At 45.0% G+C, this 50,498-nt stretch carries 43 protein-coding genes; 10 read left to right on the top strand and 33 right to left on the bottom strand.

The features are described from left to right. The 5 genes from MED297_RS05980 to MED297_RS05960 form a co-directional block, all read right to left on the bottom strand. Positions 1 to 721 (bottom strand): quaternary amine ABC transporter ATP-binding protein (locus tag MED297_RS05980; protein WP_008043210.1); only part of this gene is annotated, 721 nt, incomplete at its 3' end. Further along, positions 714 to 1,601 carry an ABC transporter permease gene (locus MED297_RS05975; RefSeq protein WP_008043209.1) on the bottom strand — a complete coding sequence of 296 codons (888 nt, stop codon included), beginning with the start codon at positions 1,599 to 1,601 and terminating at the stop codon, positions 714 to 716. The genes MED297_RS05975 and MED297_RS05980, both read right to left, overlap by 8 nt. A gap of 137 nt (positions 1,602 to 1,738) precedes the next feature. Further along, positions 1,739 to 2,734: an ABC transporter substrate-binding protein gene (locus tag MED297_RS05970; RefSeq protein WP_008043208.1), complete on the bottom strand. Its 996-nt coding sequence runs from the start codon at positions 2,732 to 2,734 to the stop codon at positions 1,739 to 1,741. Positions 2,735 to 3,314: 580 nt separating this feature from the next. Beyond that, entirely contained in the window at positions 3,315 to 4,064 is a 750-nt protein-coding gene (locus tag MED297_RS05965; protein WP_008043206.1) for a pseudouridine synthase, read from the bottom strand. Beyond that, the gene (locus MED297_RS05960; protein ID WP_008043205.1) at positions 4,061 to 4,288 is read right to left on the bottom strand and encodes a hypothetical protein; all 228 of its coding nucleotides are present in this window, start codon (positions 4,286 to 4,288) and stop codon (positions 4,061 to 4,063) included. Before MED297_RS05960 ends, MED297_RS05965 begins: the two co-directional genes overlap by 4 nt. A gap of 197 nt (positions 4,289 to 4,485) precedes the next feature. On the opposite strand from MED297_RS05960, the gene MED297_RS21105 reads away from it, so the two are divergent. Continuing rightward, the gene (locus MED297_RS21105; RefSeq protein ID WP_008043204.1) at positions 4,486 to 4,980 is read left to right on the top strand and encodes a hypothetical protein; all 495 of its coding nucleotides are present in this window, start codon (positions 4,486 to 4,488) and stop codon (positions 4,978 to 4,980) included. A gap of 21 nt (positions 4,981 to 5,001) precedes the next feature. On the opposite strand, the gene MED297_RS05950 is transcribed toward MED297_RS21105, so the two are convergent. From MED297_RS05950 to MED297_RS05930, 5 genes are all read right to left on the bottom strand, one after another. Beyond that, positions 5,002 to 6,369: a sigma 54-interacting transcriptional regulator gene (locus MED297_RS05950; protein WP_008043203.1), complete on the bottom strand. Its 1,368-nt coding sequence runs from the start codon at positions 6,367 to 6,369 to the stop codon at positions 5,002 to 5,004. Next, entirely contained in the window at positions 6,366 to 6,941 is a 576-nt protein-coding gene (locus MED297_RS05945; RefSeq protein WP_008043202.1) for a hypothetical protein, read from the bottom strand. Before MED297_RS05945 ends, MED297_RS05950 begins: the two co-directional genes overlap by 4 nt. Beyond that, complete coding sequence (locus tag MED297_RS05940) at positions 6,938 to 8,374, bottom strand: sensor histidine kinase (RefSeq protein WP_040556694.1); 1,437 nt, start codon at positions 8,372 to 8,374, stop codon at positions 6,938 to 6,940. Before MED297_RS05940 ends, MED297_RS05945 begins: the two co-directional genes overlap by 4 nt. A 230-nt stretch (positions 8,375 to 8,604) precedes the next feature. Continuing rightward, positions 8,605 to 8,835 carry an EF-hand domain-containing protein gene (locus MED297_RS05935; protein ID WP_040556693.1) on the bottom strand — a complete coding sequence of 77 codons (231 nt, stop codon included), beginning with the start codon at positions 8,833 to 8,835 and terminating at the stop codon, positions 8,605 to 8,607. Between the two features lie 357 nt (positions 8,836 to 9,192). Further along, positions 9,193 to 10,557, bottom strand: a complete 1,365-nt coding sequence (locus MED297_RS05930; protein ID WP_008043193.1) for a phosphohexomutase domain-containing protein — start codon at positions 10,555 to 10,557, stop codon at positions 9,193 to 9,195. A gap of 140 nt (positions 10,558 to 10,697) precedes the next feature. On the opposite strand from MED297_RS05930, the gene MED297_RS21100 reads away from it, so the two are divergent. Together MED297_RS21100 and MED297_RS05920 are read left to right on the top strand one after the other, a co-directional pair. Further along, positions 10,698 to 11,621: a glycosyltransferase family 2 protein gene (locus tag MED297_RS21100; RefSeq protein WP_008043191.1), complete on the top strand. Its 924-nt coding sequence runs from the start codon at positions 10,698 to 10,700 to the stop codon at positions 11,619 to 11,621. Positions 11,622 to 11,651: 30 nt separating this feature from the next. Then, a complete protein-coding gene (locus MED297_RS05920; RefSeq protein ID WP_008043189.1) occupies positions 11,652 to 12,464 on the top strand; it encodes a glycosyltransferase in 813 nt (270 codons plus the stop codon). On the opposite strand, the gene MED297_RS05915 is transcribed toward MED297_RS05920, so the two are convergent. The 16 genes from MED297_RS05915 to MED297_RS05840 form a co-directional block, all read right to left on the bottom strand. Further along, the gene (locus MED297_RS05915; RefSeq protein WP_083779360.1) at positions 12,456 to 13,994 is read right to left on the bottom strand and encodes a glycosyltransferase family 2 protein; all 1,539 of its coding nucleotides are present in this window, start codon (positions 13,992 to 13,994) and stop codon (positions 12,456 to 12,458) included. The genes MED297_RS05920 and MED297_RS05915 overlap by 9 nt on opposite strands. After that, positions 13,984 to 15,327 carry an alginate O-acetyltransferase AlgX-related protein gene (locus tag MED297_RS05910; protein WP_008043185.1) on the bottom strand — a complete coding sequence of 448 codons (1,344 nt, stop codon included), beginning with the start codon at positions 15,325 to 15,327 and terminating at the stop codon, positions 13,984 to 13,986. The genes MED297_RS05915 and MED297_RS05910 overlap by 11 nt, the downstream gene beginning before the upstream one ends. Further along, positions 15,327 to 17,786 carry a glycosyltransferase gene (locus MED297_RS21780; protein WP_161599276.1) on the bottom strand — a complete coding sequence of 820 codons (2,460 nt, stop codon included), beginning with the start codon at positions 17,784 to 17,786 and terminating at the stop codon, positions 15,327 to 15,329. The genes MED297_RS05910 and MED297_RS21780 overlap by 1 nt, the downstream gene beginning before the upstream one ends. A 96-nt stretch (positions 17,787 to 17,882) precedes the next feature. Next, positions 17,883 to 19,403, bottom strand: a complete 1,521-nt coding sequence (locus MED297_RS05900) for an alginate O-acetyltransferase AlgX-related protein (RefSeq protein WP_040556692.1) — start codon at positions 19,401 to 19,403, stop codon at positions 17,883 to 17,885. 12 nt (positions 19,404 to 19,415) lie between these two features. Further along, a complete protein-coding gene (locus MED297_RS05895; protein ID WP_008043177.1) occupies positions 19,416 to 20,858 on the bottom strand; it encodes an MBOAT family O-acyltransferase in 1,443 nt (480 codons plus the stop codon). A gap of 284 nt (positions 20,859 to 21,142) precedes the next feature. Continuing rightward, a complete protein-coding gene (locus MED297_RS21095) occupies positions 21,143 to 22,957 on the bottom strand; it encodes a class I SAM-dependent methyltransferase (protein WP_008043175.1) in 1,815 nt (604 codons plus the stop codon). A 124-nt stretch (positions 22,958 to 23,081) separates the two neighbouring features. Next, positions 23,082 to 24,644, bottom strand: coding sequence for a glycosyltransferase (locus tag MED297_RS05885; protein ID WP_008043174.1), 1,563 nt, complete (start codon positions 24,642 to 24,644; stop codon positions 23,082 to 23,084). Continuing rightward, on the bottom strand, positions 24,645 to 27,674 hold the full coding sequence (locus MED297_RS05880; RefSeq protein WP_008043173.1) for a glycosyltransferase: 3,030 nt from the start codon (positions 27,672 to 27,674) through the stop codon (positions 24,645 to 24,647). It lies immediately after the preceding gene. A 122-nt stretch (positions 27,675 to 27,796) separates the two neighbouring features. Further along, a complete protein-coding gene (rfbC, locus tag MED297_RS05875) occupies positions 27,797 to 28,354 on the bottom strand; it encodes a dTDP-4-dehydrorhamnose 3,5-epimerase (protein ID WP_008043172.1) in 558 nt (185 codons plus the stop codon). Then, complete coding sequence (rfbA, locus tag MED297_RS05870) at positions 28,354 to 29,301, bottom strand: glucose-1-phosphate thymidylyltransferase RfbA (RefSeq protein WP_008043171.1); 948 nt, start codon at positions 29,299 to 29,301, stop codon at positions 28,354 to 28,356. Before rfbA ends, rfbC begins: the two co-directional genes overlap by 1 nt. Positions 29,302 to 29,303: 2 nt before the next feature. After that, the gene (gene rfbD / locus MED297_RS05865; protein ID WP_008043170.1) at positions 29,304 to 30,191 is read right to left on the bottom strand and encodes a dTDP-4-dehydrorhamnose reductase; all 888 of its coding nucleotides are present in this window, start codon (positions 30,189 to 30,191) and stop codon (positions 29,304 to 29,306) included. Continuing rightward, entirely contained in the window at positions 30,188 to 31,249 is a 1,062-nt protein-coding gene (gene rfbB / locus MED297_RS05860) for a dTDP-glucose 4,6-dehydratase (RefSeq protein ID WP_008043169.1), read from the bottom strand. The genes rfbD and rfbB overlap by 4 nt, the downstream gene beginning before the upstream one ends. After that, positions 31,242 to 32,345, bottom strand: a complete 1,104-nt coding sequence (locus MED297_RS05855) for a hypothetical protein (protein ID WP_040556691.1) — start codon at positions 32,343 to 32,345, stop codon at positions 31,242 to 31,244. Before MED297_RS05855 ends, rfbB begins: the two co-directional genes overlap by 8 nt. A 10-nt stretch (positions 32,346 to 32,355) precedes the next feature. Continuing rightward, on the bottom strand, positions 32,356 to 33,837 hold the full coding sequence (locus MED297_RS05850) for a hypothetical protein (protein ID WP_008043167.1): 1,482 nt from the start codon (positions 33,835 to 33,837) through the stop codon (positions 32,356 to 32,358). A gap of 23 nt (positions 33,838 to 33,860) precedes the next feature. After that, a complete protein-coding gene (locus MED297_RS05845; protein WP_008043166.1) occupies positions 33,861 to 34,574 on the bottom strand; it encodes an ABC transporter ATP-binding protein in 714 nt (237 codons plus the stop codon). After that, complete coding sequence (locus tag MED297_RS05840; protein WP_008043165.1) at positions 34,571 to 35,341, bottom strand: ABC transporter permease; 771 nt, start codon at positions 35,339 to 35,341, stop codon at positions 34,571 to 34,573. The genes MED297_RS05845 and MED297_RS05840 overlap by 4 nt, the downstream gene beginning before the upstream one ends. A gap of 264 nt (positions 35,342 to 35,605) precedes the next feature. Here MED297_RS05840 and MED297_RS05835 point away from each other — a divergent pair, with 264 nt between their 5' ends. The 5 genes from MED297_RS05835 (at position 35,606) to MED297_RS05815 (ending at position 40,901) form a co-directional block, all read left to right on the top strand. Then, the gene (locus tag MED297_RS05835; RefSeq protein ID WP_008043164.1) at positions 35,606 to 36,688 is read left to right on the top strand and encodes a Wzz/FepE/Etk N-terminal domain-containing protein; all 1,083 of its coding nucleotides are present in this window, start codon (positions 35,606 to 35,608) and stop codon (positions 36,686 to 36,688) included. A 123-nt stretch (positions 36,689 to 36,811) separates the two neighbouring features. Then, positions 36,812 to 37,864 (top strand): LptF/LptG family permease, encoded by a 1,053-nt coding sequence (locus MED297_RS05830; protein ID WP_008043160.1) that lies wholly within the window; start codon positions 36,812 to 36,814, stop codon positions 37,862 to 37,864. Then, entirely contained in the window at positions 37,864 to 38,925 is a 1,062-nt protein-coding gene (locus MED297_RS05825) for an LptF/LptG family permease (protein ID WP_008043158.1), read from the top strand. The genes MED297_RS05830 and MED297_RS05825 overlap by 1 nt, the downstream gene beginning before the upstream one ends. A 3-nt stretch (positions 38,926 to 38,928) precedes the next feature. After that, the gene (locus MED297_RS05820) at positions 38,929 to 39,882 is read left to right on the top strand and encodes a glycosyl transferase family 90 (protein WP_008043157.1); all 954 of its coding nucleotides are present in this window, start codon (positions 38,929 to 38,931) and stop codon (positions 39,880 to 39,882) included. A 14-nt stretch (positions 39,883 to 39,896) separates the two neighbouring features. After that, entirely contained in the window at positions 39,897 to 40,901 is a 1,005-nt protein-coding gene (locus MED297_RS05815) for an ATP-grasp domain-containing protein (protein WP_008043156.1), read from the top strand. Positions 40,902 to 40,904: 3 nt separating this feature from the next. On the opposite strand, the gene MED297_RS05810 is transcribed toward MED297_RS05815, so the two are convergent. Together MED297_RS05810 and MED297_RS21090 are read right to left on the bottom strand one after the other, a co-directional pair. Next, complete coding sequence (locus tag MED297_RS05810) at positions 40,905 to 41,765, bottom strand: glycosyltransferase (RefSeq protein WP_008043155.1); 861 nt, start codon at positions 41,763 to 41,765, stop codon at positions 40,905 to 40,907. Positions 41,766 to 41,908: 143 nt separating this feature from the next. Next, the gene (locus MED297_RS21090) at positions 41,909 to 43,192 is read right to left on the bottom strand and encodes an O-antigen ligase family protein (RefSeq protein ID WP_083779357.1); all 1,284 of its coding nucleotides are present in this window, start codon (positions 43,190 to 43,192) and stop codon (positions 41,909 to 41,911) included. A gap of 132 nt (positions 43,193 to 43,324) precedes the next feature. On the opposite strand from MED297_RS21090, the gene MED297_RS05800 reads away from it, so the two are divergent. Both MED297_RS05800 and MED297_RS05795 read left to right on the top strand, forming a co-directional pair. Then, a complete protein-coding gene (locus MED297_RS05800) occupies positions 43,325 to 44,380 on the top strand; it encodes an undecaprenyl-phosphate alpha-N-acetylglucosaminyl 1-phosphate transferase (RefSeq protein ID WP_008043151.1) in 1,056 nt (351 codons plus the stop codon). Beyond that, on the top strand, positions 44,377 to 45,141 hold the full coding sequence (locus tag MED297_RS05795; RefSeq protein ID WP_008043150.1) for a glycosyltransferase family 2 protein: 765 nt from the start codon (positions 44,377 to 44,379) through the stop codon (positions 45,139 to 45,141). Before MED297_RS05800 ends, MED297_RS05795 begins: the two co-directional genes overlap by 4 nt. 8 nt (positions 45,142 to 45,149) lie before the next feature. Here MED297_RS05795 and MED297_RS05790 read toward each other — a convergent pair whose 3' ends face one another. The 5 genes from MED297_RS05790 to MED297_RS05770 all read right to left on the bottom strand — a co-directional run. Beyond that, positions 45,150 to 45,974 carry a hypothetical protein gene (locus MED297_RS05790; protein ID WP_154650857.1) on the bottom strand — a complete coding sequence of 275 codons (825 nt, stop codon included), beginning with the start codon at positions 45,972 to 45,974 and terminating at the stop codon, positions 45,150 to 45,152. Next, positions 45,940 to 47,199, bottom strand: coding sequence for an O-antigen ligase family protein (locus MED297_RS05785; protein WP_008043147.1), 1,260 nt, complete (start codon positions 47,197 to 47,199; stop codon positions 45,940 to 45,942). Before MED297_RS05785 ends, MED297_RS05790 begins: the two co-directional genes overlap by 35 nt. Further along, positions 47,189 to 48,253: a glycosyltransferase family 4 protein gene (locus MED297_RS05780; RefSeq protein WP_008043146.1), complete on the bottom strand. Its 1,065-nt coding sequence runs from the start codon at positions 48,251 to 48,253 to the stop codon at positions 47,189 to 47,191. Before MED297_RS05780 ends, MED297_RS05785 begins: the two co-directional genes overlap by 11 nt. A gap of 2 nt (positions 48,254 to 48,255) precedes the next feature. Next, on the bottom strand, positions 48,256 to 49,752 hold the full coding sequence (locus tag MED297_RS05775) for an asparagine synthetase B family protein (RefSeq protein WP_008043145.1): 1,497 nt from the start codon (positions 49,750 to 49,752) through the stop codon (positions 48,256 to 48,258). Then, positions 49,745 to 50,498: oligosaccharide flippase family protein (locus tag MED297_RS05770; protein WP_008043143.1), on the bottom strand; the 754-nt coding region annotated here is incomplete at its 5' end. The genes MED297_RS05770 and MED297_RS05775, both read right to left, overlap by 8 nt.

The following is a 50,498-nucleotide window of genomic DNA, read 5'->3' as shown; positions in this document are numbered from 1 at the left end:
CCCGAAGAATGGCAATCCGATCGCCAATGCGCAGCGCTTCGTCCAGATCGTGCGTAATAAACACGATGGTTTTATGCAGCTTATCCTGCAAGGCAATCAACTGATCCTGCATTTCTGAACGAATGAGTGGATCCAATGCGGAAAACGCCTCATCCATCAACAGAATTTCGGCATCAGTACACAGAGCGCGAGCTAAACCCACCCGTTGCTGCTGCCCACCGGACAACTGAGACGGATATTGCTCCTCGTATCCACCCAAACCAACGTCACTTAACCACTGACGTGCTTTTTCCAGCCGCTCGTCTTTAGCGACGCCCTGCGCTTTCAATCCGAAGGCGACATTATCAATGACCGTGTTATGTGGCATCAGACCGAAGCGTTGGAACACCATCGACATTTTCTTCTGCCGGAACTCGCGCAGAGCTTTGGTATCCAGCGTCATAATGTCCTGATCTTCAACGATGACCTTCCCTTCAGTCGGGTCAATCAACCGGTTAAAGTGGCGGATCAACGTCGATTTTCCGGACCCGGAAAGACCCATAATGACGAAGATTTCACCCTTTTTGATATCGAGATTGATGTCTTTCAAACCCAGCGTGTGGCCGGTTTTTGCCAGAATTTCGTCTTTGCTCAACCCCTGAGCCACCAAAGGCATGTGTTTTTTAGGGTTGTTGCCGAACAGCTTGTAGAGGCCTTCAATACGAATCAACGATTCAGTCATTTTGACCTCCCATATGCCGCTGTGACCGTTTCGCGTAAGACTGCGATACGCGGTCGAAAATGATCGCCAACACAACAATGGCCGCGCCGTTCAACACGCCCTGCGTGAAATACTGGTTCGTAATGGATTGCAGAACCGGCTGACCGAGACCTTTTACGCCAATCATGGACGCGATAACCACCATGGCCAGCGCCATCATAATAGTCTGGTTAATGCCGGCCATAATGTTTGGCATGGCCAAAGGCAGTTGCACATTCCACAGACGTTGCCAAGGCGTCACTCCATAGGCATCAGCGGCTTCCAGCACTTCTTTATCAACCAGACGAATCCCTAGATTGGTCAAACGAATGACCGGCGGGATGGCATAAATCACCACGGCGATCAGGCCTGGAATTTTGCCGATACCCAGCAACATGACAACAGGGATCAAATAGACAAAGGCCGGCATGGTCTGCATGACATCAAGAATGGGCGTGATGACGGATTGGATACGGTTCGACTTGGCCATGGCGATCCCGATTGGCACGCCGAGAACAATGGACAGCAATGTACAGACCGTAATGATGCTCAGGGTTTGCATTGTATCTTCCCACATCCCGAAGATACCGATCAGTAACAGAGAAATACCCACACCAATCGTCAACTTAATGGAACGGGCTGCAAAATAGGTAATCCCCAGGATGATGCCAATCATCAACCACCAGGGCGTTGCAATCAGCAGGTCTTCAAACCAAACCAAAAACGACAGCAACGGGTCAAAAAAGTTTTCGATGGCTTCACCGTAGTTTCTTGAAAACTCGCGGTACGCTTCATCCAGCGTTTTTCGAATCGTCAGCAGATCGCGACGACTCAATTGAGGAAATTCTGTCAACCAAGACATAGCATTAACTTCTTATAAAGTTACAGATAATCTGAACACCCTCCCCAGGCCGGATATGCAAACATATTGATAGGGAGGGCATTAGTGCGAATGCTCCGGCCTTACCTCGGTCGGTAAAGCCGGAAACCTAACCGTGGTTAAAGAGCACCACGGATATTATCGGCGACGTCTTCGCTGACCCACTCGCTCCAGACGGACTCGTAGTTTTCCAGGAAGTAATAAGCACCAAACTCACCATCAGCCTGGTTGTCTTCCATCCACGCCAGCAGTTCATTCATCTGAGCATTCGGGAACGAGCGAGTACTGATGTACTCATACGCTTCGGGCTGTTCAGAAGCAAAGCTCTCGGTAGTAATGGTGTGAACCGCCGATGGTGGGTACATGGTCGGTTTCGGATTGGCACAGTCGGCTTGTGTTGTACAGCTCTTGAAATGCTCAAGATCAACGCCACTGCCAAAGTCGACTTTGACCATTTTGTACTTACCAAGCACAGACGTTGGTGCCCAGTAATAACCAAACCAGCCTTCGCCGCGTTCGTAAGCCTTCGCAATAGAACCGGACAGACCGGCACCGGAACCTGGATCGACCAGTTCAAAACCGGCGTCTTCCATACCCAGCGCACGGAACAGATTCTGAGAAGAAATCTGGCAGTTCCAACCGGCTGGGCAGCCCATAAACATAGCGGCATCATCATCTTCCGGGTGTGGGAACAACTCAGGATGCGCCAATACACCTTCGATGGTAGCCAGCTCAGGGTTATCGTCGACCAGATACTGAGGTACCCAGAAACCCTCTTCGCCGCCGTCGCTCAGTGATCGACCGGCGTAGCGCAGACGGCCTTCTTCAACACCCCGATCCAACGCGGCCTTCATGGAGTTACTCCACAGCTCCGGTGCAATGTCCGGTTCACCCTTTTCAATCATCGATGTACCTGTCGGCATGGTGTCTCCAGGCACCAGTTCGGCATCACAGCCAAAGCCTTCTTCAAGAATCAGCTGATCGATGTGAGCAATAAGAGTGGCCGAGCTCCAGTTCATGTCGGCAATGGTGACGGAACCACATTCGTCCGCCAGTGCAGAAACAGACGCCAGTGAGGTGGCCCCTGCTAGCAAAGCTAACTTAAGCTTATTCATAGTTACTCCAATAATTATAATAATCGTCCATTGGCTGAATAAACCATACAGTTGCAAAGGTGCAACCGCAGAACATTTGCAGTAAATGACGAAGCAGTTTTAAGGGTTTTTACATCTGATGCACAAACCCCTGAGCCGGCGAAAAGCCGGTTCAGGTAACGCTGATGATGTTGAAGCCGAACCCGATGGGTATCGACTGAATCAGCGTGAGGTTTCGTTCTAAAACGAGAGAATATCGCCTCGTAGGTGTTCGTCATTTCAAGCGCGTCGCCGGAATGATTCGAAACTCCATCCGCAGGGATTAAGCCTCAATTCGAGGAGGTGACGATTGTCCTGTTGTTTATCCAATCCCGACAACCTTAGCAAAGCCAGGGACGTATCTCAAATACCGGGAATGAGCGCGAATGTCGTAAAAATGAGAAGAATTTGTGCTTAACAGCCCACCCGGTTGCGGTCATCGCGTTCACGACAATAGCCGCAAAAGTTTGAAAACAGACCACATCTGTCTAAGTTTTCTATACAAAACAATGAAAGAAAAAATCAAAAGGAGAAACGCAAACGTTATCAACCTCATCGCGGGTTATGGCGAGCCGGGAAAACTCCAACCCAAACGATCCAACCAGCAAGACCAGACGTTATCGGCCCCCACATTAAAAGTCATCAGCTCGTTGGTGACGGGGTGCTGAAAAGACATCTCAACCGCTCTGAGCCCCATGAACAGTTCGCCAAACGAACCTTCAACTGCCCGATTCAAATGACGACACCCGTGACGGGTATCCCCCAGGATCGGATAACGCAGGTGCTTCAAATGACGGCGAATCTGGTGTTTGCGACCGGTAACAGGAACGCATTCCATCCAGGACAAACGCATTTTGGGGTAACGGCTGACAGGTATCGCCAGCTCTGTAATCCCTAATCGTCGAAACTCGGTGATGGCTTCTTGCGCCGGTTTATCGCTGTCGGCAAATTTATCCGCAATCCGGTCGTGTTCTTCAATCAACGGGTAGTCCAACGTTTCAGCAACCGGGGCAAACCCGCGGCAAATGGCCCAGTACCGCTTATTTACTGTTTTTTCTTGAAACTGTTCAACCAGTGCTTTGGCGGCATGGTCATCTTTACACATAACCACCAACCCCGACGTTGGACGATCCAACCGGTGTACAGTATGAACTTTGGCGCCTTCAGATTGTTGTGCCAAATAAGCTTTGGCCCGTCCGGCCAGGGTATCTGTCTCTCGGCGGTCCAACCAGGACGGATGCATTAACAGCCCCGATGGCTTATCGACGACCAGCAGAACGTCATCTTCATAAACAATGTTCAGACCGGTCATTCGTCGTCTTCATCATCGGCAATTTCAGTAATCGTAGGCTGTCCGCATTTAGCACACTTACCTTCGACAAACACCCGACCTGAAAGCTCATACTCCTCAGGGTCCGTCATGCCCAGGTCAATCTCCTGACAATGGTTACACCAGGTATTTTCGAGAAAGGCGGCCTGTTCTTCAGGGTCTCTGGCTGAGAAATCGCGGGGGATACGTTCATCTTGATCTGTCATGGCTCTATTCGGCTCCTGTTTACTTGAATAGAACCAGTTTACCATTGGTCAGGGTGAAGCCATACCGCAGATGAGAGGCCTTTTCGGACTTCGGATATCAGGAAGCTTTAGCCATGCAAGTCCACTTTAATCAATCGTCTTCCTGAGCCCTGGCAAAAATGAGACAATTGGCTGAAATCTCTTTTAAACGAACATCCATGAAAATCCCAACTTTTATTGCATTTGAAGTCACCGATGTTGAGACCGGCTATCCTTATGCCATCGCCTGGTCCTTGCCCGACGGTCAATACAAGTCGGTCCTCGTGAAACCAGAAGATGATTGGTTAATCGACTTTGAAATGGGCCAATATAACCCCGACGCCCCTCCGTTACAGGACCTCTTAGACAAAGGTGAGTCTGTGCTGGACATTCTCAAGGAATGGGATCAGGACTTTGAAGACGGTGAACTGTTCTGTCAGGACCCGGTCCTTGCACAATACTGCCTGGATTTGATGTTCGAAGCCTACAACAAAGAGTGCGATTACGATGTCATTTCCGAATACGACTGCTATGACAACATCGACAACATGGATCTCGATGACCAACGCCGTTGGATTATGGATACCGAAGGTCTGAGTGCGGCCAACTGCGAAGACGCTGTTAAAGCTATGATTTTCCTTTACGCCAGAACTGGAGAAGACGAACAAATCTGAAGCGGTTTACTGCGCGGCCGCTCAGTGTTGAGGTTTAAAACTGTTTACATCCAACTCATGTTTTTTGAGCAGTTTATAAAATTCAGTACGGTTCCGACCCGCCAGTTCCGCCGCTCGAGAGGCGACGCCATCGGTCATCGTCAACACTCTGATCAAATACGACCGCTCATAAGCATCACGAGCCTCCGCTAAGGTAGGGAAGTAATTGTGTGAGTCCAACAGTGCCTGATTCACCAGTGCTCGGCTGATGACGGGCGATTGCGACATGGCCACACATTGCTCAATTACATTGATCAGCTGCCGTACATTACCCGGCCAATTACTTTGGCAGAGCTTAAGCATCGCATCGTCCGCAAAACGCGTGATCTTAACCCCCTGCTTTTGAGCAATGCGGTGCAGCAATACACGCGTTAATACAGGGATGTCTTCAGGCCGTTCCGAAAGACTCGGGATTTGAACATTGACCACACACAATCGGTAAAACAGATCTTCGCGAAACTGCCCTTCCGACATAGCTTCTTTCAGGTTTCGATGCGTCGCTGAGACAACCCTTACGTCCACATCGATGGTCTTAGTACTGCCAACCGGTCGAATGGATTTCTCCTGCAACACTCGCAGTAGTTTCACCTGTAACGCCAGAGGCATGTCGCCGATTTCGTCAAGAAACAATGTACCTCCGTCGGCCGCCTGAAACAGGCCTTGATGATCACTGACGGCCCCGGTAAACGCGCCCTTTTTGTGGCCAAACAACTCAGATTCAAGCAGATGTTCTGGCAAGGCTCCGCAGTTCACAGCAATGAAAGGTTTATTGGCGCGACAACTGGCCTTATGTATCGCCTGCGCCATCAGCTCTTTACCCGTGCCGCTGGCACCGGTAATCATCAAACTGATATCACGAGGCGCAACTTGCCCAACCTGCTCCATGAGCTGATGCATTTTCTGGCTTTGATACACGATATCAGACTGCCAATCCCCGCCAGTCGCATTGCTGATTTGCGCACAAGCATTAGTCAAGGTTGATCGCAACTGTTGATGATCGATTGGTTTCGTTAAAAAGCCAAGTGCGCCATTTTCAGTGGCTTCAACGGCATCGTGAATGGTGCCATGAGCCGTCATAATAATCACTGGAATCGTTGGGAACTCTGCATTAATAAAATCCAGCAGCATCAACCCATCTTCACCCGGCATTCTCAAATCAGACAGCACCATCGAAACACGTTGCGAGGCAAGTTTCTTTTTCGCTTGAGCTGCACTGTCGGCCGTCACAACCGCATAGCCTTCGCTGTTCAGTCGAATTTCTACAAGCTTTAAGAGCTGACTGTCATCGTCGATAACCAAAACCGGATCTTGTGGCTTAGGAACTGGGCTTGCCGTATCGATAGCGCTCACGGAGCATCACCTAACTGCTGTTCAATTTCTGTTAACGCGTCCAACTTCTGCTCGGCCGTACTGAGTTCAGCACGGAGGTTTTCCAGGCTCTGCTCTTGGGTAATAATCGTTTCACGTAGACTGGAAAGTTGATTCATCAGGTCAACTCGTTGCTGTGCTTGGCCCATAATCAGAAGAAACCAATCGGCGACCGGTGCCTCCAGGTGCTTCACAACTCCATTCAGTTCCTCAAGTCCAACCCGCTGTACATTAGCCGGCTGTTCCGGGTGCAATTTTTGTAGCGACTGTTGCAACTGAAGACTGACCTCGCTTTCTGTTGTCGCTGTTCGAGCGTCAGTTATTGGCTCGTCATATAGATTCTGTAAGTAGGTTTGCCATTGCCACAAGTTACAAAGCCGATCGCTAACATCCAACTCAGCGGACGGGCAAGAATCCGATGTCGCCAACCTTACCGGCTCGACAATGATCGTGTTTTGTATGAACGATTTAGGTTCGGAGGCAGTATCCGACATCGGCAAACTGGCACACCCTGCCAAAACCAAAGCAACGGATAATAAACAGTCTTTTTTCATGTATCCCTTAGCGTGTCATCAATTGGCACTGTGACAGAAATCGAAAAGTCATAACCCGGCAGATCGGTAAACTGTACTTGCCCACCCAGTAGACTGACGCAATCCCTAACAATCGACAGCCCCAACCCAGATCCCTTAAGAGACCCATAGCGAGGGTGCTCCGTGCGATAAAAGGGTTCAAATAAGTACTGAATCTGCTCTTCGGTTATCGATGGTCCCGTATTGGCAACGGTTAGCTGCCAATATCGACCAACTTGAATAAGCTGAATCAAAACCTGACCATTACTATGACCGTAGGCTTGCGCATTACTCATCAGATTATCAGCAAGGCGACTGAAGAGCGCTTCGTCGGTTCTCAATTCTGTAAGCTCACACTCAAATTTTACCTCTTGGTGACGTTTATCAAAGAGGGGCTGATACTGTTCGAGCAGTGACGTCAATAACTCCGACACGTTAAACTGCTTCAACTGAAGTTTTTGAACCTGTACAAGGTAGTTATAATCCAGCAGTCGTTCTGTTAGATGACTCAGGCGATGTCCGCTGTCGACTAAAATATCAACGACTTCATCCTGTGCAGGGCTCAACTGACCCAGTATGCCCTCTTTCAAGAGGGCGCTGCTTTCAATGATACTGGACAGAGGTGTCTTCAACTCATGAGAGGCATGACGCAGAAAAGATTGCCGAAGGTCCTCAAGCTGATTCAAGCGATTGCTTAGCCAATCCAGCCTCTGATTAATAGTGAGAAACTCACGAGGACCGGAAAACTCAGAAGCTGGAGTGGCCTCAGTCGAATACTTTTGCCCAATGTGATGTATCCGGTTTTCTAACAACTTAACAGGGCGTGAAACGTTTCGACTTGCCAGCAAAACCAGCAACAGCGTGACAACCGCCAGGGCAACGGTCCAAGCATTCAACAGTCGCTGTTTCTGTTCACCCTGTTCGATCTGGCGCGCCTTCCGCTCACCGACTTCCTGCCAAAGAAATTCCATGAGCCGGTCTTGACGTTCATTGATTTTTTTCAACAACCGATCGTTCTCGTCTGCCCCTGAGGATTGAAATGCCTCAGCCAACGCCAAAACATCGGAAGATTGGCCATGACAAAGATCGGCGGCTGCATTCAGCGCGGACAAACAAACTGAATCAACCAGGCCAAGGTATCGATCAATTTGCTGTTGGGCCAACCTGGCCATGGCTGCCCCTTGCAGCACTTCGTATTGTTTTACGGATCGTTCAATATCGGTTAAAACCCCGTCCATGCCGACGGCCGACTGTACAAAAAGCATTGAGTCATCACTAAAGCGAATCCACGATTCGGACAACTGAGATTGCAACCGGGCACTTTGCCAGACCAACAAGGTCAGTGGGATTAACGAGACGAAAAACCCCAACACAAGATGGCTTTTTAATGACGCTTTTCGAAGATGTATAAACATGAACAGGCTTGGTCCGACATAGGGGTCGCCATTGTCTATAAAGCAATGAGCGCCCGCCAGACAGCGACGGCTAAACTGTGATGCGGAATCAAAAAACGTTGCCCGAAAGCCAAGGGAGGGGGATGGTAACACCGGGCAACGTGTATAACTTTTTAATGGACACTTCTAAAGTCAGGGTTTGAATCACCAACTCTGACCAGAGAGTGAACTAATTACGCTAAGTACAATATTTATTCGGCAGATGCGACGGTGAATGCCGCGAACTCGTCTTCAGTCAGGTTGCCATCGACATCCAAATCCAACGCTGAAAACGAATCCAGCAATGCTTCATTCACGGCCGCTTCTTCCATAGAAATCAGACCATTTGAGTCGGCATCGACCGCTGAGAACTCAAGGGCATCTTCGGCAATGGCCAATGTTGCGGTTGTCATAATCGCGGCAGTCAACAGTGTCTTTTTCATGGTGTTCTCCATTAAGTAGTGAATTGCGTCTGTTTCGACATGGAGCTTATAGCGATAAACAGGCCAAAACCTAAATCTCTTTATTTTTCAATAAGTTACATCGATAAAACCCGTTTACAGCCCCAATAGAACGCCTTCATCGTCGCCAACAGGCGACAGGATTCGTAAAAAATATAGATTTACCAATAAAATCAATGGGTTACGGTGTTGCCAATGCGCGACAGCCATCTTCTGGCCATACTCTGAAGATCAAATAAAATGATCGGCACCGCTTTTTAGGCACAAAAAAGGCGACCCGACAGGTCGCCTTACAATGTCGACAGCAACTCAACCATAGAGATTGAGTCCTGGATGTATTTATTGCCGAATTAACGCCAACAGATCCTGCGTTTTTTCGTCCATCAGGTCTTTATCCCCACGCGTTTCCACATTCAGGCGGATGACCGGTTCGGTGTTCGACTTACGCAGATTGAAGCGCCAGTCAGCAAATTCCAATGACAGACCATCAACACGATCTTCCGCAATGGCATCACCCTTGTAAGCATCGTAAACCCGAGCCATGGCTTCATCGGCATCGGCCACTTTGCTATTGATCTCCCCTGGACTCGGGTACATAGCCATGCGCTGCTCAACCAGTGTTTTCAGAGTGGTCTGCTTACGGCTTAGCAGGTCGACGACCAACAACCAGGGAATCATGCCGGAATCGGCGTAGGCAAAATCTTTAAAGTAGTGGTGAGCCGACATTTCGCCGCCGTAGACGGCGTCTTCCGCTCGCATTTTCTCTTTGATGAAAGCATGCCCAGAAACCGATTGGATCGCTTCACCACCGTTCGCCTCGACAATTTCCTGAGTATTCCAGGTCAGTCGCGGGTCATAAACAATTTTGGCACCCGGCTGTTTCACCAGGAAGGCCTCAGCCAGCAGGCCGACAATGTAATAACCTTCAATGAAGTTAGCGTCTTCATCCCACAAGAAACAACGGTCGAAATCGCCATCCCATGCCACCCCCAAATCGGCACCGTACTCTTTTACCGCTTTACCGGTCACCGGCTGCTGTTCGTGCAGTAGTGGATTAGGAATACCATTCGGGAAGGTACCGTCCGGCTCGTGGTTAATCTTGATAAATTCGATCGGCGCGCCCTTCTCTTTCAAGGCCGCCTCGATGGCGTCCAGCGACGGGCCTGCCGCGCCATTACCGGCATTCACAACAATTTTCATAGGCTTAAGCGTTTCAAACTCGATATAGCCCATCAAGTGCTCAACATAGGCAGCGCGATTGTCGAGTTGAGTCAAGGTGCCCGGTGTAGCAGCCTTTTCGCTGTAGGTCTCGGTTTCCGCCATCTTACGGATATCTGCCAGCCCGGTATCACGAGAAATCGGTTTGGCCTCATCACGCACCATCTTCATGCCGTTGTAGTTAATCGGGTTATGGCTGGCCGTCACCATGCAGCCGCCGTCGGCATTGAGAAACTTGGTTCCAAAATAGACTTCTTCCGTGCCACAAAGACCCAAATCGATGACGTCCGCGCCAAAATCGAGTACGCCCTGAGCAAATGCATCTTTGAGTTCTGGTGATGTCTCGCGAACATCCCAGCCAACAACCACTTTTTTGGGCTTCAGAAAGGTGGCAAAGGCCCGACCGATACGGTAGGCAATGTCCGTGTTGAGCTCCGTTCCCAGTTCACCACGAATGTCATAAGCCTTGAAACAGGTCAGTTCCATTTTGGTTCCTTATTCTTAAAATGAGTTCAGTTTACAGAGTAGCCGGATAATACCGTGTTTAATGTGAAATTACAGTTTGCAATTCGGGCCGTCACCCATTAGCTTGCGCTGCATCATTATCAATCAAAAACGTCCCAAATATGCAGGCGTCCCCACAGCCACAGGCACCGCCAATCGATGTCCTTATTCTGACCTATAATGGCGGGTCTTATCTACACCCTCAATTAACCAGTATTGCTGAACAACTCGAACCGGGAGACCGAATAATTGTCTCAGACGACGGCTCAACCGACGACACCCTGCGTATTTTGCAAGAATTTCAGCAAACCTACTTAAAAGAAAACGTTGAACTTTTGGTCTATCAAGGTCCTGGAAAAGGTGTAATCCAAAACTTTTTTTCCGGCATTCAGCATACAAAGGCTGAATACACGTTTATAGCCGACCAAGATGATGTCTGGCTACCCGGAAAACGCCAGCTGTTTGCAAAGCAAATGCAGTGTTCATCAAAACCACACCTCATCTTCTCAGACGCATGGCTTTGGAACAGCCTGGATACCAACACGGACACCTCATTCTGGCAACAGCAAAAAATAAACCCTAGTCATGCCCGGCAGCTGAGTACATTGATATTCAGGAATACCGTTCAGGGCGCTAGCATGGCCATAAACCGAGCACTCATAGAGCGGATATCATTACACCCGGATATAGTCATGCATGATTGGTGGTGCGCTCTACATGCCAATGCATTTGGCTCCATCAGTATCATTTTCGAACCAACACTGCTTTATCGCCAACACGATGCCAATCAGATCGGAGCATTGCGGAAGCGAACTGTTCGTGAAAAACGAGACGCAAGTCAAAAAATATTCGCTCAAGCGCGAGCTTTTCGTACTATCCTCCCGCAACAGCACCCGTCCAAGGCAATGCTGGATAGCTTTAATGATGCCTGCTCAAAGGGCTTACTTCGTCGGGCACTTTTTTTGCTTCAATACAGACCAAAACGGGTTAATGTTTTGAAGTCAATCACACTTTGGGCTAGTATACTGTTCAATTCGAAGACCTGAAATTATGATCCATTCATCAAGGGACATTCAGTGACCATTTTTGTATCGGTGATATCGCACGATCATTATCAGGACATCACACAACTACTGAAGCCGCATACCTTTCACAACGGCGACGACATCGTGGTTGTCATGAAGGACAATCAACATTGTCCTAAACTACGAACGTATTGTCGCAAACATAGCATCGACTGTCTGACAAACAGTGAGCCAAAAGGCTTCGGTGAGAATAACAACGACATCTATCTTTATTGTCGCCTTAAGCACAATATGAAGGACGACGATCTGTTTGTTGTTTTAAATCCGGATGTCATTGTAGAAAAAGACGTATTTTTGCAACTTAACCAAATTATGAAAGAAAAGCAGGTTCGTCTGGCGGCACCTAACCTCTTTCGCGATGAACAGATGAAGATTCTGGAAGGGTCCATTCGGCGTTACCCCATGCCGTGGGACTTTGTTTCAAGCTTTATCCTAAACTCGCAACGGACCACGATTAAACGGCACCATATTACAGAACCTTCGACCGTTGACTGGGCTTCGGGTGCATTTCTGGCCTTCCGTGCTTGTTTATACAAAGAGCTCGCCGGGTTCGACCCCCGTTACTATCTGTATTGCGAAGACATCGACATCTGCTGGCGTGCAAGAGTGTGCTTTAACGAACCAACCTATTACATCCCTCATATCAAGGCCATTCATAGGGGCCATCGTCACAGCCACTCGGTAGTCAGCAGCTACATACGCTGGCACATCACCAGTGCCATGAAGTTTTCTAGCCGATTTGTTGCCTGGCGTTTATTTGGACTATCGCCAAAACCTCCAAAAAGCCACACAGAACTACCTTAGGGAAGCCGCACTTAAGCCTATTGAGTCTCGGCGAAACGCGAAATCGTGCCGGGTTTTGGCTAACCAAGGAGAATAAGCCGGATCGTTTGCAATGTACCGCTCCCAGCGTTGTTTCAAAATAGTTAACTCCTGCTGAAAGCGCGCAGATTTTTCGGGTGTATCGTCTGCCCCACGTGATGGCGACTCGTGGTGCAGCATTTGGGCCTGTGGCAACCAGACGTTGCGATAGCCGGCATCGACTACCCTTAAGCAAAAATCGACGTCGTTAAACGCCACCGTCAACTGCTCGTCCAACCCACCAACTTCAAGAAACACGCTTTTCCGCACCGCCAAACAGGCCGCCGTCACCGCAAGATAGTTTTGTGGTGTTACCAACCGGTTCATGTAACCGCTCTCGTGATTGCTGGCAAACTTAAACGCGTGATCGGCCCCTCCCCCAAAACCAAGCACGACTCCCGCATGTTGTACGCGCCCGTCTGGGTAATACAGTTTTGCCCCAACACACCCCACACCGGGTTGCAAAGCACTGTGAACTAAACTTTCTAACCAACCATTACTGATTGCCTCGGTGTCATTATTTAACAGACACACCACCTCGCCTTTGGCTTCACGTACCGCAAAATTGTTCATGGCTGAAAAATTAAATGGCTGGTTGTAACGCAGTACTCGCGTGTTCGGCTGTGTTGATAACTCGTGCAAATAACCCAAGGTGTTCTCACAGTCGCTTTGATTGTCAATGACAATCAACTCAACATCCAAGTTGCCCACCGTGCGACGCACCGACTCAACACAGGGTTTTAATAAATGGACTGCATTGCGAGTAGGAATGATAACTGAAACCGTTCCCGTATTGGTGTATTCCGCAGAATAATCGTTACGTGAGCTACTTTCTTTTGTAGTCCCACCATAAGTAGTGACCAACGGTAAAGGCAGATGTTTTACGGCACCGGATGGTAGACTACACAGATACTCTGAAGGCGTTAGCGCGGCTGCCTTAAACTGTGCTTCCTGAAGCCACAGGGCCGGGCCAATATAATCAAATGCCTTATAATAGTCCGGCGACCATGCAGGCTTTACGCTAGGAGCATAGCGATACCAGGCAGAACGCTCGACATGGTCACAATACAAAGCGAGCGCATCGTCATAACGGGAAATGGCCTGCCCCAACACACACAACGCATTAGGCGCCAAAACCATATCGGATAGCACATAGCATACCCATGTGTTCTGACCTTGAGGTACCGATAGACGACCTGCTTCATAGTCCAACTCAGATACGATCTGACAGTTAGAACATACCTGTTTAGTTACACTTCGCGAGAGCCGATGAGGAAACCGCCCCCGATAAACAAACAAAAAATAAACGGAGTGGTCATCTGCCTGGCTGTAGCGACGACTAAGAGCTTTAAGTAGGGAACGTCGGTTTTTTATAAAGTACAGCAAGGTTGCTTTGCGAGACAGCCATCGCCAATAGGTTGCCAACGCAGGGAAACGAGTTTTCAGCCAGTTTTTGACTGGTTTAAGCATCATGATCTGCCGCCGAAACAAGCTTTACAATGGGCGCGAGCCATTCAGGCAAACGCTCTAAAGGATACCGATTCGCTTGCTCTTGAATGTAGGCCTGCTCTTTTGGTGACAACCGCTGCCATTTAGCTTGAACATCATCAACCACCCGATACCGAAACGACGCGGGCTTAACGAGAAATCGCCCGTTACTTTGCAACACGAGGTAATCTGGCTCAACCAAACGAGTAAACGAGGCATCCACATTGCCCGCCGAATGCACAAACACGACTTCGGCAAAACTCCGCACAACATAGTGCAGCATGCTATAACATGAGGATGACCCAAACACCAGCAGCCGTTTTTTAAATACCGCCTCCGAATTATGCGTAACCAGCACCCGTCCAAAATTGGGCAAATGATTATCGAAAATGACATGTTGCCGATAAGAATAACCCAGCAAGACCAACTCTGGTGTTCTTATGGGGGGATAGACTTTGTTACCTAAGTCGCCCAGATGAGGCCGTTCCTCGTACTGATCTGAGTTAAACAACGTTTTGAGTGGTTCCAACGGCAAACCTAACTTGGCAACACAATCCAACCATGCCGCACGCGCGCCCGCAAGCGCCCAATGAGTATCCCCCTTACGGAACGACCGTGGCTCCATTACCCGCAGTAAAGATTCCGGATACACCAAAGGCTGACCATGAGACCGCGCAATACCGCAAACTTGCTGAACGGGTGAGTTTTGGCCTTTTTGATGTGGGTAAAACTCACTGACTACCATTTCTTTAGAGGGGGCAATAAGAAAAACGGTCGGTAACCGAGCCCGCTTACTAAGCTTTACCAAGGTTCGAAAATACCAATGCCACGCCACACGCAACGGCCAAGATAGCAGCCGTTTCCCTTGGTACTGATCGACACTGCCATTGCTGTCGTTGTTTAAAAACAACCAACCTTCCGGCCCTTTTAGAATGTCCAACGTGCCGATTATCGAAATTCTGGCAAGATCATAGTCTTGGCCGTTGTAATGAAAACCGAACTTAAACACCGGCTCATTCATTTTTATAGCCTGCTGGATGCCATAGCAACTTTGCCCTGAAAGCTCTGGCCCATGAGCTTTCAAAAAGCTGTGAACATCACCACGCTTTTCTGAAAACTTAAGCTCAATGCGCTCACTCTCGCCCTTCAGGTACGGAACGACCTTAGGGTTATGGGGCGTCGCCAACCAAGCGCGAAAATCGACAGAGTTCTGCAAGGCTTGTAGCGAAACTTGAGACTGTTCAGTGGGTGCGTCAATGACCCATTTGCAAGCAAAAGGCACCTCGGCCTCTAAGCGTTCAACAGAAAGTCGATACATTACTGCGGAACCTGCAGCGTTTTTTGCGGCTGAGTACCCGGTGCTACTTGGTAATACAACGCCTTGTAAGCCTCCCCCATTGCTTCAGCCGTTTGCACTGTGCCCTCGGTTTGTTGCCAATGCTTCACAGCCTGCGTCGCTCTCGTCCAGGCACTTTCGTTCAACGCACTATCGAGTACACTCACTAGAAACTCAAAATCATCAACTGGCGCCAACCAGCCTGCTCCCGTTTGAGCAATCCTTACGCCGACGGCACCAATGTCCAACCCCAACACCGGAACACCGGCCGCCCACATTTCGGTGAGTGTATGGCACCAGGTTTCTGGCCAAATAGAGAGCACCAGCCCAAGGCTGGGGCCAACTTCTTCGACCTTTTGGCTGAACTGCCCACGAGCGTATGGGCCATGACAAACCACATTCTGGCTAAACTGCAAGTCACCACCGACATTGCCCATAATGTGAAACTCAATTGGCGTACCTTGTTCTCCATAATATTTACTCAACTGTTCCAACAGCATACCGCCCTTGGCTTCACTGATATTCCCTGGCACCAGTACTTTCACAACATCAGTTTTCGCTGGATTGATGACTAATTGAGAAAAGTTTTCAAAATCCCGTCCGTGAGGTATTACTTCAAAGGGCCTAGCTTCGGTAGCTTTCGGGAACGCTTTTTGGATGAGTGCCTTCGCAGAATGGTTGGTTGTAACAAACGCATCGCACGATGACAAAAACGCTGAAAACTGCTCGCGCCAAACATGAATATTTTCATGTTTTAAGTTAACGATGGCATCCTGTGGCCAAAGCTCATGTGCACACTGGCCTGTTCCTTTCGTACAAACACCACCGCAATAAGTTAAGTTCTCGTCCAACAGTTTTACGGTGGGACAAACGGTATAAAAATCGTGAAACGAGTTAACAACCGGAATGTAAAGTGCCTTAGCAACCGCAGGTAACCCCAGGCTATGCCAAGCAGTGTGGCGGATATGCACTACCTCGATCGCCCATTTGTACAACCAACCCGCCACGACGTCATCATATTCAGCAGATGCATGGGGGAACGGCGTAACCACTTCAGAGAGCAGATGGTTTTCCACTTCGGTATACACCTGTTGATGATACGAATAGAGCGTAATAATAGACCCATCGCAATGAAGCACAAAGCTTTCGAACTGCTCACTGATTGCCGACATCATATCTTCATTCGTTTGAGGGGTTCCACCTGTGCGAGTTGAAATAACGGTGAGAACACGAGGCCGAATAGTTTTAGCAACCTCTTCAGGCATGTTAGCGAGGGTTCTGACTTTGTTACGCAACTCTGTAAACTGCGGAGAACCAAAACATTCGGTGACAAGCTGTTTGTATTCTGGATAACGCTCATCAACGACCTTTCTACCTTGCGCCATCAGTTCGTGTTTTTCCTCCCCAAAACTTGCCGAGCGATGGTGATAAACAAAAACAGATGGATCAAACAGATGCTTCCAACCTTTCTGACGGGCACGCATGCACCAGTCGTTTTCCTCGCCATAGCCACGGGGAAACGCTTCAGAATCAAACAAACCAACTTCATTAAGTGCGTCACGGCGGATGTACATGCAGAAGCCGTGGCCAGTTGGGACTTCAAATGGAGTGGATAAGTTTGCTTGGCGAAGCAGGCGAGCACAACCCGCATGCCCTATCCTAGTCAGCAATTCATTGTCATCATTGTGCGGCAAGGAAAAAACGCCTGCATTATTAGAAGCGGGGGTTACAGTAGAAACGTCGACTCTTGAATACGCAGAAAGAAATAGCTTTTGCACCCAACCTGAAGAAACAATTGTATCCGAATTAAGCACAATCACATCTGCAGTACCAGCATATTCTATTCCGCGATTGACTGAACCGCTAAAGCCAATATTCTTATAATTTGTTAAAACATTAATAATCGATATGGATTTCAGTGAATCCAAATAAGAGCTAAGTTTCGGATCTGTACTGCAATCATTAACAATGACTATTTCCGAAATACCTTTATGATTATTAAGGAGCGAATCCAAACAAGCCTTAAATTCATCCAAAGCATTAAAAACTGGAACAACAACCACTATCTTATTAAAAGTTGTTGTATCACCCAAATTCAATCTGCTACCTTTCCGCTTCAAGTCATCACCCAATTGAATCCACCAAGGCGAATTTGACCAATTTCTATAAGGTAGTAACCCTGACTGTTTCCCTATGGTAACGTAGTGTAAGAAACTCGAATCACAATTTATGTCTCCGTTGATTTGAGAAAGATAAAATTCTTCGTCAAATCTGTTACTCGGACTACGCCCTTCCTTAACCCCATGAAGTAGATAATGCAACTTAGGGTTTAGCCCGGCATCTTTTACATCGCCATAAACTTTTAAATACCATCCATCATCAAAAAGAGGCTCCTTACATAGTAAGAAATACTCTTTGAAAATTTTCAAGAATTTGATCAATTCAAATATCCTAAATTTGGTGATCTACTCATTTATCACAGCAGGTGAAACTCAGTACGAGGATATGCGAAATGCAACAATCCACATCGAGGCTGGTCAGTTCAACTCTAAGTAGGCACTATCGAAAACAAAATGGCCTACTCCTTGTATTGGATCAACTCTAATTTCACTCACACCATCTGGGACCAGCCATTCAATCACATTCAATCCGGGTTGCAGGTTAAACTTGACACTCATAGCCTCTGTCAACTTATTCATACTTTCTGCTCTGTAATAAATCTGAAGAACGTCCTTACTCTTGACGTTAATGGATAGCCTCAGACTTTTTTTGGCACATAAAGATTCATTAATTTGCCTTAAATCGAAACCTATTTGTGGATCTTTACCAATAGCCTCATACAACCCAGTAGTTTCTGGCATTAAAATCCGCTTTCTATATATTTCATAATCCCAAAGAGACAATTTACGAAGATTGAATTTACAGGCACTCGATTGTCCAGATTTCTCTGGCAAATTAGCCATTAGATTAGGAAGCTTTTCAAGCAAAGGATAAGCTTGCCGTTCAGTCAGAGTAACTAGAACAATATCGAATGTTTTACCTTTGATTAGATGGTCAAATTCGGCTTGAGTAAGACGATTCGGATGTATTAGAGTTACGTTCGAAAACGTATAGAAAATTGGTTTTGACATCGCTGTACCAAATGAGTCTCGTAGCCAAAGTACTGATTTACTATTAAGTGCAGTTTCATTTTCTATATGGTAAGGGTTATGGTTTGAACCAATGTCTTTATTTGGCAATTCGAATTGCATAACCGTTTTTCCACCGATACGGTAATCAAGCTGCTCTACATTTATCTTTGCACCAAAGCTATCATTTATATTAACAACAGATGAAAGGTCTCCAGGCAACAAGGTCTGCTTATCAAGCATAATTTTGTCTAGTTTCAGAAACCTTTCCAAATCTCTAAAAGTACTATCTTGTATATTCTCATATACTGCATCATTTACATATTCGTAGCTTTCATCATTCAAAATTTCAAGCTGTTCCATAACCTGCAAGTAACTAATGTATGCTCCAAATTCATTCCAATGAGTATCCCCTTTGAAATAAACATCAAAGCCGCCTTGAACTTGACTAAGAAGTCTATTTTTTGGAGAAATCGCAAAGCGATATCGTTCGATCACGTCATCGTTTGCATCAAATGGAATAACATTACCTAAGAAATGTGGCAACTTTGAAGAATAAATTGAAGCTTTTGATGGCGCTAATTGGAAAACCACCTCATATCCACGGTCACGGCGTAAACTTTCCAAAAAATCAAACCCTTTAGCTGTTGCATCAAAATTAATAGTTTGCCTGTTTAGATACTGTGTCAATGACCGATTATGTGATTCCCCTAAAAACAAAAAACTATCACGTCCAACCAACACCTTTTCGGGATTACCAGAAACACCAAGCTTGAGGAATCCGAAGTTCCTTATTGCCTCTATTAAGTCGACACTCAACATTTCACGGGACGAATCTTTAGCATCGAATCCATTGGGTAACTTCTGATAATTCGCTATTAAGAAGGCAGCAGTAAACGAGATCACTAAAATTAGCCACTTTTTTAACACAATAACAATCCGCTAAAAATTAAAATAAAGAAAGGTTTGGCTCTTACTACCAATCAATGCCATAACACCTATAACGAAAGCAGCTGCAGCAACTAGGGAAACATTCCATGAGGCAATATATTCAGATTCTAAAATTTGAATTGAGTTTTTTCCTATAAAAGTATATGCCAATACAAAAATGCAATACAAAACAACTACCGGGCCATCTAGTTTTAACAGAATTGGAGTCATATGATAGCTTACAAATAAATTTTGGATCACATTTTGCACATCAGCCAAATCAGGAGTGAATAATTTCTCTATTAATTCAAAAGCAACCGATATTTCAGGTGCTCTGAAAAACACCCAGGCAACATGGACAAACATAAAAGTCACAAACCAACCAAGATACTTCGACATCTTTAAACCAGTAGATGTCCACATTCGATGAAATACCAGCGCTAAACCGTGTAAAATACCCCAAAGAACAAATCCCCACCCAGCACCATGCCACACCCCACCAATGAAGAAAGTTAAAAGCAAGTTACGGCTTGTAATTCTACTAGATTTCCGGTTTCCACCCATTGGAATGTAGACATAATCTCGCAACCATGTTGACAGTGTCATGTGCCATCTGCGCCAAAAATCCTGAATATTCAGAGCTTTATAAGGGCTATTAAAGTTAATAGGAAGGTTAATATTAAAAAACAGAGCTGCACCAATTGCCATATCACAATAACCTGAGAAATCGTAATAAAGTTGGATCGTATACGATAAACTTGTTGCCCATGCACCCCAGAACCCAATATGATCAACAGACTCATAACCAACATCCGCATAACCACCAAAAAAATCAGCAATTATTAATTTCTTAAATAGCCCTATTGAAAAAATCAGAATACCCTTTTCAATATTCCCTAAGTTTATGCCTTGCTTCGAAGATGAACTAAACTGGGGCATCATTTGTTTGTGGTGAACAATTGGTCCAGCAATCAACTGAGGAAAAAAAGTTACAAATAAAAAATAGTCACTAATGGAATAGTCATCCACTTCACCTTTATAGCTATCAACTAGAAAAGCAATTTGCTGAAAAGTAAAAAAGCTAATGGCTAGCGGAAGTAGCAAATTGAGTGGTTCGATATCAAGCCCAGTAACAATATTGACATTTTCAAAAATAAAATCTGCATATTTAAATAGTGCTAAAGTAGCAATGTTAAGCAAAATACCTAACGACAAAACAGTTCTCTTAATTGAATTGTCTTTTTCAACTGAAACCAAACGCCCTATGCAATAGTTGACAAAGGCGGATATTACTATTAAGGGTAAATATATAGGCTTCCAATACGCATAGAAAAACAAAGAAGCTACGACTAAGAATGGAATAGAGAAAGCTGAGTAATTCTTCTCCAAAATGTAGTAGACAAAGACTGTTATTGGTAAAAAGGCAAAAATAAAACCAATAGAACTGAAAATCATTTGTTAATACCCAAAGTAAATCACCATTTTCAATCTGTTTAATAATCTAGTATTTGTTGATCTTACGTACTTTCAAAAGGTTATATTGTTCAAGCGTCCACATCTCAGTTATGGACCGTAACATACCTTTACCCTAATCTTAGTAAAAGCTCTCATAGAGATTATTAGTGAGTTTAACCATCTCTCTGTCTGTAGCTCGCGGTTTGACACAGAAAATCCACGAGTTCCATCTTTTGGGTTCTATTCATCGTATTTTTTATCAGTAATTAAGGGCTAGGTTGCTATTAACGCAACTCTTTATGTACTAACCAGGCCTTTTCAATTTCTGCGGTATTTCTTGTAACACGAAACCGAACCCTTATTTCCATGTTCCCTCCCTTCTCACCTGACCAAGGGATTAACAGGATTGGGTCTTTCGAATATGAGTAAACTAAAAATTTATCATTGTTTTCTAGTAGAACAGCATCTCCCCGTGCCACAATGCTTCTCAATTCTTGGTTACCAATATATTCAATAACTTCGTTACCTCCTTGATGCGGGTTAATTGTGATTCGCTGAATTTCAACCAGTCCAGGCCCTTCCATTGGATCAAAGCGAATCTTTTTACCTTTAGCAACATCATGAGCAAAAAAAGATAAATCATACCATTCGTCAAAATAAATCTTTTCTTCTAGGCTATATCTTTCGCTGTAATCCCCCCCTACTTGTTGAGGAATATATAGTTTAGCCAATGTCACCTTAGACTCTTCAATCTCTTTCCGCATACTTTCAACAATCATTAACGGAGGGCGGCCTGGCGAATCGAGCATTTTTCCTGCAAGGTTTAAGAAAGGCTTAAGAGTAGCGAGCTTCCGGCTCAACGTTTTTCCGGAAGACGATCGCTCTTTTGCTTCCTTAAGAATGCTTAATAGACTATCGACCAACGAATCATCGGAACGAAGAGCACCAATACGTGTTAGGTATTCAGAGGGAACCTCTATGTCTCGTTGATATTCCTTCATTATTTCAGGGTATGCGAGCGAAAGCTGATTATTCTTAGAGTCTAATCCAGAAATCAGTAGCAATCCGGTTGTGTAGCTATCTAGAGTAATTAATGTTAAATCGGGCCGATATTTTTTGAGTATTGGCAAAAGCTTCCATATGTCACCAGTCCATGATCCCGTCTGCCGAACACGCTCAGCTTGCTTTGGATGACATGGAAATACATCATCCACTACCACTAAAGTATATGGTTTAGAGTACTTCTCCAAATTAATAAAATCACGTAACGCAAACTCAAACAGATGCATACCATCAATTAAGGCGAGATCAGGTGCTGTTGAGAGCATACCATCTGCGTGTAATTCGAAGAACTTATCACTACTTAGATTCACAATTTCACAATTACTCGATAACTCAACTTTTAAATCTAATTCCGGACGGGCGTCAACCCCTAAAGCTCTACAATTCGAAAGAGCTAGACTCTTTCCTCCATCCACACCTATTTCAAAATAAAAATCAGGTCGCAATTGCGCGTGCATATAGCGTAGTACTTCGTGCTTATGACAATCTCCCCGGACCAAGTTTTCGTCTTTAGTACCTCCAAACCCCGTTTTATTTAATCGATATGTATAACTTAGACGCTCATAAATAAAATCGGGGCAATCTTGCTGCATAATCATCGCTACATCTTGCCAAACTTGAATTGCAGTACGATATGAACCACTTTGAACTCTAAGCTCTGCTTCTCCCACTAAAAATTCGTAAAATAAAGGCGTTAACAGATAACCATCACGATTCCAAGCTTCTTGAATTATAGAAACTGCTCGACGTTGCTCTCCTTGGAGGAAAAACAACTTAGCAATTTGGATATCTATTAAACTTGCAATAAATTCAAAACCGCGCTGTTTACTATCCAAGAGTTTTAAGCCCCTGTGTAGGGTTTGCAACGCTGACTTAGGCTCGTCAAGTTGCAGAGCAGCTCCTAATACCATGAGGCCTAACCGATCATTTTTCTTCAAATCTGCCAGAGGCAGTTTGGTTATCTCAGAAAAAAAAGACCACTCGCAGTTCTCCCACATAGCTTCGAGCTGTAACGGTTTTGATAACAAGTCTTTCATAATTAATAGTTTTAACCTAGAAAAGGAAACGACAGGTAACAACAGTCTACACAGCTAAACTTCAAGCGCATTATACGCTTCTCCAATCAAACCCAGCATACTTTTAGAAGCCGCCCCTACAATCTCAGTTCGACAAAAGTCGTTGAAATAGCGCAATGTGCTGATTTGCCCAACTACTCCAATTATGATGTAACATATACTTGGACAATCCATGTTTATTCTGCAAATAATGTTTTTTGGTTGTAGTGATTACAGATTTAAGAGAGTCGTAATCCCCCGTTTTATATTCGATATGTGGAAACTCAGGAATTACCCCAATTGGTGGAGCAATAGCCAAAGTGCCAGTTGCTAGCGCTTCCATAAATGGAACAGGGCCACCTTCTATCAACGAAGGTACCAATAGAAAGTCCACAGCCCTATAGAAATCTGACATGTCTTCAAATTTCCAAACTGGAACCCCCCAGCTATCATTATTAGCTACTATTTTCAAACCCTGCATTACGTCTGGATCGTTAGTCAATGCTTTAACCAAATGCTCGCCCTTTCTACCACCGTTGTATACTCGACCGACAATTCCTACTGTCATTTTCGGCTTAAAACTAACGTCTGCTCCGACCTTGATAACCGAAATTTTTTCATCAGGTATATTAAAACGTCGAAGATTGTTAGCTGCCTCCTCTGAGACAGCGACACAATGGTCGACTTCTTTTGCTACTGCGACCCACTTATCTGCATGGAGCGACTCATCGAAATGAGTAAAGTTAGCTACGACTAAGCCATGCTTTGGTCGTTTATTGAAATAACCATAATTTATATAGTAGTGAATATTTGCATCTGGAAAGTCTTCATTAATACGTGAGTCAGATAACCGTTTAGCAATTTCCAGTCCTTTACGATGCATAATCCAACCTGGTTTTTCCGTAACGATACGCAACTTAACTGTAGATGAATTTGGATGCGTTATGACTTCGTTTGAGAACTGCCTAGCAATAGATTCTTTCATTATCCGAATATCGTTAGGCGGAGTCAGCTTTTGATCGAACAGTTTCCGAGTTTTGTTTTCAAAATGTATCGCACGAGCATCGTGACAATACATTATTGCTTTCGAATATCGCTCTCTGTATTCCAAGCAAAGAATTACATCTTGAGCGGCAACTTCACATTGCTCGTCAAACTGAATAGATAAAAACTCTTCCCTGTCTATCAGCATGAATGCACCTGTAACTGCAGGCACTTCCCTATCAAAATTAATTCGAGGATCTTTAAAGTCTGCTTGGTTCTTTAAGTAGTGGTACGGCATAAGCTTTTCATCGATGAACATACCTGCATGTTGCACCTTACCATCAGGGTAACGCAGGTTGGCTCCTACTATCCCGCATTTTGGTTTAGAAAATAATTTCAACGCATTTACAATGCAATAAGGATCGAATTCAATGTCATCATTCAATATCAGTAATGTCGAGTACTGTGCCAGCTTAGCAAGTTCATTATTATTGCTTGAAAAATTGTATGGTTTAATAGTTTTAAACCGAATATTTATGTCACTAAATCTCTTTACCGGAGGGCTATCATCCCCATTCCACGAACAAAGAACCTCATAAGGAATATCACCGATTGCATCTTTCAATGTGGAAAGTAATCCATCTAAATTTTCTATACTTCGAGATACAGTTATTAATGAAATCATTTAGAAAGCATGCCCCGCTAAACTTAAAACCAATTGTCTATACTCAGAAACCATATCTTCATAACTAGTGAGAGATTCAAATTTTTTATATGCCTCATTAGAATGCTGTTCAAGCAACCTATCGTCACACACTAACGTACATATTTTTTCAGAAAGGTCGTGATAATTCCCTTCCTGATAGAAAAAACCGCTTTTCCCATCATCGATCTGCTCTAAAACACCAAAGCATGGTGTTGCAATTACTGGCAGTCCAAAATATAAAGCCTCCAATACAACTCTGGGGTAGCTTTCATATATCGAAGAAATTACAAATAAATCTGAAGCTAATAGTAATTTTTGTACTAAGGTGTCGTTACTTTGCTCTGTCTGTGGTAGTAAGAAAACAGATTCTTGTACCTTTTGGGGGAATCTAGATACTGCATCCTTTAGAGCCATTGAGTATTCATTATCATTCATCCCAACTATGACAAATTTAATCGATTCTTCTACATTGTTTCTCAAAATGCTCGGAATTGATCGAATCAGATCTAGCTGCCCCTTTCTTTCACATACTGTTCCTACACTAAGAATTACTTTGTCATTTGAGGAAAAGCCAAAAGAAATTCTTGCAGACTCTTTCGTTTCACCTGCAACTTTCTTTTCCAGTTCGGAAATAGCTAGCCCATTATAAATAACACGCTGGTTGTCCATGTTCGCATGTTTCCACAATTTCTGAGTGGCTTTAGCAACAAATACTGCTTGATCAACTGAAGAGACTAGTGAGTCTGCATAACCTCTTAAGTATTTGGGCAAATTCGAAAAATAATCTGCAGGTTCTTCACTTTCACGGGGTACCAGTACTGTAGGCATATCTAAACATAAGCCAGCAATGGCGGTTTGGTACGATTGCAAAGTATTTGCAACAATCACCTTAGGCTGTAGAGCAGTGATGCACTCTACGAAATATTTAAACTCACTTAACCATGAATTTTTAGTCTGCCCATTTACTCGAGGATAACTTTGGATAATAACCGGGATGCCGTTTGCCTCGTATTGATGCCTAAGTGGGCCATCAACAGGTGAAAAAACTACAGGAAACAGTCTTGCATCATTCTTCAACCCTATTACTGTCTGAAACAGACTTGTTTGCGCACCTTGCACTTTTAGATTGTGAGAAGAAAGCAAAATCACAAACTTCCCTTCCAGTTCAGCAGTTTCCCTAATTTCAACCCACTCTGATTTTTCAGAAAAGTGACTTTCAAAAACAACTTTACTAGCAAATGCCGTTGTTATAACGACCTTAAAATCATGAGGTTTACCATCCAAATATGTTTTGGGTATATTGAAAACTGCTTCACCCGCTGGTCGTCCTGTAGCTTTATAAACATCGGGTCGATCAAACTCTATTTTTGAGCCTCCCAAAATATTATCATCAACTAGAAAAAGTACTTTTATGTCATCAAGGTCCTTTTCTTTTGCAGCAGATATCCAGCACCTAAAAATGCCTTTTAGAAAACTCTCTTTTCGATACACATAAGAATCAAACTCGTTAGAATAGCCATAATCGATAAAACTGACAGCCTGTGAATGATCTGGCTCATTCGAAGATATAAGACCAGCATACTCTTCTCGGTTATAGTTTTGCTGATAATTCTGTCCATTTTCTGAACGTTTGCGCTCATGTTGCCAATTATTGACTACGCCCCCCCAGACAGATTTAAATATGCGATGATTTCTGTCTCTTTCAGCATCAAAAGCTACTCTTGGAAGTCGCATTCTTGTTACTTCGTTTTTGTGCACTACTTTTGAATTCTCATTCAAAAGAACTCTTTTTTGAAGAAACTTGACAACTCTTAAGCATAAATCAACATCTTCCAAACCGTAATAAAATGACTCATCAAAGCCACCAACTTTGTCGAAATCTGACTTTTTTAACAGTAAATGAGCACCTGTTACAGCAACTTGATTTAGTGTTGAAGAAGTAGGCTCTATAATGTTTTTTGGAATAAAATAGCCTCTACTATCCTCCCACTTAAACTCGATACCATTGTGAACTATATCACCAGATTCATTTAGCATTCGAACGCCAACGCAGCCGGTATTGCTCCTATCAAACAACTTGAGCGACTCAGATATTGAATCTGATTGAAAAACGATATCATTGTTCAAAAACAATAGATTAGAATACTTAGCTTTCTTTGCACCCAAATTGCAAGAGCTAGAAAATGAATAGTTCCGCCCACGATTTATAAATCTAAGATCAAATCTATTTTTGTATCTTTGACAGACCTCCTCTGAGTTGTCACTTGAGTTGTGGTCAATTACTATAACTTCTAACTTCAGCTGCCGTTGATCCACATGCTCAAACAAAGAGGCAAATAGGTCTTCCAATAGGCTGGCACCATCTAAGTTTGGTATAACTATTGAAACTTCCCAATCTACTTCACGTTTACCTAATACTACTTCAACAACAGATTCCAAACAGTCCAAAACTCCATCAAATCTATCGCAAATAAAGCTTTTCAAATTCGACTTGTAGTCGCCACTAGTGAGCTTCGAACGCATTGAAGCTGGTTCGCTTAGTCTCTGAATCTTTTCTATTTGCTGATTACTACAGCCAATTTTATTCTGGCCTAAGAATTTGTAGGTATCTTCAAACTCATCGCTTCTAATGGCACTACTCCAATAGAATGCATGAAAAGCAATGAAAGCCAGCTTGGCGAAAGTTACCTTTCCAAGGCATACAACATGCGCGGCGTTTTGAATTGCCATTTCGTTGAGTCGAGAAAGTATTTCTAGATTCAACTGGTCAATCGCGAATATCTCTTTTTCGACCTTTCCAAATTCCGAATTATCTAAATCTATTTCGACAATTGAGTCAGACTTAGCAAATGATTGTGATAACACCACCATGTTGAAATAGGCTTGCTCGGCGACAATATCAGAAGAAGCCCCCACTAATGAACCGGAAAAATCTTTCATCGCAGAGGGGAAATCACCCTTTTTTTGATGAGATATCCCCATAGATAACAAACTACGATCTTGCAGCATTTATTTATTTCAACCTAAAAACTAATTAATCATTTTTTAAAACTGTAAGTAATACCTATTTATTCCTTAAGAATATTTAGCAAAATATTCGAATAAATAATGACCATATTAAACATTTACATTCAGCCAAAAACAGACCGACTTTCACACAATTCGATAAAACTCTTACCTTGAGCATCCTTTTCAGCTAACTGAGGACAACCACCTATGCCTGGCCATCCAATTGCTAAGCTTGAGTCGCTCCAAAAAAGAGAATATTCATCGCCGGGGCTATAGTAGTCGGTACACTTGTACTGAAACTCAGCTTCATCACTCGTTACATAGAAACCGTGCGCAAAACCCGGCGGCACCCACAGCATCTGTTTATTACTTTCGTTTAGGTACAGACCCACCCATTTACCAAAAGTTGGTGAACTTTGGCGCATATCAACGGCGACGTCGAATACTTCACCTTTGGTTACACGCACTAGCTTGCCCTGTGGTTTTTCAAGCTGATAATGCAAACCCCGTAAAATGCCTTTTTTGGATTTACTGTGGTTGTCTTGTACAAACTGATAGTTACCACAGTGTTCTTCAAACTCGCTTTGGCGGAACGTTTCCATAAAAAAACCACGCTCGTCTCCGTACACTTCCGGGGTTAGCAACACAACATCGGGTATGGATTGCTTCTCGAACTTCATTAGTTATTTTCCTCTTGCACCTGAGCAGCTTTCCTAGTTTCTTGCTTAAGCAGGTTTAACAGATACTTACCGTATTCCGTCTTTTTAAGTTGGTTACCCTGCTTTTTCAGCTGCGCATCCGATAACCAGCCATTGCGCCAAGCAATTTCTTCCAGCGCGGCTATTTTCAAGCCTTGGCGGTGCTCTACTGTTTGCACGTATTGGCTGGCTTCTAACAGGCTGTCGTGGGTGCCGGTATCTAACCAGGCAAAACCGCGGCCAAGTTTTTGAACGTTTAATTGGCCTCGGTTTAGGTACTCATTATTGATAGAGGTTATTTCCAGCTCACCACGCTCGCTGGGTTGTACGTTTTTAGCGATGGTGACGACATTGTTGTCGTAAAAATACAAACCGGTTACAGCGTATTCGCTTTTCGGGGTTTTTGGCTTTTCTTCGATGCTGGTGGCTTTGCCTTCGTCATTAAATGCCACCACGCCAAACCGTTCAGGGTCTTTCACTAAATAGCCGAATACTGTGGCACCTTCGGTTTGGCAGGCCGCTTTTAGCAGCATTTCACTGAAGTGCTGGCCATGGAAGATGTTATCGCCTAACACCAAGCACACATTGGAGTCCCCAATAAATTCTTCACCAATAATAAAGGCCTGAGCGAGGCCATCGGGGCTCGGTTGAACGGCGTACTCAAACTGCACACCAAAGGCACGGCCATCGCCCAATAGTTTTTGATACTGGGGTAAGTCTTCAGGCGTGCTGATGATTAAGATCTCCCGTATGCCAGCAAGCATCAAGACCGATATGGGGTAGTAGATCATCGGTTTGTCGTAAATTGGCACCAACTGTTTAGAAACGCCCAATGTGATGGGGTGCAACCGGGTGCCACTGCCCCCCGCCAATACAATGCCTTTCGTATTGTGAGGGCGATTTTTTAATAAGGCTAATTGGTCTTCCATGGTTATAACACCCCGTAGCTTTGCATTTCTTCCAACACCTGTTGTAACTGACTTTGCCATGTGGGCAGCTTAAGTTTAAAGGTTTCTTCCAGCTTGGAGACGATTAAACGACTGTTCAGCGGGCGCTTGGCCGGTGTTGGGTAATCGCTGGTGGGTATACCGGCGACGGCCTGCGGTGTAATCGCCAGTGCTTTTCCAAGTTCACTTGCTTGCTGGAAAATGGCTTGAGCAAAGCCTTGCCAGTTGCAAGTTTCACGGCAAACCAGGTGGTAGAGTCCAATATTTGCCGCGTTGCGCTGCGCCAGTGCCTGGCTGGTCACCTGAGCGATCAGCCGTGCCGTAGTTGGCGCACCTATCTGGTCGTTTACTACGTTCAACTCTGACTTCGACTCACCTAGCCGCAACATGGTTTTCACAAAGTTATGGCCACGAGCGCCGTATACCCAAGAGGTTCTGAATATAAAATGCTGCGCACCGCTGGCTTCTATGGCGTTATCGCCGGCGAGTTTGGTTTTTCCATAGACCGACAGCGGGTTTACGGGGTGGTCTTCGGTGCGGAAGCTCTCACCTGCTCCGTCGTACACATAATCGGTTGAATAATGCACCAACCATGCTGATTGGCGGGCACAATAGTTGGCCAACTGTGCGGGCAGATCGGCATTCAACGCTTGCGCCAACTCAGGTTCTTCTTCAGCTTTGTCGACGGCGGTATAGGCTGCGGCGTTCACCACAATGGTGGGATGAGTTTGTTCTAAAAAGCGTTCGACAGCACTGGCGTCTGCTAAATCGAGCTCCTCGGGCGTGGGAGCAACAATGTCGCCAAATACGGCCAAGGTTCGTTGCAACTCAAACCCAACCTGCCCGGTCCCGCCGGTTATTAATACGGTCATGCGCCTGCCCCCAGCCGTTCCCCTTGGTAACTGCCATCGCGCACGCGCTGCCACCAATCTTTATTGTTCAGGTACCATTCCACTGTTTTGCGCAAACCGGTGTCAAAGGTCTCGGCCGGGGTCCAGCCCAGCTCGCGTTCTATTTTGCTGGCGTCAATGGCATAGCGAACATCGTGTCCGGGCCGGTCTTTTACAAAGGTAATCAGTTCACGGCGTGGTGTGTTCGCGGGTACCAGTTCATCCAAAATATCGCAAATGCCCTCCACGACGGAAAGGTTGGTCTGCTCGTTGTGCCCGCCAATGTTGTAGGTTTCACCTACCTCGCCTTCGCTAACCACTTTAATAAGTGCCCGCGCGTGGTCTTCCACAAACAGCCAATCGCGAATTTGCTGGCCATCGCCATACACAGGTAAGGGCTTGCCTTCCAATGCGTTAATAATCACCAGCGGTATCAGCTTTTCTGGGAAATGGTAGGGCCCATAATTGTTGCTGCAGTTGGTCACCACAGTTGGCAAGCCAAAGGTGCGTTGCCAGGCACGCACTAAGTGGTCGCTGCTGGCTTTACTGGCAGAATATGGCGAGCTGGGCGCATACGACGTTGTTTCGGTAAACAGGTCATTTGTACCATGCAAATCGCCGTATACTTCATCAGTGGATATATGATGGAACCGAAACGCCTGTTGCTGCGACTCGGGTAGCTCGGACCAATAACTACGAGCCGCCTCCAGTAAGGTATAAGTACCCACAATGTTGGTTTGTATAAACTCGGCTGGGCCGTCGATGGATCGGTCGACGTGGCTTTCGGCCGCTAAATGCATGACGGCGGTGGGTTGGTATTGAGAAAACAGCTTAGCCATGGCCGTGGCGTCACAGATGTCTGCTTTTTCGAACACGTAATTCGGCGAATTTTCGACTTCAGTTAAGGACTCCAAATTACCCGCGTAGGTGAGCTTATCAACATTCACTACTTTGGTATTACCCTGCTTTATCAGCTCTCGTACTACGGCAGAGCCGATAAAACCAGCACCTCCGGTAACTAAATAGGTTTTTTCAGTCATCTGATTCACTCGATTCTTTTAGTAACAGTTCTTTAATGATCTCTATTTGAGCTTCGGCTTTTTTGAGCTCAGCATCCAGCAACTCTTGACGCTTTTGGGTTTGCTCGTTTTCATCGCGCAGTTGGCGATTTTCTTTTTCCAAATCCGCCATGCGTTGCTGGTGGTTTACGTAGTGCTTTTCGAATGCCGCTTTTTCCTCTTTGGCCCTCTTTTCACTGGCCTGCACGTCGGCGATTTGAGCTTTGAGTGATTCTCTTTCTTTGGCTATGGCTTGCTGCGTTTGTTTGAGTTTCTCTAGCTCTTCGGCGGCAGGTTGTTGCTTAACTTTTTCTTGCAACTGGGCAAGTTGATGTTTTAACTCCGCCTCTTGCTTTGCCAGTTTTGCATTTGATTGCGACTTTTCTTCAAGTTGAGCTTCTAAGCGCTGCAGGCTTTGTTGAGCTGTTTCTTTTTCTTCAAACTCTTTTTTGAGTGCTTGCTTTAGCTCTTTTACCTGCCCAGCTAGAGGGTTCGGTTCGTAACTGATGTACTGCCATTCAGGGTCGTCGCGATCGGTTTGTTTGGGTATCCACCCTGCCAGTGCCAGTAAACCATCAATGTCCCCACCCTCATTTCCCTTGTACAACGAGTTTGGCGTTACGGCGACGGTAACCGTAGCAAGTTTATCCAGCCATTGAGTCTCTATGAGTTTTTGGACGAGAGCAAATGCGATATCCGGGGTGTCCAGCAGAAGGGTCGATTGCGATTCGCCGATGGCTTCATGGATATCTGAGAGCAAGTCATCAATGCTTGTGGATTGCTGACTTTCTGCCGACTCTACTTTTATACCTGGGTAGAGCTCATAGAGCTCGCCTGGTTCGTGCAAAGCTGAGTATTCCGCAATATTCAGCTGATAAAACGACTGTTCCGATGCTTGTGCATTAACAACTTTTGCTAACACCTGAACTTTGGGGTTGTCTTTGAACCGATCTCTGAGGTGTTCGGCCTGACTTAGCCGACCTTCAATTAAAAAAGCACGATCGAATTGTTCAACGTTTTTTGGTGTACTCGCCTTGCCTGCCCCAACCCAGACCAAGCATGTTGTTGGTTTACTCATTGCGTTATCCTTAAGCCCGATGGGTTAACAATCGCGGGGACACTTTGCGGTTTTCATCAATGCCGTACAAAATGTAATGCACCAGTGCGTTAAGCTTGCTTTTTTGAACATCGGGGTATTGTTGCAGGTACCACTGAGTATCGAAGTTTGGCCCGGGGTTCCGGCCTTCTTTCGCGCCATGCCGCAAGTAATGAATGGCGGCATCCAGTCCGGCTTTTTGCACGTCGGGGTAGGTTTTGAGGTACCACGTCTCATCGAACAGGTCACTGGCTTTGAGCAACTCAACCTGCTCAGAGAGGCGGACTCTGGGGTATAGACGTATTGCCGAACGGAATACTTTGGTTACCTTCCAACTGAAGGCGTTTTGCACTCGGTTCAGTTGCACCTGGGCTCGGCTGTGCTTGCGGGATTGCAACTTCATACTCTCGTTGAGTTGTTCAAACTTACGAGCATGGCTGTCGCTGAGTTGTTTGGTTGAGCGAAGCTCCTGGTAGTAACGCTCTAACTCTTCTTGCACCAGGTGCAGCTGGTTTAAAATCAGGTCGTTTTCTTCCGCGAGGTCTTTGTTCTTCGCTTTTTCAGCTTTTAGTGAGGCATCCAGCGAATCGAGCTCTTTGGCGTGCTGGGTTTTCAGTCTTTCTATTGCTTTATCGTTACTGGCCTTCTCTTTGACCAACTCGTTTTGCTTTGCCTGAAGGGCTTTTTCGTTCTTTTTAGCGAGTTTTTCCTGCTCGGTCACTTCAAGGAGCTTTCGTTCCAAGTCTTCCTGCACCTTGTGTAGCTGGTCAAGCAATAAGCTGTTTTCGCTGTTTAGTTCTTTGTTTGAAGCGTTGACACTTTTAAGCTCTGCCCTAAGCGTCATCGTTCTTTTTTCTGCGTCGTTGGTTATCGCCTGCTTTTCTTCAGCCTCAGCCTTCAGGGCCCGTTGCAATGTGGCTATTTCTAACTGTTGAGTAATAATGAAGTCCGCTGCTTGCTTTGCCTTCTCGGCCATTAATGCGCTTTCGTTGTAGGTTCGAGTACAGGCACGCAGGTGCAAGTCCAGCTCGGCGTAGTCACCGGTCACGAGTTTTTCCACCAGCGTCATGCCCAAAGCTTGCTCTGGTGAATGAGAAGGCAGTTCCATGGTTATATGAAATTCGTCTTTCAAGGCATGAGGGTCAAAAACAGCCGACGCAAGACTTACCAACCGAATGCGTTTACGGTCCTGCTTGTGCACCTCTAATAAGGCGCCAGCTTGACTTACCCATTCGTCTATCGCGGTTTGTTGAACGCTTGCTTCTTGTTGGTACATCGCACCCAAGCGCTCGGCAGCAAAATCCACAAAGACCAGCACTCGGTTACTGGGTTCTGCTGCCAGGAACTCTCGAACCCTACCACTTGCACCACCCTGTGCTATGTTGTCCAGCAGTACCACGCCGGGCTTGCCGTTAAAGCGCTCCATCACGGAGCTTCCAAACTCGGGCTCTAACGCATGAGTAATCATCAGCATGGCTTTAGCACTCTCCTAGTCAGTTAATCCAGTTTCTTGTCGTTTATGTTGGCGTATTCCTGCGCAACGTCTTTGACATCGCCTTCGGCAACCAGTTTGCCCCGCTCCAGGCAAATGGCCCGTTGACATATTTTTTGCACCTGCGCTCCGCTGTGAGAAACAAATATGACGGTTTGATCACTATCAATGCGCTCCATCATGGCTTTTTCGGCTTTCGCATTAAAGGTTTTGTCGCCGACGGCAAGTGTTTCGTCAATTAACAGCAGGTCGGTTTGGGTGGTGATACCGGTTGAAAAACCTAACCGGGAACGCATGCCCGAACTGTAGGTCTTCACTGGGCGCTCAAAAAAGTCGCCCAGTTCCGAAAAATTCCGAACTGCTGGCAAATAGGCCTTGGCTTCTTCACGACTGAAGCCTTGTAACATCATGCTCAGAATGGCGTTGTCAGCACCGGAGAGGGTCGCATCAAAGCCCAACCCTAGTGTAAGCAGTGTTCGAGTCGCAATATCATGGGTCACCAATTCACCCGCATCGGCTTGATATACCCCAGCCAAAACGCGCAGCAAACTGGATTTTCCACAGCCGTTACGGCCCATGACGCCGAAGGTTTCGCCGCGCTTTACCTTAAAACTCACATTGTTAAGCGCCTGGAATTTGAACGACTTAAACAACCCGGTTCGGCTGTGGTAAGTTACGGAGATGTTATTGGCTTGTAAGGCCAAGTTCGTTTCAGTCATGAATACAGTCTCCGCGCGATTCGCTGACTTTGGCTGGCAAACCAGCCATGCATAATCAATAGAAGCAAGGCAGCGCCACCCGCAATGTAGCCAAGTTGTGTCCAATCCGGTGCTGTGCGGTACATGAGTACCTGGCGGTGCGCATCCAGCATGAATGCGAATGGATTATAGATGAGCATCAGCTCGGTCATTCGTGGGTCCGGTAAAGCTCGTACGTCCCAGAACACGCCAGATACAAACAACAAAGCCATGGTAAACATGGCGATGATCATGCGAAAGTCCGGCACGTACACCGTAATGTATGCGGCAACCATCCCTGTCGACAAAATCAACAACAACATAACCGGCACTAGCGCTAATAAGTACAGCCATTCGACACCCGCTTCGAAACCGTAAAGCCAGACAAAGGCGACTAAAAACAAGTAAACCACTGTTTCTTTATAAGCTGCTTCCAATGTATGGGAATATGGGAAAACAAACTTTGGAAAATCGCGTTGCCCCATCAACCCTTTTCCCGTCGTGAGCGACATTGAGTTTTTGATCAGGGTTTTGGTGTACCACATCAGCGGGATCTTGCCGCACATCAGGAACACCAAAAAGTTCTCACCGCCGCGATTAAGCAGGTATGAAAAGGCAAAATAGAACACAGCCACATAAAGCATCGGTTCTAAAATCCACCACAAGTAACTTAAATAAAGCTTGGAAGCTTCACTCTTTAGGCGCATTGCCGCCATGGTATGGGCGAGAACAAGCGATTTAATAAACATTGATTCTCTTTAGCTCTCTTTGAATGCCGGTTTGATGTCAACGCTATGGGCCATCATCAAAAAAATGTGCACAAAACAGTCAAATTGACCACTTTAAAGTGCTAAAACTTTGCCTTCTATATCAACAAGTTGCAACAGCTATGTGACAAGGATCACATAACTTAAGATTGCCTACTTATCCGATATCGCCCCATTTGCGGGCGTGTATTCTAGCCTACATACAGGTGTGGTAGCATCGCCAGATTGACTCACTGGAAGTAAAACATGTCACAAAATACTGATCTGGCTCACTTAAGGCCGCACGATAATGATGAAATTGACCTGGGCCAATTGATCAAGCAACTTATCGCTCAATGGCCGCTCATTGTCGGCATTACGTTTTTAGGCGCCGTCGTCGGGGTTGTTGTCGCACTGATGTTGCCCAAACAGTATCGCGTTGAGGCGGTTTTTGATAAACCCTCTACCACTCACCTGTCGTCGTTAATCTCCCAGCCGTTTGTCGACCTTAGCCGGCAGCAGCTACTGGAGGATTTTCTTAAAAACCTGAAAACGCCGAACTTGATTGAATCTGTGCTGGACAGCCACGGATTAATGGTTGATAACGACGGCAAAGCCTTGTCGGCTGAGAAACGTTACAGCTTGGTACTGAGGATGTCTCAAGCGCTTCGGGTGGCGCCGGTTGAGTACGATTTTATTCAGACATTGCAAGATGAAACGCCGACCATTGATCAAATTTCAGTCAGCCTATTAAGCAGTGAGCCCGCCATAGCACAGACTCTGATCAATGGACTCCTAGAAGCGGCGTCAGCAAAGACCCTCGCCGATACGTTAAGCGATATCGAAGGTGCGAAGCAGATTGCACTGTCTCAGTTGCAAGCCGACCTCAACCAACTTAAAGAAGCTGCTTTAGCCCAAAAACAGGAACACCTGTTGCGGTTACGCAGCGCTCTCGACGTAGCTCAGGAACTTAATATTACAGAGCCAACAGACTGGGAAGCCTCTCAGGGCGAGCTTTACCTGAAAGGGACCCGCATCCTGTCAGCCGAAATCAAATCACTGGAGTCTGCTCAACCTAATTTGAGTCCAATTATCGTTGGTTACGATGAGGAAGGTCTGGCACAAACCATTTCTCCAGAGAGCATTCAAGGCCGGCTGGGTGCACTGAGCGACTATGAAGTGCCCTCCACTGAGGCGTTACAATTTGTTGGCAGTGAAGTTGCGGCGAATATTCCCGCCAATGCCGAAAAGCCAAATCGCAAACTGATTGCTGTAGCGGCTACTGTATTGGCAGGCTTTTTCGGGCTGTTTACAGCTCTGATTCGAATTGCGATCCGACGAGAGGATTGAGCACTCCGCTATAGTCCCTCCCTCTCTGGCAGGAGAGGGACTGGTTCGACATGTCAGCAAGGGAGTTATCATCCCCATATCGGTCTGTGCTAACATTCTCTTACCTATACATCAGCCAACTCTATGACCCTTTACCGCTATCTCTACGGCCAGATAATGAAGCCCTTTGTGTTCATGACGCTGGTCTTACTGATTCTGTTAATTGCCACGGAAATCAGCGACACCCTGACGAAGATTCTGACGGGGCAGTTTTCCGATAATGCGTTATGGGTCGTGATCGGCTTTCAAGTGCCTATCTTGCTGCAGGAAATTCTCCCGGCAGCGTTCTTTCTGGCCTGTCTAACGACCCTGCATCGGCTCAGTCAGGATTCTGAACGAGCCATTTTACACGCCATCGGCATTTCTGATGGTGACCTACTGCGATTTCTGCTTGTTTTCGCAGCCCTTCCGGCTATGTTGCTGGTTCTCGCACTTAACCATTACATTACGCCCAAAGCGCAGGAGAACCTTGAACTTTACGTCACCGAGCAGCTCAATCGTCCAATCACAGACATTATCGATGCCAATAGCTTTTACAATATTGGTGCCATTAACGCGACATTCTATGCCGCTCGCAACAACAGCCAAACTCAGAGTCTGGAAGATGTCTTCACCATTGCAAAAAGCCAATCCAGTTACACCGTGACGGCTGCGAAGGAAGTAAGAACTCAGGGGGCCGAGAATGCACAGTACTTCCAGTTTTTTGAAGGCGAACAAACGCAGTTTTCTTTTGATGAAAGCGAGCCGCTTCAAACCCAACGCTTCGGAATGATGCAGTTGCGCATCGAAGAAGACGGCAATGCCTCGCCCTGGCAACGCCGCAATGCCCTAACCAGTTTTGAACTGGCTAAAAGCGAAGATCGACACGACCAGCTGACGCTAATCAGCCGCTTTGCCACCTCACTTTATTTGCCGCTGTTCTGCATTTGGGCAGTGGTCCTTACCCGCTTCAAGCCGCGCAGTGCCAAAGTGGGCGCAATGGCGCTGGGCATTGTGCTGTATATCCTGACTAACTTTGCTTATCGGACTTTGCATGGTGCTGTCGGCCGCTCCGACCTGAGTATTCTGTTTCAGCCTTGGTGGTTCTTCGTAGTTCTCGGCGTCATTGCCCTAATTACCCTAAGGGGGCGGGCCTAATGAATATTCAGAATGGCTATCTCGTCAAACAAACCAGTCTAATGGTCAGCATTGTCTTGCTTGCCATTGCCGGACTGTTGTTTGTCACGGGCATCGCGGACGAAGCCGCCCGCCGAATGACAGACACCTACACCCTTCAGAGTGCGGTGATATATAAGTTTTCAACGCTTTCAGCCGAGGTGTACGAATACATTGGTGTAATCGTGATGCTGGGGACGCTCATTACCGTTGCGAGCTTCAACAAACATCAGGAACTCACCATTATTCAGTTGAGCGCGGCTTCCGCACCAGCTTTACTGCTTCGTTTATTGCTGCCGGCTCTAATCTTGCTACCCATTGTGTATGGCATCGGAGAGTTTGCGGCGCCCAGTTGGCAAAACAATGCCGAGCAGGCCCGTGCGCTGCTTCGTGGAGAAAAAAACCCGACATTGCGCGGCCAATGGTACAAAGCCAACAACGAGTATGTGAACGTTGAGTTCATCAGTAACGAAACGGAACTGACCGGTATCACACGCTTCCAGATGAATCCTCAAAAACAACTGATGGCGGCGAGCTACAGCAAACGTGCCGTATATTCTGATGGCAGCTGGGTGTTAATAAACACAATTGAAGTCAAACGAACTGAACGTGGCTTTGAACGCAAAACAATGGGCATCTCTTCTTGGGAGAATGCCGTGTTCACCCCGGAACTGGTACGCAACCTCGCTCTTGAGTCGAGTAACCTGACGTTACCTGAACTCTGGACACAAGTCCGATTCAGGGCTGAAGCCGGAACCCTGACGCCCGCGCTTGAGCGTACCCTTTGGAACCGCGTGCTATTTCCATTGCAATACATTGGCCTCATGTTTGTTGCTCTGGCCTTTGCATTTGGATCGTTCCGGCAAAAAACCATCGGTGATGCCGCCTTTAAAGCGCTGGTGCTTGGTGTCATCTCAGGCTTGCTAATTGACACCCTCAGTGCCAGCCTCATGGTATTGGCTATGCCCGCCTTTGCGGCCGTGCTAGTCAGCAACAGCCTGTTCACCGGCCTTGCCTTTTATCTACTGAAACGACGATATTAACTGATGCCGCTGCATACCCGCTACTACCTGAATAAAGCCACCGAACGCCCGCGTTTCTTTTTGGGCAAACTGTTGCAAAGAGAGGTCGCAAAAGGCATCCCCTACGGCCTGACCAGCCGTAAGTTGGCACACGCTGAGGCCCGGTTAACGACGCAAGAACAAGATCGGCTGGATTATTACTTACAACCGCCATCCACGACTCAACCCGTAACGTTTGACCAATGCGTGTCTACTTTTAAGCGAGATCGCAACGCGTTACAGTATTTCGATGTCGCCCCATTGCTCCATCGCTTTGCAGGTCACTACCGGTTCAACATTCTTTATGGCGATATCACCGCAGTGCCGACGCAACCAGCCTTTGTAAAAAGCCGACCAATTCATGGCGACAATGCTAATGCGGTGTTACTCAAAATTTCCACTTTGCGGCATTTCAGCTTTGTCGAGGACCTATTGAGCTGGGAACAAAAGCAAGACTCAGCCATCTGGCGAGGCCACGCCCACAACGACAACCGCAAAAGGTTGATCACCAGTAATCTGCACAACCCCAAAATTAATGCGGCGCAGACCAATCGGAACTATGATGGGTTACCACCAAAAGCCCCGTTTATGCCCATTCCACAACAACTTAAACACAAGTTTCTGCTCAGTATTGAAGGAGTCGATGTCGCCAGCAATCTGAAATGGGCTATGGGCAGCCAGTCGCTGGTGATTTCACCGACTCTGCACTACGAAACCTGGTTTATGGAAGGCATGTTACAACCGGGCGTTCATTATGTAGAGGTTAAAAACGACTTTTCCGACTTAGAAGCCAAGATCGACTATTACTTGAGCCATCCTGCCGAGGCTAAGGCCATTGTGCGCAATGCCAACAACTACACCCAGCCGTTTCGTAACCATGCCCGCGAATGGATTCTGAATATGCTGGTCATTAAACGTTACTTTGAGACTTACAACTGAGGACGCTCAACTTCATGACTCGTATTGCCTTCATCGGCCGGAAACCCAGCATAAACAACCAAATGGATAAACCTCGTCTGGGAGAATCAGCTGGCCTGGAGCGCAGTTTGCTGGAACAAAGCTCACTTATGGAAGCGGATGTGGTCTTGGTCCGCCTTAATCCCGAACGAGTGAATCATCGAACCATTCGGCGAGTATTGAAAACCGAACACCGCACCCGAGCCGGCACCCTGATTCTGAACAGCGCCCAATACTTTCAACGCTACGCCGATAAAACTCAATGCTTCCGCCATTGGCAAGCAGCCGGGCTGAAAACACCAAACTTTACCGAGCTGTCACCCTGGGCGTCAATTAGAACCATCCAACAGTCGCTTCACAGCCTCTTGAAAGAAACAGACGGCGTGTATCTGCGCACCCACAACGAAGACTCCGGCAAAGGCATTCATTTTCTAACTCGGCAAAGCAGCGGATCCGACTTGAAGCGGATAATAAAACAGATAAGACGGCGCACATTGACGAACAAAGTCACCAAATCCCGCCTGCTACTGGTGGGTGCCGTCCCAAACGCCGACGAACAGGGCGTACATCATGTGTACCGCATTCATGTCTGTTGCGGGCAAATATTAGGAGGCTATGCCTTGGTGGGCGATCAGCCGGTCATCCACTCGCGTGATCAGCACCTGGATTTCTGGTCTGCCTTTGTGCACCACAACCAACACTTGCAGACCATACTTTCACAGCCCCAATGGCGGCAGCAGATTCTGCAGGCGGCCCAGGTATTGGGCGCTGACATTGGAGCGGTGGAATTTTTCTGCATTAATGGTGAGCTGGTGTTTTTGGAGCTGAACCCACTTTGGGGCGGTCACCATGTCTTTGGTGAAGGCGAGGCGTTTATGGAAAAACTACAGTATCATCGCCAACAGCCTGAACTAACCTTGGTGAACCAATGGCTGACACCGGAGGTCTATTATCAGGCACTATATGACTGCATTGGCGATTGGACAGACAAGACCAACTAAAATTCAGCCCTGCCGCCAAATAATCTGTACATCCTGCACCTCATGAGTATTGATACCACTTTTGATAGCCGTTACTTTATTACGCTGACGTTGCTTTAAACGGCGCTTATTTTCACGAACTTGCTTAGCATCCCGATAAGGGCGTCCATGGTCCTGATGCAACGCCACCAAACTGTATTGATAGCGACGTGAGGATACACCCGCGTTTGTTAGACGAATGCCGAAATCCCGATCGAGACCGCCATAGCCCCAGGCTTCATCAAAACCGTTTATTTTGAGAGCATCGGCTTTCCAACAGGACGCATTGGCACCACTGAAAGCATTGGTGCGCCATGTCAAGGCATCCCACAGACGGGCATTGGCGCCCAGCCTCCCCAACCGCCCGGCCTTTTTCGCAGCAATAAACCCCTGATCAATCAATGTCGACGAGGTAAACAACGCCTCAAACTTAGTTGAACTCAACGACTCAATAGTCGCCTGGCCAGCCTCGGATAGGTTTATATGACTTCCGCCGGAGATAAAGCGGCCAGGCGCCAACAAGGCGAGATGGTTTGCGACCAGATCCCACCGGGGCAGCATATCGGCATCCAGAAACAACAGACGTGGCGCCCGCGCCACCAGAATGGCCTTATTGAGAATTCCACACTTATCGAAACCGTTATCTTCATGCCAGACATGCCGAATCACCAAGTCCGTCTGAGCGGCCTTATCCTGAAAAAACTGCCGCTGTGCTGCATTGCTGCCATCGTCCGCCACAATCAACTCGAAATTCTGAAATGACTGCGCCTGCCAAAACGGCAACGCCCGTACCAATGCGGCAAAATTATTATAGGCTGAAATTATGATTGAAAAATTGGGATCCACACACACTCCTAAATACCAAAACCTAATGGCCACCGCTATAAAGGCTACTCGCAGGCGACATTGAAAGCCACGCCCCTTAGGGACCCACCAATTTCTCAACTACCCCAGATACTCCTAAACAAAAAACTGACAAGTAACAACTCCTACTCACCTTTACCCACCAATACCTCTTGCTCTGGCCAATACATGGAAAACCGTTCCAAAACCTCCGGTTTATGAACCAGCAACCACTCCCGATGCCCACCACCAAACAAAAGCGCTGTCTGCACAGCCAGCAAGCTCATTGCGGCGTAGTTCCCAGTCGTTGTCTCAGTTAAACCAAACACCAGGTAACCAACACCCAGTAAAATACCGGCCTCTCGGTAACCTGGTGACGTATAACCATTAAAGGCCCAGAAAAAAACCGCCCAAAAACCATAAAAAAACGCCAGCCCAACCAAACCGCGTTTCGCCAAAATATCAAAAAAGTCGCTGTGCTGGTGCCCATATTTTTCAAGGTATTTCGCAACACCGCCTTCACGTTCAAATTTCTGCAATCCTTTTTCACTCAGGCCGAACAGGGGATTCAGTTTGAACGCCTCGATGGCGGTTTCCCACATATTCAAACGGGTATCAATTGAACGAGTTACCTCCCCTGTCGTAAAGTATCGGTTGGCGTCACTTATCCCTTCCTGGATACGCGGTAATACTGGAGACCCAGGCAAATAGGCGACCGTAAGACCTCCCAAGACCGTCACGAGCACAATAGCAACTAACTGCCAACGCTTGAAATGTTGTCGAAACAACCACAGCGAAGAACCAACAAAGAATGGCACACTCAACCAAGCCCCCCGGCTCTTACTCAATACCGCTGCAATCAGTGCCGCCAGCAACACACTTCCGCCGACTACGAGCCACCAACGCGACCCTTTATGCTCAAACACATGTACCATTGAAAACGCCACAACCGCAAACCCTAGATACACCATCAAATTTGCAGAGGTAATCTGGTTCATATTCACTTTTGGCCGACTTTGACCGTCCAGCGTAAGAAACACCATATAAAACAGCGCAATAACAACCGCAACCCCCATCCCTGCGATCAGCCAATGTCGATTGAACCCATAGCGAACTAACAGAAGGATCAGAGGCAATACAATGATGAAACGCGACTGGATATCAAATGCCGATGGCGAATAAGACAAATCGAACAACAAACGAACAAAGGTTGAAAACGGTAAGAGGAACATTGCGGCCAGCAACCACTTTTCCTGCCGACTGAACGGGCGGGCAAATCGATTAAAAATCAACCAGCCTGTCGAAATTACAACTAAGACTCCAGGCACCCACTCATTTGAATACCGAACAACCCACAATACGCAATAGTGCAACACAATAGCCGCCGATAATACCCACCACACCCAACGATGCACTGTATCTCGGTCCATACCAACTTCCACCCTTAAAGTTTCGCGACACTATAGCGAAATAACCCTTTGAAATCAGTAACCACAAACTACCCCGTAAAAAAGAAGAGTGATAACATTACATGTTATTGAAAGGATTGTGAAATTAGCTAAATGATTGAATTTATTAGCGCTTTTATCGGTGTATTTATTGTTTCGTGGATGCTTACCCCACTCTCGGCCAAGGTTGGCTTAGTGGATAAGCCTGTTGGCCGAAAACAGCATAAAGGTGATATTCCTCTAATTGGCGGTTTAGCCATGTTTGCCAGCTGCTCCGTGGCTGCGCTTTTCTTTGTACCTCACTCTTCTGAAATGACCTACCTGCTCGCGGCTTGCGGAATGTTGGTGATGACCGGCAGCATTGATGACCGATTTGACCTCCATTATTACATCCGACTTGGCGTCCAAGCCCTAGCCACCGCCATGTTGATTTGGGGTGCTAACACCCAACTGACCAGTTTTGGCAACTTGTTCGGCTTTGGAGAGATTCAACTCGGGTGGCTGAGCATCCCTGTTACCTTTATAGCCGTGATCGGTATGATCAATGCTTTTAACATGATTGATGGCATCGATGGTCTCAGTGGTGGTTTAACTTTGATCTCAGCCATTGGTCTATATTTCCTAATAGGAGACAAGATCTCCGACGGCGCTCAAAATATTTTATTGTTATTGATGGGTGCATTAACAGCTTACCTTATTTTAAATGTCCATATTTTCCCTAAATGGACTACAAAAATTTTCATGGGTGATGCAGGAAGCATGGTTTTGGGCTTTGTAATCACCTCTTTTTTGATTCGCTACAGCCAGGAAAGTAAAGAAATCATGATGCCAGTAACGGCGTTATGGATAGCTGCAATCCCACTGCTGGACATTCTAGTTACAACGATTCGTAGAGTAAGGCATGGAAAAAATCCTTTCCATCCAGACCGAACACACGTGCATCACATCTTTTTAAGAGCCGGTTTCAGTAAAGCTACAACACTTACAATTCTATTAGTTATTCAAACACTATTCATCTGCATTGGTGTGATGTTGCAGAGAAATGCGCCTCCTTTAGGATCGCTGTTAGTATTTTTAGTGTTTTTTACAGGTTACTTAAATGCAATCGGTCACGCTTTTAAACTGGCGAAGTACCTTCGCAAAACCAAGAAAAGAAAGAATACTCTATGAGCAATGAACTAATTACTGTTATCACACCAGTCTTTAACTGTGAAGATTTTTTAGAAGAAACTATCGTTTCAGTTTTAAATCAAACTCATAAAAACATTGAATATATTTTAGTTGATGATTGTTCTGTCGATAACTCAAGCCTAATTTACCAACGATTCATGGAGAAAGACAGGAGAGTTAAAAGCATTAAACTTCTACAGAACTCTGGTGCGGCTATTGCTCGAAACAAAGGCATTGAGTTAGCGAAAGGTGAGTATATAGCTTTCCTTGACTCAGATGACAAATGGGAGCCAACAAAGCTAGAAGAACAGCTTATGTTTATGAAAGAAAACAAAGCTAGTTTTTCATTTACTTCTTATACATCACTAAATATTTCTAATAACAGCATTTCTAAAGTTGATTCAAAACATCAAAAAATTGTGTTCAACTATTTTGATCTTTTATACAAAAAGATAACACTAGGGTGCAGTACCGTAATGTTAAAAAGTAACTCGATAGGAAACATGCAAATGCCTAATCTCAGGACAGGCCAAGACTTTGCATTTTGGTTGTTGCTACTCAAGAATCAAATAAAAGAAGTCCACTTACTTAAAAAATGCCTAACCATTTATACTGTCCGGAACGATTCAATTTCATCAAATAAAATAAAAAAAGCAATCAGACAATGGAGCATACTCCGTTCTAATGAAAACCTGAGTACACTTAAAGCCATACTTCCTTTTCTCTCATATGCGTACCATGCAACTATAGGAAGAAGGTAAATACTGAATCAATGACCAATCTTTAGGATCCCTTTTGACAGGTTAAAACAGAACTTAAAAAAACCAATTGTCTGTTTATATTCACGGTGTTTTTTTAATGAAAACAAAACACCAAGTATAAGTGAAACAACGATAGATTTGGTGCCTCTTTTCATCATAGCTCCTTTGGCAACAATTAACTTTTCATCACTGTAAAAGTCCTTTCCTGATGATATGGCCTCATGGTCGCAAACAACAACGTCAACTGCCTTTACAGTAGCCCCAGCGCGGATGGAGTCTAAAATAAATATAAACTCTTCACCCGATGGATATATTGAACCTAATCCAAACCGTTCATCGAACTCGATCTGATTCTTTTTCAAAAAATTGGTCCGTATTAGCAACTCCACGCTACTGGCTGAAAAAGCCAGGCCAAACTTACTTCTAGCATCCCTGTTTCTATAGTTTTTAAAGAGTTCACTACTACCAATTTGCCCAACTTTTGCTATTCCTATATCTATACTACTATTTAAACACTCTACCGCAGCGGCCAATAGACTACTTTCTTTAATCTCAATATCATCATCAGCTACGTATATGTAATCTGATTCCAACTTCAACGCATTGCTAATCGCATTATTACGATTTCTTGAAAGACCATACCCTTCCAGAAGGAAAACCTCTGCATTCCCGCCAAATATACGTTCTCCTGCCTCTTTATAAATTTGCGATGGCTTTTCCCTGGCTCCTTGACAAGAAATCACATAGCCTATCGATGAACTTTTAGGAAAAAGCTCTGGGGAAATGCTCAGGAGCCGGTCATATGTGGTTGAAATAGTTATTACGATTTTCACGTTCACTGCCACTTCTAGAAAGAGTTGAGGAAATAAGAAAAAAGATCCAGAAAAGAAATACAAATGGGAGATTACGATAAAAATCATTACCCATTGACATCACTATCCAAACAATTAAAAAGGCATTAAAAAAATGAAAAATATTTGGGTGAGAGACCCTTAAAGCAAGAACATTCTTAAGAAATAGGAAAAGTACTGAAATGTACAATAATAGACCTATCAATCCATACTGAAAAAAATAAGAAACAAAAGTATTTTCTATTTTATAAGCGCCATACTCTTGAACAATTAAATCTGAAGGTGAGGATAGACCAGCCCCCATTCCGAAGAACAGTTCAAAATCGCCCATATTTGTAAACGCATTAATCCAGTTCCTAATCCTGATATTACTTAAATAAGTATCAATATTTGTTAGGTCTGAAAACCTGGGGCTAATATTTATAAAGCCACCGAACACCGTAAACAGCAAAACAGAAAGAACAACAGTAAAAAAAATAAACGCAATTGTTTTGTTTTCTGGGAGTCTTACGAAAAATAAATAAGCACTAACTGTAATTAAAGCTATCATAGCCAGTCTACTATATGAATAATAAACACCAGCAATCGTTACCAACAGCAACGCAATCCAAATCCAATGACTTTTAGTTTTAATTGATATTGCAGAAAATGAAATTATTAAAAAAGCAGCATAGTTTATTGGATTTAAAAGCAGCGAGTTTAATCTGTACCCAATAGCTAAAGTTAGGTTTCCAATTTCTTCGATACTTGATCGATAAACAGCCTCAGTTATGTCATAGTTTATGAACTGGATTATAGAAATCGTAACCACCATCACGAAATGAAAAATAAATGTATTCAATAAACTCTCTAAAAACTCACTATCCAAATATATTTTGAATACTGAAAATAGCCCAATAACCATATAAAAAAATTCATACTTTATTGCTTCCGCAACCAACCAAAAACTGGAATTGTGCATTCCACGAAAGAAAACAAAAAAAACAAAGGTAATAAGGAGTAGGTTTCCTGCACTTAGTATTACCGGAATTCTAGCCAACAACACAGCTAGCGAGAGAGCAATGTAAATAATAAGGATTAGAATATACTTAAACGACCCCAATCCTATTCCAAAAAAATACTCTGACTGCGCAGTAATCACAGACCAGTAAGGAAGTAAAAGAACACTCAGCAACAACGGAATTCTATAATAGCAGCTAACTTTCATTGGCTATACTTTCATAAAGCTGATCATAGTTTGACGAAACAACTTCTAAGGAAAAAGCTTGCTTTACTCTTTCAACGCATATTTTCTTATTAATTGCCAAATCAACTTCTTCTATTGAAATCGATTCGTCTAACGTGTTCAAAATGAACTTCGATTGCTCACCCCATATTTCTTGCATTACTCCGTACATACTCCTTGTAATTGGCACGCAATTTCTCGACATAGCTTCCAAAACAACATTGGGCATCCCTTCTTTATCGGAAAAAAACAATAGCGCTTTAGCTTTGGTGAAAATTTCTTCAACTTGATCGCTCGAAACCATCCCCAAGAACTCAATAGAATCAGCATACGAAGAGCTCTTTGCCAAGTCGATACATTCAGTAATGTAATTATCATCAAGTTCAGAAATGGTTCCATCATTTTTCAGTGGTCCGCAAAGTACAAACTTTGCTCCAGGTATATCCGCATAGTTCTTCAAAAAATAACGTATCGACTCTTTTGTTCTTTTCCGCTCACAAATTAATCCAACATAGCAGAAAAGGTTTTCCTTGCTATTAAGATCAATCTCTATAGTGTTCTTAACGCAGTTAGCAATTGCCACTATTGCCTTAGGATCTATATGCTTAGCATTAATGTTCATTAACTCTGAGCTCAAAACAACATTGCGATTGACAGCACCTATTAAAAAACGAAACAACCATTCAGGGTACCTCTTTTTTAAAGAGTCGAAGTCATCACCGCCAAGCAAGGTTGTTTTAAGGACCACACGAAATTTCATAAACTTCGCAAGAAGCAACCCATGCACAAAGAACCCATGCAAGTGTAAAATAGAAACACGATTTCTAATGCAATGATAAAGAATATAGAAGATTTTTAGAAACTTGGATTTTGGTAGCGTTACTATAGTCAAGCCATCAACTACGCTACAGGAATAACTACCATTACAATGATTGAAAACAATAACATCACAGTTAACAGATTTGGCAATTTTCTGTGCCTGAGTTGATGCACCGCTATAACCAAAGAAATTATATACGAAAAAGCCCACTTTCATTTCTAACTAAGCTCCCTTCTGTGATCCAGAAAATCACTGTATAGCCACCAGCCTGATATCATGAAAAGCCTGTAAAAAATCAAAGCCGCATGGTTCCTATAGCGTTTTGTACCCTCTGCATCTACGATTAGCTGATCAAGATAGCTACCAATGCAACTGGCATCCCAAAGGTCACATTTTTGGATAATGTCTTTTACCCATTTTTTTTCCTGTAACACCACCGCTACGGAATCTACCGTATAAGCCATTTTCCCTAATGCGTCACTGTTTAAACCCAGCTTATCGAAAAGCATTTCTCTTAATACCAACTTGTTTTTTAGCGCCTTGCGGTCAAATAACTCTTTTTCATTTAGATGATACATGTACTCCGCTACATTGGCGTCGGCCCATGGCAGGATCAAGTTCGAATCAGATACCGTTGAAAAATTCCTGATCTTCCTTATACAAACCTCTTGGTCGTGAATCACACCGCGCACAGCCGAACGCAAATCTAGGTATTCAAGTTTTTGCGCGTCAAATCCTTCCCAGTACCCTCTCACATTTTCAACTACCGAAAATATTTTCTTTGCATCGCCATAAGACATCCTATTGATACCCGTACATTCTGCCCGGGTCCTTGAAAGAAAAAATGCCAAACTAGCACTATAGTTCTTGTTTGCAAACTTCAGCGCTACAGAGAAAAAACGACTTAAGAACTGGTTTCGATACTCCCATTTCGCTGGAATATGACCCAAATAGACGTCATTACCCATTCCATCAATCAGGTTGCTACTGTGAATGTCGGGTATTTGAAGCTGATGAAGCGGATAGCCCAATGAGACAGTATCTAAGCTAGGTAGAGGTGATCGTTTAAAAAACGAAATGACAGCTTCTTTTGAACTATCACTTTCAATTGAAGCAGGCTCAAGTACAGTATGAGAAAAGCCTAGTTTTTTAGCTATTTTTTTACTAATTTTTGGCTCTAGACTATTGTTGGGCGAGTCCTGAGTTATAAAATCTACTTTATTTTGATATCCAAGCCTGTCAAGAGCTAATGCAATTGAGTTGCTATCTTTTCCGGCAGAATGATATAGAAAACCACTCCTTAATCCATCAAACCTTCTTTCAATTGCAGAAGCAAGGAGCTCTATTAATCGATTTGCATTAAAGCCAGCCTTGGCAACTCTGCCATGATTGTAAAAAGGGAAGTCATTAAAAAATTCTATTTCAGTGTTACTTGCTACACTTTTTAACTTTGCTTTATGGCCTATGCTGAGAATATAGAGGTTCCTATAAATCGTGTAAGGCGGCGGCACCACTCCGCTTTGCAATAGAAAAGACATTGATTTGGTATCAATTTCTAGTAGCTTTTCTTTCTTAGCAACATCAAGTATTGCAATTAAATTTTTTGAGTAGGCCACTGACGTAGCGCTAGTCCTTAACAAATATACTGGGTCTGCACATGCAATGTCAGACTCAAGAACGAGTTCTCTATCCCCTGCATTAAATGATTTAACCATATCGATTTTTCACCTTTTGCAATACAAATATAATCAAAAAAACATTCAAAAACACACCAACAAAAGAATAAATAAGGACAGTGGAAACATCACTCTTTGTAAAATAGTAGCCGAGGGCAATTGCCAGCACTCGGACAACAGTACTTATCAACTCAAAGATCAAGTAAAACTGATTAATTTTTAAGAGTGATATAGCACTGACGCTTGGTTTGTTTATCAGCCCCATGAGGTACCAAAAAGACAATTGCTGACTATATACTCCCGCCAGCTCCCACTGCTCACCAAAAACCAATGAAAATATCAATGGAGCATATAGATAGAGTATAAAGAAAGGTCCAATAGATACTATTAAAAGACCTAAAGTAAGCTTTAACAAAGAGCTATATATTCCAACTCCTTCCCTTACTTTTTTAGCAGTGATACCGTAGTAGACGTCAGCTATTGCCTGTCCCACAATATTAATCGGTAAGGCAAGGACAGCTCGCCCAAGAGCATAAAATGCAGCAGACTCAAGCCCAAAATACATAGACAGCATAATTACAGGAAGGCCTTGTGATGATGCATTTAAAAAAGCCTGTGGTGCTCTATACAGTATAAAAGAGCGGTATTTGGAAACCACTCTAAAGATAGATGACAAAGACTGTCCATTGTTAGTCGGAATAATTTCCGAGTTTTTAGTTATCCAAACCATGAACAAATAGTGGACATAGTATGTAGACATCAATAGCCCTGAAGTGCCAAAGAGA

Source organism: Reinekea blandensis MED297, from assembly GCF_000153185.1.
In the GTDB taxonomy this organism is placed as follows: domain Bacteria; phylum Pseudomonadota; class Gammaproteobacteria; order Pseudomonadales; family Natronospirillaceae; genus Reinekea; species Reinekea blandensis.
Note: the sequence above shows the minus strand (reverse complement) of the source record. Positions and strands in the feature narration are given on the sequence as shown.

What these genes read in the sequence shown, in the direction of transcription:
- MED297_RS05975 (WP_008043209.1), bottom strand. Translation starts at nt 1,601, where the DNA reads ATGTCTTGGTTGACAGAATTTCCTCAATTGAGTCGTCGCGATCTGCTG.
- MED297_RS05970 (WP_008043208.1), bottom strand. Translation starts at nt 2,734, where the DNA reads ATGAATAAGCTTAAGTTAGCTTTGCTAGCAGGGGCCACCTCACTGGCG.
- MED297_RS05965 (WP_008043206.1), bottom strand. Translation starts at nt 4,064, where the DNA reads ATGACCGGTCTGAACATTGTTTATGAAGATGACGTTCTGCTGGTCGTC.
- MED297_RS05960 (WP_008043205.1), bottom strand. Translation starts at nt 4,288, where the DNA reads ATGACAGATCAAGATGAACGTATCCCCCGCGATTTCTCAGCCAGAGAC.
- MED297_RS21105 (WP_008043204.1), top strand. Translation starts at nt 4,486, where the DNA reads ATGAAAATCCCAACTTTTATTGCATTTGAAGTCACCGATGTTGAGACC.
- MED297_RS05945 (WP_008043202.1), bottom strand. Translation starts at nt 6,941, where the DNA reads ATGAAAAAAGACTGTTTATTATCCGTTGCTTTGGTTTTGGCAGGGTGT.
- MED297_RS05940 (WP_040556694.1), bottom strand. Translation starts at nt 8,374, where the DNA reads ATGTTTATACATCTTCGAAAAGCGTCATTAAAAAGCCATCTTGTGTTG.
- MED297_RS05935 (WP_040556693.1), bottom strand. Translation starts at nt 8,835, where the DNA reads ATGAAAAAGACACTGTTGACTGCCGCGATTATGACAACCGCAACATTG.
- MED297_RS05930 (WP_008043193.1), bottom strand. Translation starts at nt 10,557, where the DNA reads ATGGAACTGACCTGTTTCAAGGCTTATGACATTCGTGGTGAACTGGGA.
- MED297_RS21100 (WP_008043191.1), top strand. Translation starts at nt 10,698, where the DNA reads ATGCAGGCGTCCCCACAGCCACAGGCACCGCCAATCGATGTCCTTATT.
- MED297_RS05915 (WP_083779360.1), bottom strand. Translation starts at nt 13,994, where the DNA reads ATGATGCTTAAACCAGTCAAAAACTGGCTGAAAACTCGTTTCCCTGCG.
- MED297_RS05910 (WP_008043185.1), bottom strand. Translation starts at nt 15,327, where the DNA reads ATGTATCGACTTTCTGTTGAACGCTTAGAGGCCGAGGTGCCTTTTGCT.
- MED297_RS05895 (WP_008043177.1), bottom strand. Translation starts at nt 20,858, where the DNA reads ATGATTTTCAGTTCTATTGGTTTTATTTTTGCCTTTTTACCAATAACA.
- MED297_RS21095 (WP_008043175.1), bottom strand. Translation starts at nt 22,957, where the DNA reads ATGAAAGACTTGTTATCAAAACCGTTACAGCTCGAAGCTATGTGGGAG.
- MED297_RS05885 (WP_008043174.1), bottom strand. Translation starts at nt 24,644, where the DNA reads ATGATTTCATTAATAACTGTATCTCGAAGTATAGAAAATTTAGATGGA.
- MED297_RS05880 (WP_008043173.1), bottom strand. Translation starts at nt 27,674, where the DNA reads ATGCTGCAAGATCGTAGTTTGTTATCTATGGGGATATCTCATCAAAAA.
- rfbC (WP_008043172.1), bottom strand. Translation starts at nt 28,354, where the DNA reads ATGAAGTTCGAGAAGCAATCCATACCCGATGTTGTGTTGCTAACCCCG.
- rfbA (WP_008043171.1), bottom strand. Translation starts at nt 29,301, where the DNA reads ATGGAAGACCAATTAGCCTTATTAAAAAATCGCCCTCACAATACGAAA.
- rfbD (WP_008043170.1), bottom strand. Translation starts at nt 30,191, where the DNA reads ATGACCGTATTAATAACCGGCGGGACCGGGCAGGTTGGGTTTGAGTTG.
- rfbB (WP_008043169.1), bottom strand. Translation starts at nt 31,249, where the DNA reads ATGACTGAAAAAACCTATTTAGTTACCGGAGGTGCTGGTTTTATCGGC.
- MED297_RS05855 (WP_040556691.1), bottom strand. Translation starts at nt 32,345, where the DNA reads ATGAGTAAACCAACAACATGCTTGGTCTGGGTTGGGGCAGGCAAGGCG.
- MED297_RS05850 (WP_008043167.1), bottom strand. Translation starts at nt 33,837, where the DNA reads ATGCTGATGATTACTCATGCGTTAGAGCCCGAGTTTGGAAGCTCCGTG.
- MED297_RS05845 (WP_008043166.1), bottom strand. Translation starts at nt 34,574, where the DNA reads ATGACTGAAACGAACTTGGCCTTACAAGCCAATAACATCTCCGTAACT.
- MED297_RS05840 (WP_008043165.1), bottom strand. Translation starts at nt 35,341, where the DNA reads ATGTTTATTAAATCGCTTGTTCTCGCCCATACCATGGCGGCAATGCGC.
- MED297_RS05835 (WP_008043164.1), top strand. Translation starts at nt 35,606, where the DNA reads ATGTCACAAAATACTGATCTGGCTCACTTAAGGCCGCACGATAATGAT.
- MED297_RS05830 (WP_008043160.1), top strand. Translation starts at nt 36,812, where the DNA reads ATGACCCTTTACCGCTATCTCTACGGCCAGATAATGAAGCCCTTTGTG.
- MED297_RS05825 (WP_008043158.1), top strand. Translation starts at nt 37,864, where the DNA reads ATGAATATTCAGAATGGCTATCTCGTCAAACAAACCAGTCTAATGGTC.
- MED297_RS05820 (WP_008043157.1), top strand. Translation starts at nt 38,929, where the DNA reads ATGCCGCTGCATACCCGCTACTACCTGAATAAAGCCACCGAACGCCCG.
- MED297_RS05815 (WP_008043156.1), top strand. Translation starts at nt 39,897, where the DNA reads ATGACTCGTATTGCCTTCATCGGCCGGAAACCCAGCATAAACAACCAA.
- MED297_RS21090 (WP_083779357.1), bottom strand. Translation starts at nt 43,192, where the DNA reads ATGGACCGAGATACAGTGCATCGTTGGGTGTGGTGGGTATTATCGGCG.
- MED297_RS05800 (WP_008043151.1), top strand. Translation starts at nt 43,325, where the DNA reads ATGATTGAATTTATTAGCGCTTTTATCGGTGTATTTATTGTTTCGTGG.
- MED297_RS05795 (WP_008043150.1), top strand. Translation starts at nt 44,377, where the DNA reads ATGAGCAATGAACTAATTACTGTTATCACACCAGTCTTTAACTGTGAA.
- MED297_RS05785 (WP_008043147.1), bottom strand. Translation starts at nt 47,199, where the DNA reads ATGAAAGTTAGCTGCTATTATAGAATTCCGTTGTTGCTGAGTGTTCTT.
- MED297_RS05780 (WP_008043146.1), bottom strand. Translation starts at nt 48,253, where the DNA reads ATGAAAGTGGGCTTTTTCGTATATAATTTCTTTGGTTATAGCGGTGCA.
- MED297_RS05775 (WP_008043145.1), bottom strand. Translation starts at nt 49,752, where the DNA reads ATGGTTAAATCATTTAATGCAGGGGATAGAGAACTCGTTCTTGAGTCT.